Annotated in this window: 51 protein-coding genes (1 of these 51 running past the window's edge); 21 read left to right on the top strand and 30 right to left on the bottom strand. The window is 38.5% G+C overall.

Going from position 1 to position 57,671, the window contains the following annotated elements; genetic code table 11:
* From GO621_RS02150 to GO621_RS02140, 3 genes are all read left to right on the top strand, one after another.
* Positions 1–291 carry the end of a glycosyltransferase gene (locus GO621_RS02150; protein WP_157563769.1) on the top strand. 1,584 nt of this gene lie to the left of the window's left edge, so only the last 291 of its 1,875 coding nucleotides appear in the window; its start codon lies beyond the left edge, outside the window; it ends in the stop codon at positions 289–291.
* A gap of 185 nt (positions 292–476) precedes the next feature.
* Positions 477–1,052: a D-glycero-alpha-D-manno-heptose-1,7-bisphosphate 7-phosphatase gene (locus tag GO621_RS02145; RefSeq protein ID WP_157563767.1), complete on the top strand. Its 576-nt coding sequence runs from the start codon at positions 477–479 to the stop codon at positions 1,050–1,052.
* Positions 1,053–1,056: 4 nt separating this feature from the next.
* Complete coding sequence (locus GO621_RS02140; RefSeq protein ID WP_157563765.1) at positions 1,057–2,121, top strand: glycosyltransferase family 9 protein; 1,065 nt, start codon at positions 1,057–1,059, stop codon at positions 2,119–2,121.
* 99 nt (positions 2,122–2,220) lie between these two features.
* Here GO621_RS02140 and GO621_RS02135 read toward each other — a convergent pair whose 3' ends face one another.
* The 7 genes from GO621_RS02135 to GO621_RS02105 all read right to left on the bottom strand — a co-directional run bounded on the left by GO621_RS02135 (position 2,221) and on the right by GO621_RS02105 (position 7,653).
* A complete protein-coding gene (locus tag GO621_RS02135; RefSeq protein WP_157563763.1) occupies positions 2,221–2,532 on the bottom strand; it encodes a response regulator receiver protein in 312 nt (103 codons plus the stop codon).
* 86 nt (positions 2,533–2,618) lie between these two features.
* Entirely contained in the window at positions 2,619–3,338 is a 720-nt protein-coding gene (locus GO621_RS02130) for a pirin family protein (protein WP_157563761.1), read from the bottom strand.
* A 124-nt stretch (positions 3,339–3,462) separates the two neighbouring features.
* Positions 3,463–4,044, bottom strand: coding sequence for a Crp/Fnr family transcriptional regulator (locus GO621_RS02125; RefSeq protein ID WP_157563759.1), 582 nt, complete (start codon positions 4,042–4,044; stop codon positions 3,463–3,465).
* Positions 4,045–4,059: 15 nt separating this feature from the next.
* Positions 4,060–4,347, bottom strand: a complete 288-nt coding sequence (locus GO621_RS02120; RefSeq protein ID WP_157563757.1) for a GNAT family N-acetyltransferase — start codon at positions 4,345–4,347, stop codon at positions 4,060–4,062.
* A gap of 55 nt (positions 4,348–4,402) precedes the next feature.
* Positions 4,403–5,269, bottom strand: coding sequence for a glucose-1-phosphate thymidylyltransferase RfbA (gene rfbA, locus GO621_RS02115; RefSeq protein WP_157563755.1), 867 nt, complete (start codon positions 5,267–5,269; stop codon positions 4,403–4,405).
* 33 nt (positions 5,270–5,302) lie between these two features.
* The gene (rfbD, locus tag GO621_RS02110; protein ID WP_157563753.1) at positions 5,303–6,166 is read right to left on the bottom strand and encodes a dTDP-4-dehydrorhamnose reductase; all 864 of its coding nucleotides are present in this window, start codon (positions 6,164–6,166) and stop codon (positions 5,303–5,305) included.
* 119 nt (positions 6,167–6,285) lie between these two features.
* The gene (locus tag GO621_RS02105; RefSeq protein ID WP_157563751.1) at positions 6,286–7,653 is read right to left on the bottom strand and encodes a dipeptidase; all 1,368 of its coding nucleotides are present in this window, start codon (positions 7,651–7,653) and stop codon (positions 6,286–6,288) included.
* Positions 7,654–7,878: 225 nt separating this feature from the next.
* Between GO621_RS02105 and GO621_RS02100 the strand changes: the two genes are divergently transcribed.
* Positions 7,879–8,811, top strand: a complete 933-nt coding sequence (locus GO621_RS02100) for a GDSL-type esterase/lipase family protein (protein WP_198170099.1) — start codon at positions 7,879–7,881, stop codon at positions 8,809–8,811.
* A gap of 20 nt (positions 8,812–8,831) precedes the next feature.
* Here GO621_RS02100 and GO621_RS02095 read toward each other — a convergent pair whose 3' ends face one another.
* Entirely contained in the window at positions 8,832–8,984 is a 153-nt protein-coding gene (locus GO621_RS02095) for a hypothetical protein (RefSeq protein ID WP_157563747.1), read from the bottom strand.
* A 218-nt stretch (positions 8,985–9,202) separates the two neighbouring features.
* On the opposite strand from GO621_RS02095, the gene GO621_RS02090 reads away from it, so the two are divergent.
* The 4 genes from GO621_RS02090 (at position 9,203) to murA (ending at position 15,069) form a co-directional block, all read left to right on the top strand.
* Positions 9,203–10,594, top strand: coding sequence for a tetratricopeptide repeat protein (locus tag GO621_RS02090; RefSeq protein WP_157563745.1), 1,392 nt, complete (start codon positions 9,203–9,205; stop codon positions 10,592–10,594).
* A 78-nt stretch (positions 10,595–10,672) separates the two neighbouring features.
* A complete protein-coding gene (locus GO621_RS02085) occupies positions 10,673–12,943 on the top strand; it encodes an ATP-dependent helicase (protein WP_157563743.1) in 2,271 nt (756 codons plus the stop codon).
* 84 nt (positions 12,944–13,027) lie between these two features.
* The gene (locus GO621_RS02080) at positions 13,028–13,735 is read left to right on the top strand and encodes a DUF4290 domain-containing protein (protein ID WP_157563742.1); all 708 of its coding nucleotides are present in this window, start codon (positions 13,028–13,030) and stop codon (positions 13,733–13,735) included.
* A gap of 29 nt (positions 13,736–13,764) precedes the next feature.
* Positions 13,765–15,069: a UDP-N-acetylglucosamine 1-carboxyvinyltransferase gene (gene murA / locus GO621_RS02075; protein WP_157563740.1), complete on the top strand. Its 1,305-nt coding sequence runs from the start codon at positions 13,765–13,767 to the stop codon at positions 15,067–15,069.
* A 374-nt stretch (positions 15,070–15,443) separates the two neighbouring features.
* Here murA and GO621_RS02070 read toward each other — a convergent pair whose 3' ends face one another.
* The 5 genes from GO621_RS02070 to GO621_RS02050 all read right to left on the bottom strand — a co-directional run bounded on the left by GO621_RS02070 (position 15,444) and on the right by GO621_RS02050 (position 23,237).
* Positions 15,444–18,323: a TonB-dependent receptor gene (locus tag GO621_RS02070; protein WP_157563737.1), complete on the bottom strand. Its 2,880-nt coding sequence runs from the start codon at positions 18,321–18,323 to the stop codon at positions 15,444–15,446.
* Positions 18,324–18,405: 82 nt separating this feature from the next.
* A complete protein-coding gene (locus GO621_RS02065) occupies positions 18,406–19,308 on the bottom strand; it encodes a DOMON domain-containing protein (protein ID WP_157563733.1) in 903 nt (300 codons plus the stop codon).
* Between the two features lie 176 nt (positions 19,309–19,484).
* Complete coding sequence (locus GO621_RS02060; protein ID WP_157563729.1) at positions 19,485–20,219, bottom strand: LytR/AlgR family response regulator transcription factor; 735 nt, start codon at positions 20,217–20,219, stop codon at positions 19,485–19,487.
* Position 20,220: 1 nt separating this feature from the next.
* Positions 20,221–21,336, bottom strand: a complete 1,116-nt coding sequence (locus tag GO621_RS02055) for a sensor histidine kinase (protein ID WP_157563726.1) — start codon at positions 21,334–21,336, stop codon at positions 20,221–20,223.
* 239 nt (positions 21,337–21,575) lie between these two features.
* The gene (locus GO621_RS02050; protein ID WP_157563723.1) at positions 21,576–23,237 is read right to left on the bottom strand and encodes an NAD+ synthase; all 1,662 of its coding nucleotides are present in this window, start codon (positions 23,235–23,237) and stop codon (positions 21,576–21,578) included.
* Positions 23,238–23,306: 69 nt separating this feature from the next.
* Between GO621_RS02050 and gldB the strand changes: the two genes are divergently transcribed.
* On the top strand, positions 23,307–24,353 hold the full coding sequence (gldB, locus tag GO621_RS02045; protein ID WP_157563720.1) for a gliding motility lipoprotein GldB: 1,047 nt from the start codon (positions 23,307–23,309) through the stop codon (positions 24,351–24,353).
* Positions 24,354–24,386: 33 nt separating this feature from the next.
* Here gldB and GO621_RS02040 read toward each other — a convergent pair whose 3' ends face one another.
* The 8 genes from GO621_RS02040 to GO621_RS02005 form a co-directional block, all read right to left on the bottom strand.
* Entirely contained in the window at positions 24,387–24,575 is a 189-nt protein-coding gene (locus GO621_RS02040) for a hypothetical protein (protein ID WP_157563717.1), read from the bottom strand.
* Positions 24,576–24,751: 176 nt separating this feature from the next.
* Entirely contained in the window at positions 24,752–25,636 is an 885-nt protein-coding gene (atpG, locus tag GO621_RS02035) for an ATP synthase F1 subunit gamma (protein WP_157563714.1), read from the bottom strand.
* A gap of 100 nt (positions 25,637–25,736) precedes the next feature.
* Positions 25,737–27,311 carry a F0F1 ATP synthase subunit alpha gene (gene atpA / locus GO621_RS02030; RefSeq protein ID WP_157563711.1) on the bottom strand — a complete coding sequence of 525 codons (1,575 nt, stop codon included), beginning with the start codon at positions 27,309–27,311 and terminating at the stop codon, positions 25,737–25,739.
* 123 nt (positions 27,312–27,434) lie between these two features.
* Positions 27,435–27,995 (bottom strand): ATP synthase F1 subunit delta, encoded by a 561-nt coding sequence (gene atpH / locus GO621_RS02025; RefSeq protein WP_157563708.1) that lies wholly within the window; start codon positions 27,993–27,995, stop codon positions 27,435–27,437.
* Positions 27,996–28,049: 54 nt separating this feature from the next.
* Entirely contained in the window at positions 28,050–28,559 is a 510-nt protein-coding gene (gene atpF, locus GO621_RS02020; protein ID WP_157563705.1) for a F0F1 ATP synthase subunit B, read from the bottom strand.
* 76 nt (positions 28,560–28,635) lie between these two features.
* The gene (atpE, locus tag GO621_RS02015; RefSeq protein WP_157563702.1) at positions 28,636–28,842 is read right to left on the bottom strand and encodes an ATP synthase F0 subunit C; all 207 of its coding nucleotides are present in this window, start codon (positions 28,840–28,842) and stop codon (positions 28,636–28,638) included.
* Between the two features lie 43 nt (positions 28,843–28,885).
* Positions 28,886–29,938: a F0F1 ATP synthase subunit A gene (gene atpB, locus GO621_RS02010; protein ID WP_317163373.1), complete on the bottom strand. Its 1,053-nt coding sequence runs from the start codon at positions 29,936–29,938 to the stop codon at positions 28,886–28,888.
* 416 nt (positions 29,939–30,354) lie between these two features.
* The gene (locus tag GO621_RS02005; protein ID WP_157563696.1) at positions 30,355–30,540 is read right to left on the bottom strand and encodes an AtpZ/AtpI family protein; all 186 of its coding nucleotides are present in this window, start codon (positions 30,538–30,540) and stop codon (positions 30,355–30,357) included.
* A gap of 126 nt (positions 30,541–30,666) precedes the next feature.
* Here GO621_RS02005 and porW point away from each other — a divergent pair, with 126 nt between their 5' ends.
* The 3 genes from porW to uvrC are packed head-to-tail and all read left to right on the top strand — an operon-like array spanning position 30,667 to position 37,583.
* On the top strand, positions 30,667–33,468 hold the full coding sequence (gene porW, locus GO621_RS02000; RefSeq protein ID WP_198170098.1) for a type IX secretion system periplasmic lipoprotein PorW/SprE: 2,802 nt from the start codon (positions 30,667–30,669) through the stop codon (positions 33,466–33,468).
* Positions 33,468–35,714 (top strand): penicillin-binding protein 1A, encoded by a 2,247-nt coding sequence (locus tag GO621_RS01995; RefSeq protein ID WP_157563690.1) that lies wholly within the window; start codon positions 33,468–33,470, stop codon positions 35,712–35,714. The genes porW and GO621_RS01995 overlap by 1 nt, the downstream gene beginning before the upstream one ends.
* A 48-nt stretch (positions 35,715–35,762) precedes the next feature.
* Complete coding sequence (gene uvrC, locus GO621_RS01990; RefSeq protein ID WP_157563687.1) at positions 35,763–37,583, top strand: excinuclease ABC subunit UvrC; 1,821 nt, start codon at positions 35,763–35,765, stop codon at positions 37,581–37,583.
* Between the two features lie 42 nt (positions 37,584–37,625).
* Here uvrC and porN read toward each other — a convergent pair whose 3' ends face one another.
* The 7 genes from porN to GO621_RS01955 form a co-directional block, all read right to left on the bottom strand.
* Entirely contained in the window at positions 37,626–38,588 is a 963-nt protein-coding gene (gene porN / locus GO621_RS01985; RefSeq protein ID WP_232335568.1) for a type IX secretion system ring subunit PorN/GldN, read from the bottom strand.
* Positions 38,589–38,594: 6 nt separating this feature from the next.
* Positions 38,595–40,130: a type IX secretion system motor protein PorM/GldM gene (gene porM / locus GO621_RS01980; RefSeq protein WP_157563684.1), complete on the bottom strand. Its 1,536-nt coding sequence runs from the start codon at positions 40,128–40,130 to the stop codon at positions 38,595–38,597.
* Positions 40,131–40,183: 53 nt separating this feature from the next.
* Entirely contained in the window at positions 40,184–40,996 is an 813-nt protein-coding gene (gene porL, locus GO621_RS01975) for a type IX secretion system motor protein PorL/GldL (RefSeq protein WP_157563681.1), read from the bottom strand.
* A gap of 50 nt (positions 40,997–41,046) precedes the next feature.
* Complete coding sequence (gene porK / locus GO621_RS01970) at positions 41,047–42,384, bottom strand: T9SS ring complex lipoprotein PorK/GldK (protein ID WP_157563679.1); 1,338 nt, start codon at positions 42,382–42,384, stop codon at positions 41,047–41,049.
* 299 nt (positions 42,385–42,683) lie between these two features.
* Entirely contained in the window at positions 42,684–43,451 is a 768-nt protein-coding gene (locus GO621_RS01965) for a uroporphyrinogen-III synthase (protein ID WP_157563677.1), read from the bottom strand.
* A gap of 15 nt (positions 43,452–43,466) precedes the next feature.
* Positions 43,467–44,405: a DUF4271 domain-containing protein gene (locus GO621_RS01960; RefSeq protein ID WP_157563676.1), complete on the bottom strand. Its 939-nt coding sequence runs from the start codon at positions 44,403–44,405 to the stop codon at positions 43,467–43,469.
* A gap of 68 nt (positions 44,406–44,473) precedes the next feature.
* Complete coding sequence (locus GO621_RS01955) at positions 44,474–45,979, bottom strand: gluconokinase (RefSeq protein WP_317163372.1); 1,506 nt, start codon at positions 45,977–45,979, stop codon at positions 44,474–44,476.
* A gap of 219 nt (positions 45,980–46,198) precedes the next feature.
* On the opposite strand from GO621_RS01955, the gene hemW reads away from it, so the two are divergent.
* The 4 genes from hemW (at position 46,199) to GO621_RS01935 (ending at position 50,019) form a co-directional block, all read left to right on the top strand.
* Positions 46,199–47,320 (top strand): radical SAM family heme chaperone HemW, encoded by a 1,122-nt coding sequence (gene hemW, locus GO621_RS01950; protein ID WP_157563673.1) that lies wholly within the window; start codon positions 46,199–46,201, stop codon positions 47,318–47,320.
* A 127-nt stretch (positions 47,321–47,447) separates the two neighbouring features.
* Positions 47,448–47,999 (top strand): fasciclin domain-containing protein, encoded by a 552-nt coding sequence (locus GO621_RS01945; protein WP_157563671.1) that lies wholly within the window; start codon positions 47,448–47,450, stop codon positions 47,997–47,999.
* Between the two features lie 145 nt (positions 48,000–48,144).
* On the top strand, positions 48,145–49,026 hold the full coding sequence (locus GO621_RS01940) for a cupin-like domain-containing protein (protein ID WP_157563669.1): 882 nt from the start codon (positions 48,145–48,147) through the stop codon (positions 49,024–49,026).
* A 111-nt stretch (positions 49,027–49,137) separates the two neighbouring features.
* Positions 49,138–50,019: a cupin-like domain-containing protein gene (locus GO621_RS01935; RefSeq protein WP_157563667.1), complete on the top strand. Its 882-nt coding sequence runs from the start codon at positions 49,138–49,140 to the stop codon at positions 50,017–50,019.
* 393 nt (positions 50,020–50,412) lie between these two features.
* Here GO621_RS01935 and GO621_RS01930 read toward each other — a convergent pair whose 3' ends face one another.
* Complete coding sequence (locus GO621_RS01930) at positions 50,413–51,075, bottom strand: endonuclease III domain-containing protein (RefSeq protein WP_157563664.1); 663 nt, start codon at positions 51,073–51,075, stop codon at positions 50,413–50,415.
* A gap of 37 nt (positions 51,076–51,112) precedes the next feature.
* Positions 51,113–51,532 (bottom strand): YybH family protein, encoded by a 420-nt coding sequence (locus tag GO621_RS01925; protein WP_157563662.1) that lies wholly within the window; start codon positions 51,530–51,532, stop codon positions 51,113–51,115.
* Positions 51,533–51,591: 59 nt separating this feature from the next.
* Between GO621_RS01925 and GO621_RS01920 the strand changes: the two genes are divergently transcribed.
* From GO621_RS01920 to GO621_RS01900, 5 genes are all read left to right on the top strand, one after another.
* Positions 51,592–52,476 carry a carbohydrate kinase family protein gene (locus GO621_RS01920; protein WP_157563660.1) on the top strand — a complete coding sequence of 295 codons (885 nt, stop codon included), beginning with the start codon at positions 51,592–51,594 and terminating at the stop codon, positions 52,474–52,476.
* Between the two features lie 144 nt (positions 52,477–52,620).
* Positions 52,621–53,718, top strand: a complete 1,098-nt coding sequence (locus tag GO621_RS01915) for a vWA domain-containing protein (protein WP_157563657.1) — start codon at positions 52,621–52,623, stop codon at positions 53,716–53,718.
* Positions 53,719–53,871: 153 nt separating this feature from the next.
* Positions 53,872–55,362 (top strand): sigma 54-interacting transcriptional regulator, encoded by a 1,491-nt coding sequence (locus GO621_RS01910; protein ID WP_157563654.1) that lies wholly within the window; start codon positions 53,872–53,874, stop codon positions 55,360–55,362.
* A gap of 29 nt (positions 55,363–55,391) precedes the next feature.
* Positions 55,392–56,672 carry a metallophosphoesterase gene (locus GO621_RS01905; protein WP_157563651.1) on the top strand — a complete coding sequence of 427 codons (1,281 nt, stop codon included), beginning with the start codon at positions 55,392–55,394 and terminating at the stop codon, positions 56,670–56,672.
* Positions 56,673–56,704: 32 nt separating this feature from the next.
* Positions 56,705–57,589, top strand: a complete 885-nt coding sequence (locus GO621_RS01900; RefSeq protein ID WP_232335567.1) for a UbiA family prenyltransferase — start codon at positions 56,705–56,707, stop codon at positions 57,587–57,589.
* Positions 57,590–57,671 lie beyond the last annotated feature (82 nt).

Below are 57,671 nucleotides of genomic sequence, written 5' to 3'. Positions count from 1 at the left end.
AAAGGTGATATTTTACTTTGCATGAGCACCAGTGGCCAATCAGTAAACATTGTGAATGCGATAAAAGTTGCGCATAAAAAACACATGACTTGCATTGCCTTACTTGGAAAAGGCGGCGGCGATGCAGCAACTTATGCGCACTTAAATATCATCGTACCTTCTAATAGTCCGCATCGGATTCAGGAAATCCACCTGCATCTTTTACATACTATTTCCCGTTTGGTAGAAAATCATTTATCTACCAGAAAAAACAAAACAACCAAAATAACGAAAACAGCTTCGGTAAAATAAATACCAATTTTATAGGCATAAAAGAAGCATTGTTGTAATCAATCCCGTTGTCATCCCCCACCGCAGGGAGAGATCTTTATCAAATGGGTAAGGGCGATTCGTGAACCGCTCCTACAAAAGTAAAGAGGGTTCCTCCTATCGTCGGAATGACAGCACAGGAATGGTAAAATGCTGAAAATTAGAAAATGAACAAGGCCATTTTTATTGATAAAGACGGAACGCTGATCCCCGATATCCCTTACAACGTAAACCCTGAACTCATTACCTTGCAGGAAGGCGTAACCGAAGGCTTAAAATTGTTAAAGGCACAAGGTTATAAGTTTATCATGATCTCGAACCAATCTGGCGTGGCACGGGGTTATTTTAAAGAAGAAGCCATGGCTGGTGTAAAAGATAAAATACAAGCTTTATTAGAAGCAGATAACATCCAATTCGATGGTTTTTACTGGAGCTTCAATCATCCGCAGGGAACAGTTGCAAAATACACAGTAGAATGCAACTTTCGGAAACCAAAACCCGGAATGATCTTGCAGGCAGCAGAAGAGCATCAGATAGACCTGAAACAATCCTGGATGATCGGCGATATTTTAAATGATGTAGAAGCCGGAAAAAAAGCAGGTTGCCAAACTGTTTTGATTGATAATGGCAATGAAACGGAATGGGTGATGAACACCGACCGCACACCTGATTATAAAGCTAAAAACTTTTTTCAGGCAGCGGCTTATATTACAGATGTTCACAGTACCGATTTAGGTATGTAAACTGATGGATAGTTGGCAAAATTGTAAAAATATACTGGTAATCCGGTTAGATAATATGGGCGACCTGCTCATGTCAACCCCGGCAATCCGTGCTTTAAAAGAAACCTTTAAAAGCAAAATTACCGTTCTAACTTCTTCCATGGCAGCAGGAATTACACCTCATATTCCTGAAATTGATGAAACGATTACCTTTGATGTTCCCTGGGTAAAAACTGCCAATGCTTCTTTTAGCAATGTTTTTTTAAAGATGGTTGATGTTTTGAAGGAAAAGCAATTTGATGCTGCCATAATTTTCACGGTTTTTAGTCAGAACCCAATGCCTGCCGTTATGCTTGCTTATCTGGCTGATATTCCAAAACGCTTAGCTTATTGCCGCGAAAACCCTTACGAACTTTTAACTAATTGGGTTCCTGATGAAGAACCTTATACTTTGATCAAACATCAGGTAAAGCGCGATCTGGATTTGGTTGCAACGGTCGGCACAAAAACTTCTAATGATCTTTTATCACTCAAAATTCCTAAGGCCTGGAATTCAGCCAAAGAAAAGTTGCATAAAAACAGCATCGATCTGCAAAAACCATGGATCATTCTGCATCCCGGCGTAAGCGAAATAAAACGACAATATCCAACGCAAAACTGGATTGAATTAGGAAAAAGATTAATTGCAGATTTTGATTGCCAAGTTATTATTACAGGTTCTGCATCAGAAAAAAAACTGACTGATGAAATTCAGCAGGGCATCGGCACAAATGCTTTTTCCGTTGCAGGATTATTATCGTTAGATGAATTTATTTGCCTGATAAAAGAAGCATCGCTGCTGATTGCTGTTAATACTGGCCCGGTTCATATTGCAGCAGCAACGCAAACCCCGGTTATTGTACTTTATGCGCAAACAAATCCTCAGCATACACCTTGGAAAACGCCGAATAAGGTTTTATTTTTTGAAGTGCCTGAAGCATTGCAAAGCAAGAATGAAGTATTAAAATTTGTGCAGAAGGAAGCCGAAAAAGTACCGGAAATAGTTGCTGTGGAAGCTATTCTGGAAGCTGTTGCTACTCTGTCATTTTAACGTTAGGAGGAATCTTAATCGAAGTAATTAGAATTTATAGTTGAAAGAAGATTTCTCCCTGCGGTCGAATGACAGCAAAAACCAAAATGACTAAAGAAGTTAATGCCCTTGTTTGGCCAACGCTTCGTAAATTTCGGCACTTAGTAACCCGCTCCCGCCGCCAAAGTGCTGTAAAAAAATAGGCGCAGGTTTTTGGGTGCTAAAAACAGCTTTTAGTTTTTCTTCGCTTTCCGGATCAATTCCGGAACAAAATAAAACAATGCCAACGGGTTGCTGATGGAACAGTTCAATCGCTTCTTCATTGGTAATGGCACCAATTCCATTCCATTGTCCGTTAGCATTAATTAATCGTAAAACAGTTGCTAAAATTTTAGTATCGCGATGGATGGCCAGGATATTTAAACGGTGCATGGTTTTGAAAACGAAAGAAGCCGGAAGATGTTTTTAGATGATACCTCCAGCTTCACGGATTAAATAATTAAAAAAGGATCAGCCAGTTAAATATTCATCGGAATATCCATCAATAAAACTTCTGCACCTGCAGAATCAGCTGTAAAATGAAGCTGATCTACATTCCAGATGCCAAAACCATCGCGGCGGTGCAATTGCTGTCCGTTGATGGTTACATCGCCTTCCAGCACAAAAGCGTAAACGCCGTTATCAGTTTTTTTTAGGTGATAATTAGTTTGAAAACCCTGGTCAAATTTTCCGAGGCTAAACCAGGCATCCTGCTGTATCCAAACGCCGGCATCATCCGGATTGGGGGAAAGTATTTGCTGAAAATTATTGTGCCTGTCTTTTACATCTAAAGAAACCTGATCGTAACGCGGAGTGCCATTTAACTTATTTGGATACAGCCAGATTTGCAGGAACTGAACCGGTTTATCCGGATTTTTATTTTTTTCGCTGTGAAAAACCCCTGTTCCGGCACTTATAATTTGTACATCTCCTTTGCGGATAACGGCCACATTGCCCAAATTATCTTGGTGTTCCAAATCGCCTTCCAGTGGAATACTCACAATTTCCATATTATCGTGCGGATGGCTTCCAAAGCCCCTGCCCCCGGCAACGGTATCGTCGTTTAAAACGCGAAGCGCACCAAAATTGATCCTTTCCGGATTATAATAATTAGCAAAACTGAAAGTATGATAACTATCGAGCCAACCATGATTTGCGTGCCCGCGACTATTTGCTGTATGAAGGACTGTATTTGTCATGCTGTTTTTACCGTTAATTTTTACAGTAAAATCAACAGCAGAATAATTTGCTATTGATTTGATTAACAGTACAAATGTCAGCTATCCGAATGGAAGTTCGTATTGATACAGATTAAGAAACCAGCTACTTTTTGCGCAAAAGTGAGGCCCGGATACGGCTTAGCGCTTCTGGTGTAATACCGAGATAAGAAGCAATTTGGTATTGCGGCACGCGCTGGGGCAAGATCGGATATTTTTTTATAAAGTTTAAATAACGTTCTTCTGCAGAAGCAGTTAAACCCGTAAAAAAACGGTTCTCTAAAACCGAATAGGCACGTTGTACCAATAGCCGGAAAACACGCTCCAACTGTGGCACCTGCTTAAATAATAATTCTTTGTTTGGATAAGTAATTTGCAGTAACTCTGTTTCTTCTATGGTTTCGATATAGAGATGCGACGGAACTTGTTCGGTAAAACTAACCATATCGCTTACCCACCAGTCTTCTACCGCAAACTGCAAAATTACTTCATCGCCGTTTGGGTCAATGTAATATCTTTTTACGCAGCCTTTAACTAAATATGCTTCAAAATTGCATACCTGGCCTTCACTAAGCAATAATGTTTTCTTTCTGTAAGTTTTATGTTGAAAGAGATGATGTACCAGATCCAATTCATCTGTTGATAAATTTACATGGTTACTTATATTTTTATCAAATGCTTCAAACATTGGGTTAGAAGGTTACTACTGAACAATTATATCCTTATATTCCGGGTGCCTGCGTAAAAACACCTGAACGAAACGGCAATAATTTTTCACTTTTAAATGGTTTTTACGGGCATATTCCAAGGCATATTTTGCTAACTGTGAGCCAATACCCTGTCCTTCTACCCCTTCCGGGACCTCTGTATGCAAAATAGACATGGTTTTTCCATCCATTTCATAAGCAATTAAAGCAAGCCCTTGCGGCAATTCTAATTCAAACTGGTTTTCTTCTTCGTTTACAATAATTTCCTGATCCATAAAATTCATTTAAAATACTACTATAAACGAAGCATAAAAGTTTTAACCCGATCTACAGGATTACTCAGAAAGAATGAAGCAATTTTAACAGGTAACTACCATAACCACTTTTACGGTATCTTTCTGCCAATACTTTAAGCTGCTCTTCACCAATAAACCCTCTGCGGAAAGCAACTTCTTCTATACAGCCAATTTTTGTATCCTGACGTTTTTCTATCACTCGAACAAACTCTGTGGCATCACTTAACGAATCAAAAGTACCAGTATCCAGCCAGGCTGTTCCGCGGTCCATTACACCAACGTGCAGCTTTTTCCTTTCCAGATATACTTTATTTACATCAGTAATTTCGTATTCGCCGCGCGGAGATAAAGGAATATCTTTAGCAATTTGTACTACTTCGTTATCATAGAAATACAATCCAGGTACTGCGTAATTAGATTTAGGGCGCTCCGGTTTTTCTTCGATAGAGAGTGCTTTAAACTCATCATCAAAGTCTACCACGCCGTAACGTTCCGGGTCTGATACATGATAAGCGAAAATAGCTGCGCCATCAACCTGGTTAAATTTCCGTGTTAAACGGCCAAAACCAGCGCCGTAAAAAATATTATCGCCCAAAATAAGTGCTACTTTATCGTTTCCTATAAATTCTTCGCCAATAACAAAAGCTTGCGCCAGTCCGTTAGGCGTTTCTTGTACCGCAAATTCAAACCGGCAGCCCAAATCACTGCCGTCCCCTAACAAGCGCTTAAAACTGCTGCTGTCTTCTGGTGTAGTTATAATCAATATCTCGCGTATATCCGAGTGGATCAGCACCGATAGCGGATAATAGATCATCGGCTTATCATATATAGGCATTAACTGCTTACTGATTGCTTTAGTTATGGGATAAAGGCGTGTTCCTGATCCGCCGGCAAGTATGATTCCTTTCATTATTATTGGTGTTGATGAGGTTGAGGTTAATATTTATTGATTTTGAGAAAGTGCAGCAATACATTTTTCCAAACTATGCCGCCAGTAGGGAATTTCTATCCCGAAAGTTTTTTTAATTTTAGATTTATCCATTACAGAATAAGCAGGGCGTGTAGCCTTTGTAGGATATTCTGCTGTGTGGATAGGCAAGACTTTTACTTCGGTGTTGCTGATATCAAAAATACCTTGTGCAAAATCGTACCAGGAAGTAACACCTTCGTTGCTGTAATGATAAATGCCGTAAGCCCGACTGCCAGATTCTATAATTTGCAGGATAGCCGAAGCTAAATCAATTGCATACGTTGGCGTCCCTACCTGATCTGCAATAATTTTCAGTTCATCCCTTTCTTTGCCAAGCTTCAGCATCGTTTTTACGAAGTTGTTGCCGTGTTCAGAGTAAAGCCAGCTTGTCCTTAAAATAAAGTATTTTTCTGTATTTGGCGGGATTACCTGCTCGCCTTCCAGCTTGGTTAAACCATAAACGCTGATGGGTTCTGCCGGGTCTGTTTCTATTAAAGGGTGCGGTGTATTGCCGGCAAAGATAAAATCGGTAGAAACCTGTACAAAAGCGGTAGTATGCTCTTTACATAAAACTGCAATGTTTTCTACACCCGTTTTATTTATTTTCCGGGCAAGGCCTAACTCATCTTCAGCTTTATCAACAGCCGTATAAGCGGCACAATTAATTACATATTGGGGTTGATGTTTAGCAAAAAGCTGCTGTAAAGCTTCAGTATTTAAAATATTGGCTTCCGTTTCGTTAGGGAAAGCAATATCTGTTATATTCATTTCGGCAGCTACCTGCTTTAAACACTGGCCCAACTGCCCCGATGCCCCGAACACTACTATTTTACTCATGGGTATTTTAATATAAGTTTTATTTGTAACGATATTGTTCTAAGATAAGTTACTTTAAAAAGTAAGCATACGGTTAATTTTTAGGTGATAAAAGAAGCATCTGCCTAAATCAATTTATTTTATGATAACGCTGTAAAATATTTATAGAACAAAGGAATGGTTTCGATACCTTTATAATAGTTATAAATATCGTATTTCTCGTTTGGCGAGTGCAAGGCATCACTGTCTAAGCCAAAACCCATCAATACTGTTTTTATGCCTAATTCTTTTTCAAACAAAGCTACAATCGGAATGCTTCCGCCGCCACGGGTTGGAATTGGCTTTTTACCGAAAGACTCTTCAATTGCTTTTTCGGCTGCGCGGAAAGCAGCACTCGATGTGGGTGTAACTACCGGTTCGCCGCCATGATGTGGTGTAACCTTCACTTTTACATACGGTGGTGCTATGCTTTCAAAATGCTTAGTAAACAACTCTGTTATTTTAGCCGAACTTTGGTTTGGTACTAAACGCATAGATATTTTTGCAGATGCTTTGGATGGCAATACTGTTTTGGCACCTTCGCCAATGTATCCGCCCCAAATTCCGTTCAATTCTAATGTTGGCCTTGTTCCGGTACGTTCTAAAGTACTATAACCTTTTTCGCCCCAGATTTCCTTAATCTGCAAATCTTTTTTGTATTCATCTATGTTGAACGGTGCTTCGTTTAAGGCATGTTTTTCTTCATCCGTCAGTTCAATTACATCATCATAAAAACCCGGAATGGTAATATGGTTGTTTTCATCATGAAAAGAAGCGATCATTTTAGACAGAATGGTGATCGGATTAGCAACCGCACCGCCATACACGCCTGAGTGCAAATCGCGCGATGGCCCTGTTACTTCCACTTCCAGGTAAGAAAGCCCGCGCAAACCGGTTTCTAAAGAAGGGTTTTCCATACTCAGCATAGAAGTATCCGAAATTAAAATAACATCAGCCTTTAACTTTTCTTTATTTTGCTGTACAAAGGTTGCCAGGTTATCCGATCCTACTTCTTCTTCACCCTCGATCATAAATTTAATATTGCAGGGCAGGCTGTTGGTTTTCATCATCAGTTCAAATGCTTTAACATGCATATAAAACTGCCCTTTATCATCACAGGCACCACGGGCATAAATTTTACCATCGCGGATAGTGGGTTCAAATGGCGGCGTTTTCCAAAGCTCTAACGGATCCGGCGGCTGCACATCATAATGGCCGTAAACTAAAACGGTAGGCTTAGAGGCATCAACAGTTTTTTCACCGTAAACAACCGGATAACCAGCTGTTTTACAAACCTCTACATTTTCTGCACCTGCTTCCCGCAGTTTTTCGGCAACAAAATCTGCTGCATTTAAAACATCATTTTTATATTTTGGATCAGCGCTTACCGAAGGGAAACGAAGCAAAGCAAACAATTCATCTAAAAATCGGTCTTTGTTAGCTTCTACATATTTTTTAATTTCTTGCATTACTAAACGTTTTGAACAAATATATAATTTTTGCTTCCATGTAGTGTAAATACGTTTTGAGCCTTAACAGCTAAACCTTAATGAAAAAATATTTTTAATTATTATAAAAATCCTATGTAGTTGTTTTTCAAACTGTCAAATTTTAATGTATATTCGTTAAGGTTTTTGTTAGTCGGGGTTTATTAATAAAATAAAGGTTAAATGGCTCGTAGGTCGATAAGGTTTTTGCTGCTGTTTTTAGCATTTTTTACATCAGCAATTGTTTATGCGCAAAGTCCAAGCTGTTCTTTATCTTCAAAATTGTATGCTAAAGACAGTATCGATATTACCACCTTTGGTGCCAGTACTGTAGCTGGAATTAATGGGCTTCAGTTTCAGGGATATTTAAATTCTGATTTTCAAGCCTGTTATCCCGGTAAAACTATAATAGTAGATAATTATGGCATCCCCAGTCAAACTACCACACAAGGTTTAGCCCGTTTTGAAGCTACTATTAAAAACAAAACTGGTTTTGTATTGATTTTGATGGGCTTAAATGATGCTTTGGCTATTGTGGACGGGAAAATGAAAATAGCAGAAACGCAAAGCAATATGGACAAAATGATAGAAATTGCTTTGGCTTACAATTTAATACCAGTTATCGGGACCATTCAATACTTAAACGATACCAATAACAAACGTAACCAAAATGCAAATTTTGTAATCAGGCAAATTAATGCTATCTACAGAAGAATTGCCACCAACAGAAAAATTTATTTTACAGATATAAATGCTGTTTTGGGCAGGGACTGGTCTTTATACCAGGATACTACGCACCCTAATGCACAGGGAAATATGCGGATTGCTTATGCCTGGTTTGATACCCTGAATATGATTATTGAAAACAAATTACTGCTTTCGGGCTTAAGCCAGAATTATCCCAATCCTTCTGTTAACAACACAACAATTGGGTTTAGTTTAGCTAAATCTAATAAAGTTATAATAACCTTGTACAATATGGCCGGGGCAATTGTTAAAACACTGGCAAACAACTATTTCAATTCCGGCTATCATGAAATTGTACTTCCAACCACAGATCTTGTCCCTGGAATTTACCTCTATGCCATGCAAACACCAACAGAGCAATATGTAAAAAAAATGGTTGTACTTGGCCGATAAAGCATTACTTGTGGTTATACTTAATCACAATGACTACTTGGCCTTTTATCACCGCCACCACTGCTCATATATGCTTTTTTAATCGTTGGGTTTTCCGGATCAACACTTTCCTTTTTACAAGACACTGTACAAATTGTGGCAAAAGCAAATAATGCGAGCATAAACCTTTTCATAATTTTCCTGTTGTTTTAGTAATATACTTTTTACAATCAGTGTTACGTAAATCTGTAGCACAGGTTGCTTCATAATGTTTTTTTTATTACTACACAGTTATTTTTCAACAGAAAAATATTAGTTTTTATACTAACAAAAACCAGTTAACTTGATACTTAAATCCGTTATATTCAATTTACTATTGCTACCTTTTTGTACCGGTGCATTTTGTATTGATATGAACAATACTGGAATCAAAGACAACAAAAGCATAAATAGTATAGATTCTATAACCAATATGGCATTCAACCTTAGGTTAAAATCTCCTGCACTAACTATTAAATACGCAACAACAGCATTTAGCCTGGCAAAAAAAACAAACTACTTAAACGGCCTGGGAGAGGCATGCCGGGTAATTGGCATAGGCGAATCCTATTTAAACAATTATGAAAAAGCACTGGATAAATATTTAGAAGCAATTCTATATTTTGAACAAACCCACAATTTCAACGCCATCGGAAAAGTATATAACAATATTGGCAATTTGTATTTATCCAGTGATTATGATAAAGCGTTGGAATATTATACAAAAGCATTGCAAATTGCTAAAAAATACCAAGCCAAACCCGAAATTGCAAGATTGTATGTCAATATAGGTATTGTTGAGATGAAGAAGAAAAACTTCAGCGAAGCGTTGGAAAAGTTTCAACTGAGTACACAATTGTTTAAAGAGATTAATGCACCTGATTTGATTGTAACTTGTATGCAAAATCAGGGAGAAGCATACAATTATTTAAAGCAATACCAAAAAGCTGAAACTATATTACAGGAAGCTTTTACAAAAGCACAGGCGCTAAATTTAAATGTTACAATTGCAAATATTAATTTAACCTTATCAAATGTTTATCTCAATCAAAGTAAATTTGATAAAGCAGAAAAAACACTAACTAATGGTTTTGAATATGCCAGAAACCTGGATAACCGCGATTTGCAAAATGATTATAACTATGCTTTCTATCAGTTAGCATATAAAAAAGGTGATTACAAAACCGCTTTGGGTTATTTAAAACAAAACTTTAGTCAGGATAGCGCTTACTACAGGCAATCTTTTTCTAAAAGGATTACACTTGCTTCTGATTTATTTGTTCAGCTTGAAAACAGAACAAAAAATGAACGCATTATAGCTCAGCAGAAATATGCAACTACTCTTTTTTGGTCGAGCGCAACCGTTGCAGCATTGTTAGCGGCATTGGTTTGCTTATTAATTATCAACATTAAAAGAACGAACAGGAGCAATACAGAGCTTACCCGTCTTAATATTGAAGTATCTAAACAAAAGGAACATGCCGATTTACTAAACCGCTATTTAGAAGAAAAAATTGATGAGCGTACCAAGGATTTAAAAGTAAAAAACAAAAGGCTTTCTGAGTATTCCTTACATCTGTCGCACCAAATCCGCGGGCCAATTGCTACTTTAAAAGGAATAGTTTATTTGCAGGAAAACAGCATGATAGACCAGGAAGAATGCATTGATTTGATTAAAAAATGTGTTTTTAATATTGATGAAGAAATTATCAGCATGAGTAAAACCCTGAACGACAACCACGGCCTCAATCCTGATAAAATATAATTTACCCCTATAAAAGAAGCATTGCTGCATTAACTCCGCGCAGTATTTTTAATTTTGCAAATAAAATAAAACGAACAATTGGAATATTTACAGGGATTAAACCCTTCGCAACGAGCAGCAGTAGAATGTGTTAAAGGGCCGGTGATGATTATTGCCGGAGCGGGTTCTGGTAAAACCAGGGTAATAACTTACCGTGTTGCCCACTTGATCCGGTTAGGAATCGATCCTTTTAACATCCTGGTATTAACTTTTACCAACAAAGCCGCACGCGAAATGCGCGAACGGATTGTGGGCGTGGTTGGTGCAGAAGCAAAAAACATCTGGATGGGCACTTTCCACTCTGTTTTTGCAAAATTACTTCGAGTGGAAGCTGACAAAATTGGTTATCCTTCTAACTTCACTATTTATGATACGGACGACAGCAAAAGCTTGCTTCGCGCAATCCTGAAAGAAATGAACCTGGATGATAAATTGTACAGCGCTAACTTCGTTTATAACAGGATTTCTGCTGCCAAAAACAATTTGATTTCCTGGCAGGAATATCAGCAGAATGATCAGATCCAGGCGGATGATTTTTCTGGCGGGCGCGGACAATTAGGCAAAATTTATGAAACGTATGCTCAGCGTTGTTATCGTGCAGGAGCGATGGATTTTGATGATTTGCTTTTCAAAACCAATGAACTACTCAAAAAAAATCCGGACGTTTTATATAAATACCAGAACAAGTTTAAATACCTGATGGTAGATGAGTATCAGGATACCAACTATTCTCAATATTTAATTGTAAAAAAGCTGGCTGCCATTAATGAAAATATTTGTGTGGTTGGTGATGACGCGCAAAGTATTTACGCTTTCCGCGGGGCAAACATTCAGAACATTTTAAATTTCGAGAAGGATTACCCCGACTTGCATGTTTTTAAGCTGGAGCAGAATTATCGCTCAACCCAAAATATTGTAAATGTAGCCAACAGCATCATCGCCAACAATAAAGATCAGCTTAAAAAAACAGTTTATTCTGAAAAAGAGCACGGCGATAAAATTAAAGTAATGCGTGCCTTTAGTGATAACGAAGAAGGTAAAATGGTTGCCGAAGCGATATTGCAGGAACACGCCAATAAAGGTTTGCGCTGGCATGATTTCGCTATTTTATACCGCACGAATGCACAATCCAGATCAATGGAAGAAGCATTACGGAAACTCAATATTCCCTATAAAATTTATGGCGGCTTGTCTTTTTACCAACGTAAAGAAATTAAAGATCTGATTGCTTATTTCCGGCTGACATATAATCCGCATGACGAAGCCGCCTTAAAACGCGTAATTAACTACCCTAAAAGAGGCATTGGCGATACGACTGTTGACCGTTTGATTGTAAGTGCCAATCAGCATCAAATCAGTTTATGGGAAGCTGCTACAGATCCGGCTAAGTATTTAGATGGAAGAACTGCTTCTACCGTAAGCAACTTTATAATCCTGATCCAAAGTTTTCAGGTCATCGCGCAAACCATGTCTGCTTATGAAGCTGCTTTGCACATTGCCCAGCATTCGGGTTTGCTGAAAGATTTGTACGAAGATAAATCGATAGAAGGTTTAAACCGCCACGAAAACATCCAGGAATTGCTGAACGGTATTAAAGAGTTTTCTGAGCGGGAAGATATTGAAGAAAAAGGCCTGGATGTATTTTTGCAGGATATTGCCTTGTTAACCAATGATGATAACGACAAAAATAAAGATGCAGATACCGTTTCGCTGATGACCATCCATTCCTCAAAAGGGCTGGAATTTCCACACGTTTTTGTTGTTGGATTAGAAGAAAACCTGTTCCCATCTCAATTATCCTTAAATTCGAGAACAGACCTGGAAGAAGAAAGGCGTTTGTTTTACGTTGGTGTAACGCGTACAGAACATAAACTTACTTTAAGCTATGCAACTTCCAGGTTTAAATTTGGAACATTAATTAATTGCGAACCAAGCCGATTTTTAGATGAGATAGATGCAAAATTCCTGGAATTGGATTACAGTGCGAAACCAGCTACTGGAAATCCTTTTTTTGATGACGAAAAACCGGACAACCGGAATAAAGATATCTTCTCTAAACCAAAACCATCCGCTTCCAGTCCTAAAACAACTTCTGTTTTAGCAAAAGCACATGTGCCCACGGCGGGCTTTGCCCCTTCGGACATGACTAAATTACAAACGGGCATGGAAGTAGAACACGAACGGTTTGGTTTTGGTAAAGTAATTAACCTGGAAGGCAACAAACCTGATATAAAAGCAACAATATTTTTTAAAGAGCTTGGCCAGAAGCAATTGTTGCTTAAATTTGCAAAACTTCGTATCGTAGAATAGCTTTTTATACTATTTAAAGTATATTAACGCTTTAAATGCAACATCTGTTAATCCCATCAAGTATTAACAGTTTAATTTGAAAACATGACTTTTGATTATAATACTTCCCGCAATAAACTAATCCTTTCTGAATATGGCCGCAACGTACAGAATATGGTTAAATATATTGTAGAACTCCCAACTAAAGAAGAACGCAACCGCTATGCACAAGTGGTGATTGATTTGATGGGATTTTTAAACCCGCATTTACGCGACGTTGCTGATTTTAAACATAAGCTTTGGGACCATCTCAACATTATTTCCGGTTTTAAGATTGATGTGGATTCTCCTTATCCAAAACCAAGTGAAGAAGCTATTCATTTTAAACCTGCCCCGCTAAAATATCCGCAGGACAGGATCAGCTTTAAACATTATGGCAAAACTGTTGAACTGATGATCGACAAAGCCAAAAGCATTGAAGATACCCAGCGCCGCCAACACATGGTCCAGGCCATTGCCAATTTTATGAAAATGGCTTATGTTACCTGGAACAAAGATTCTGTTGCAGATGAAACGATTTTGAATGATTTGAAAATCCTGTCAAAAGGCGAGCTGCAACTGGAGGAAAACATCAACCTGAACCGGGTAGAATATCGTACGCCTGTTGCCCAAAACACCAATAACCGTGCGCGTGGCGGAACCAATAATAACCAGAACAATAAAGGCCGCCAGAACAATAACAACAACCCGCGGCACATGCAAAATAACCGAAACCGAACCAACAATAACAATCCCGGCGGCAGAAAATTCTGATGCTGTTTTTACCGGGTAAAAAATAATATATGAGTGCATTTGAAATATGGGGTGGCAAACCTTTAAAGGGAGAAATTATACCCCAGGGTGCCAAAAACGAAGCTTTACAGGTTATTTCTGCCGTTTTACTAACGGAAGAAAAAGTAACGATCAGCAATATTCCGGATATAAAAGATGTAAATAAACTGATCGAGCTTTTAGGTGATATGGGCGTTGAGACAGAACGTTTAGCTGCTGATACCTATTCTTTCCAGGCAAAAAATATCGATCAGGATTTTTTTAAATCGGATGCTTTTAAACAAAAAGGCGGAGGTTTAAGAGGGTCTATCATGATCGTTGGCCCGCTTTTGGCTCGTTATGGTAAAGCAGCCATTCCAAAACCCGGAGGCGATAAAATTGGCCGCAGAAGGCTCGATACACACTTTTTAGGTTTTGAAAAATTAGGCGCACGTTTTGAATACAATGCAAGCGATGAATTTTTTGATGTAGATGCAACCAACTTACACGGAACCGATATTTTACTGGAAGAAGCATCCGTAACCGGGACCGCAAACGTGGTGATGGCTGCTGTGTTGGCTAAAGGAACGACTACGATTTATAACGCCGCATGCGAACCTTATTTACAGCAGCTTTGTAAAATGCTGAACCGGATGGGCGCTAAGATTTCTGGTATTAAATCAAATTTATTAACCATAGAAGGTGTAGAAAAATTAGGCGGAACAGAACATCGTTTATTGCCGGATATGATTGAAATTGGTTCTTTTATTGGTTTAGCTGCCATGACGGAATCAGAAATTACGATAAAAAATGTTTGCTTTCAGGAACTTGGCATTATCCCAAATACTTTTGCACGCTTAGGAATTCAGTTTGAATTGCGCGGCGATGATATTTACATCCCGGCTCAAAAACATTACGAGATCGATACTTTTATTGATGGTTCTATTTTGACTGTTGCCGATGCGCCCTGGCCAGGTTTTACACCCGATCTGCTGAGTATTGTTTTGGTGATTGCTACGCAGGCAAAAGGTTCTGTGCTGATCCATCAGAAAATGTTTGAAAGCCGTCTATTTTTTGTAGATAAATTGATTGATATGGGCGCGCAGATCATTCTTTGCGACCCTCACCGTGCAACCGTAATTGGTTTAGATAAAAAAGTTAAATTGAGAGGAATTGAAATGACTTCGCCAGATATTCGTGCCGGCGTTTCTTTGCTGATTGCTGCCTTATCTGCAAAAGGAAAATCTGTAATCAGTAATATTGAACAAATTGAACGCGGCTATCAGCATATTGATCAGCGCTTATTAGCTTTAGGGGCTGATATTAAGCGAATTTAAAGAGGTTTTTCTCCGCCTTTTCTAAAAATAAAAATCCTATTATAAAAGAAGCTCTGGCTGCTAATGCAACCGGAGCTTCTTTTATCAAGTAATTTTAATTAAGAGCTGTTTTAAATTATAGTGCTTCTTTTATGCCTATAAATCTTGTTTTTGCAATACCTACTGATAAAATGAGCATAGAAATTTTCTGTTTTTTAGGTGATAAAAGAAGCATACGAAATAAATTGAACAAAATTTAAACAGGCTCTAATACTATTCCATCAAATTATTTATCATTTCGCATTATTTGAATACGTTACAATCCTCAAGGTTTTTAATGGTCTTTTTAATTAAAATACTATAGGCATTATTGCTATTAAATCAGATCACCTAAATCAATACATAAAACTGCCATCGCCTCGTCTTTGCATTGGCCTGCCATTTCGTGTTGGCCTGCCACTCCATTTTTGCAGGCTTAAGCGCATCCCAATTAAAAAGTACCGGCTTAAGGTGTTGGAAAGCGTATTGGTTACTGCCTGGGCAGTTACTGTTTGCTGAATAAAATTATTTTGGTGCAAGAGGTCAAAAACATTGAAGGTGATCACAAGGTTTTTTTTCTGAAAGAATTCTTTTTCAAAACCAGCATTAATAACAAACGGACTTGGGTTTCCCAGCTTGCCTAAACCGGTTACATAGCTTTTGGTCGCGCTATAATTAATCTGAAATGTTTTAAAGAAATATACCCGGCCATCAACAGCTAAAGAGGTGGTCCGGAGCATTGTCGGGGCAGCACCAAGCAAGGTAGTGAACGACCGGGAAAGATCGTACCCGATATAAGGGTTAATTTCGATATTCTCGGTCGGGCTGATCCGTGGGCCAAAACGCTCGTCAAAACGCCAGTTGGTATTGTGGTACAACTGGTTGTTGCTCATGGCTTCGCTGTAATTATAGGTTATATTACCATTTAAAGACAGGTTATATTTACGGTCTGAAAGCTGTTTTGCAATATTATATCTACCAACAATGGCATGTGAACCTTCAACGTTAGCATAAGTAATCTCATTAATTGTTTTACGGGTAGTTGCACCATTATTTGTAATGATTTGGACCATTTGAATGGTATTGCTCGTGATCTGGTCCTGGTAAAAAGTACCGTTCATGTTAAATGATAGGTTCAGTTTTGAATTAGACAGATAATTATTGTAAACCAGATTAAGCGAATTTGTAAAAGTGGGTTTCAGGTTAGGGTTACCAACAACAATATTATTAGGATCGGTACGGTCTGTAAAAGGTTGTATTTGCTGAAACTGTGGTTCAACGTTATCACCTGTGTAAGTAAAAGATATCCTTTCTGTGCGTGACCAGGAGTAAGAAGCTCTAAACACAGGAATAATACGGAAATAGTTATGCGATGTGGAAACAGCACTGCCATCTCCGCTATTATTTACTTTATTGCCATCTAACCTGCTGGGCAAAGCTAATGCACCCAAAGAAAGATTATATTTGGTGCCATTGTAACGGTAATTTATAGAATACCGAGACTCGGTGAACGAGTAATTGTAGATGTTATCTAAGCGCGTAAGTTCCTGTATTTGTCCGTTTGCCAGTACGGTATCAGATATTGCTTTATTATCATAAACTGCTCTTCGAATTTGGCCGGTAAACTCGATTTGCGAATATTTACCGATAGGCTCAACATAAGTTCCAGTGGTGGTATAAGTAGTGTTCCGGCTGCTGCGGTTTGTTAATAAGTGTGAAAGGGAATCGCTAACCAGCCTGTCAGTGGTGCTATCCGCATAATATCTGTAATTATTGTTTTTATCCCCATTTTGCTGGGTGTTGGAAGTAGTAACGCTGTATTGAAGGGAAAGATTTCTTCGCGGCTTTTTAAAAACATGCAGGTAAAAAGCCGTTAAACCATAAGCTGGCGCAGCATTGGTATTACTGGAAGTTCCATTAACTACCGGATGCTCCAAACCAGTTGTAAAATAGTTAATATTATTAGTTAGCGAATTGGTTAAACTGTTAGAGCCTGTATAAGAAAACGTTGGGGTTATTTGTAAATAATTGGCTTTGTCTATCGTATAATCCATTTCAAATCGCACATTATGGCTTTTGCTATTATTTTCTGCGGTGTTATGGTTAACAAAATTGCTGGAACCATTAGTAGAATATCTTTGTCCATAGCTGTCGTTGATGGAATTGTTATCGCTAAACCGATAAGCATAGCTTCCGATGACCTCGATTTTTTTACCCCACTGGTCCCGGTAGTTGAATGAAGGAGAACCAGATTTTGTTGTACCTGGACTACTGCTGCCCCGTCCGGCTCCCGCACCAACACCTGTGCCACCACCTCCTCCATTCGTAGCGCCTCCTGCCACACCTGAAGATGCTACACCGTTTACCGTATTAGCCAAACGCCCTATAACACCCAATTGCTCGTTAGCATTAATGCGTTGTACAAAAAGCTGGGCATTGTAACGGTCGTTGTTGCCATATTGCCCGGTTAATCTTCCGGTTGTGCCTACAGACCTGTCTGCTCTGGTAGTAATATTCAAAACTTTCTGGGGGTCACCGTCTTTAATTCCGGTCCGTGCAGCCTGGTCGCCATAATCATCAACCACCTGTATTTTTTCTACAATTTCTGCAGGCAGGTTCTGAATCGCTTGCGCCACATCCCCGCCTGCGTATTCTTTACCATTTAGTTTAGCCTTGGTTATCTGTTGCCCCTGATGCGTAACCGTTCCGTCGCTACCAACTTCAAAACCTTCCATTTTTTTCAAAAGCTCGTCAACCGTAGCATTTGCACGCACTTTATAATCACTGGCTTTGTATTCAACAGTATCTGTTTTGTAAGTAATACTTGGCGTACCATTTATGGTTACCCCTTTTAATGTTTGGACGTCTGATTTCAGGATTATAGGATCTAAAACCAATCGGGGAACAGCATCATTATTCAGAAAACGTTTAACAAGCCTTCTATATCCAATACTGGCTACAGTAAGTACAAATGTAGCCGACTTTACATTCTTAAAAATAAATATACCATCTGCATTAGCAGAAGTACTCATCGTATCTTTTGGGGATTCTAATTTGATAACTGCACCTGCTAATATATTATCCGAAGAATCTTTTACAATACCGCTTACCTGGCGTAAGGGCAATGGTGGTGCCACCGGCCGTTGCTGCCTGCCTTGCATATTCTGGGGTATTTGCGCAAGTAGCGTTCCTGATATAAGGAATAAAACAGCCAGTATAAGTAGTGATCTTTTCATCAGTTTTAAGTTCCTTAAATCAAAAAAACAATGCTCTTTTTGGTAAGATAAAAGCTTTAAGTTTTAAAATTGTATTATTAAATTATTTGCTTTTAGCCAATGTATATTTACCCCAGAAGTCAGTAGGGCTCATCATATCCTGCATGTTCATTCCACCCAAATTGCCACCACCAAATCGTCCACCGGCTCCGCTACGTCCGCCGCCAAAACCTCCTCCACCAAAACCATCTCCGCCACCACGGGCAGTACGCCCGCCGTTATTGCCTGCAGCTGTTTGAGGATTGCCGTCATTATTGTCACGGTTACCGCGGTAAAACTGTATTCCGTTTACCTTTATATTATATGCAAGTTCTTTTGTGCTTCCGGTTGATAATCCAAGTTCTTTTAAGGGCAGCGCTAACTCGTAAATAAAGCTTCCGTTATTATCATAACCTACAGCTGCTTTTATACCGTATTCGTTATAGATGGCAATTACGCTGTCAGGAATATCTTTAAAACCTTTTATAGTGATTTCTTTCGCGCTTGCTAATAACTGGTTCCGCATGTTAGCTACACGAACCGAATCCGGCATTTGCGGTTGCCCATTGCCACCACCTCCCCGCTGCCTGAACTGATTAGGCATACTTGCTCTGTTTACCACCGGGAAAAAGATAACAAACGCGTCCTTATCTTTTTTCTTTCCGGATGTATTTACTGTAAAAGTGATGCCACCACCCGCTATTTTATTACTGTTATTTTGGTCGGTTGATTTTACCGCCAGATAAAGGTTCTTATCATCATTGGCAATAGTATAATATAAATTGGTAGTTTTATTATTGGCCTGTAGCGAGTTGTTCCATTCATTAAGTTTGGCATCGATTTTTATATTAGCCGGCGCCCATATACTGCCTTGCTGCACATTTTGCGCCTTACTGTGTATGATTAGACCTGCGCTAAGAACTATACTTAAAATGGTTTTGATAAACACTTGAGCATTAGTATTCATTTGTCAGAGTTTTAATTTTATTTAGGGCTTATTTTAATTTTGTCCGATTATTTTATACTTCTTTTATCGCCTAAAAATATGCGGTCCGGAAGTTATTTTTATTGTTTAGAACCTTGATAATATTTAGGTGATAAAAGAAGCATCATGATATTTCAACTAAAAATTCAAACCATATCTTAATCATTTTTGGGCTCCTGATGCCCAATGTAAGCCAATATTTTATCTTTATAGTTATCACTTACAGGTATTTCTATCTCCTTGATCATGATACGGTTTTTTTTAAATGCGCTAACTTTATCCAGCGAAATAATGAACGATTTATGTACCCTTGCAAACCTTTCCACCGGTAATTTTTCTTCCATAAAACGCATGCTCAACCGGGTGATGATTGGTTTTGGCGAATTCTCCAGATAGATCTTGATGTAGTCCTTTAAACCCTCCACATAAAGAATTTCCGGTATATTTATACGCACTACAGAATAATCGGCATTAACAAAAAGGTAATCAGGCTCAGCAGGGGTTTTTACAGGAGGAAAACCTTTTTGCTGCTGACGCAAACTCATCAGTTCATGGGCTTTGTTCACGGCCTTTAAAAAGCGTTCAAATGCAACTGGTTTAAGCAGATAATCTAACACATCTAAATTAAAACCATCTATAGCGTAATGATTATAAGCCGTTACCAAAATAACCAGCGGCGGATTGGTTAAGCTGTTTAAAAATTGAATGCCTGAGATACCTGGCATCTGCACGTCCAAAAAAATAAGGTCAACTTGTTCTCTTTGCAAAAAATCCATCGCCTCCATTGCATTTTTACATTTACCCATCAACTGGATAAACGGCACTTTCTGGATATTATCTTCCATAAGTTCCAATGCAAACTTCTCGTCGTCGATTAATAAACAGCGTATCATTTCATTTTAGTTTAAGTTTTAAACGAGCTATATGCATTTCATCCTTCTCACTTATACTCAAGTTATAGTTATTGGGATAGAGTAAATCAAGCCTCCGGCGTACATTAGTCAAACCTATTCCGGAACTACTATCTTTTGTATCTTGTGGCGGTGCAATCGTATTTATTACCTCGAAAGAGAGCCAGCCAGTAATCTCATTTACAGATAGCGTAATTTTAATTTGAGGGCCTTTAACCATTCCTACGCCATGTTTAAAGGCATTCTCTACAAACGGCGTCAATAGCATTGGCTCAATGTAATAAGTGTCGAGCCGGTCTGGAGTATCAAAATTTAATCTCAGGTCATCTTCAAAACGCAGCATTTGCAACGAAATATAACTTTTTAAATATTCCACCTCTCTGGATAACAGAACACGTTCCTCATCATTCTCATACAGCATATATCGCATTAATTTAGATAATTCTATGAGGGAAGGCTCCAACATATCAGATTTTTTACGTGCGAAAAGTACCAAGGTGTTCAGCGTGTTGAACATAAAATGCGGACTTACCTGCGAGCGCAGAAAACTGAGCTCTGTTTTCAGGTTCTCATTCTCCTTTTCTTTTCTGGTTTTTTCCTGCTTGGCATTATCGATGATGATCCGGTAACTAAAGCTTATGCCCATAATAAAAAGGTAGGTAATCATATTGGTAAAATACCAGCCGAACCATCCCCGGTCAAACCCACTATGTTCTGGCCGGAAATGAAATCTTCCCCCGGGTAAATTATGGCTGTTTTCCTTTCCAAAATGATGGAAGCCTGCCCGCGTAAAGGGAAAAAGCAACTGATCGATCAAACGCGAGAAGTACATCACAACTGCCACAGTAAAAACAAGAGATAGTACATACAGAAATAGTTTTTTTTGCTTATAAAGCTGAGGATACAATAAATAAGCATTGAAATAAAAGCAGGTTGCCAGTAATATGTTGTTAATAATGAGTTTATACTGCCACGGGCTAATGCCTTGGTAAGTATTTGGGTTACGAAACAAATAAGGCGAAATGATAACAAGCACCCAAAAGAATATGTGAATTGCAGGATGCTGAATTTTGCCGGAATAAAATCTTTTAAGTGCCATCGAAAATAAAGGTAAGTGAATACTTAACCCTAATTTTAAATATGAGATAAACGATGGATAATATTAGACCAGTCCTGATTTTTTTGCGATAAAGGATAATCATTCGCATCAAAAGTTAAAAAGCAGGTACCAAACGAAGCGGGAAACATCAGTTACGGGAAGTGTTCAACAGGAGACTTTATTGGGTCAAACGGCCTATCTTTTTTGTCTAAATTATAGCTTAAATCAACTAAAATTTCTTACGATAAATACTTTCCAACAATCGGCATCCTTCTACCCATACCAAATGCCTTGGCAGAAACACGTAAAATTGGTGGCGTTTGGTAACGTTTATGTTCTGATATATTAACCAAACGAATTACTTTTCGCACTACAGCTTCTTCAAAACCGGCAGCAATAATACTGGTAGATGATTTCCGGAATTCGATATATTCTTTTAAAATCCTATCCAGTACGTCGTACTCAGGCAAAGAATCAGAATCTTTTTGTCCGGGACGTAATTCTGCTGATGGTGGTTTTACTATAGAATTTTGAGGGATAATTTCTTTTTCACGGTTGATGTGATTCGCCAGTTCGTAAACCTGCGTTTTATAAACATCGCCTAAAACAGAAATTCCGCCGCACATATCGCCATATAAAGTTCCGTAACCAACGGCAGCTTCACTTTTGTTGGAAGTGTTTAATAAGATGTAGCCGAATTTGTTGCACATCGCCATTAAAATAACAGCACGGCTGCGCGACTGGATATTTTCTTCCGCAATGTTAAAAGGCAAACCGGCAAATTGTGGTTCTAAAGCATTTTCAAAAGAATTTGTAATTGCTTTTATGGCTACAGTCTGGCTCATACAACCTAAGTTTTTTACCAAATCTTCTGCATCCTTGATGGAATGATCGGAAGAATAAGCCGAAGGCAGCAACACAGCCATTACGTTTTCTGCGCCTAATGCTCCGCAAGCCAATACGCAAACCAAGGCAGAATCTATCCCACCGGAAAGCCCAAGCGTAGCTTTTGTAAAACCGGATTTTTTAAAATAGTCACGAATTCCCAAAATCAAAGCCTGGTGAATTTGTTCAATCTTAGCCATTCTTGATACATCCGGCGTAAACGGTTTTTCACCTTGGATGGATACTTCTTTTACCCCTATTTTTTCGATGTTGTAGTAAGCAACCTGTTCTTTAAAATAATCCAGTTCATCTACAATTTGTCCTTTTGCATCATAAACCATCGAGCCACCATCAAAAATCAGTTCGGTTTGTGCGCCTATATGGTTTACGTACAACAATGGCAGATGGTATTTTTTGGCGTTGTAACTTAACACCTCCATCCGCTCCTGATCGTGGTTTACAGCAAAAGGCGAAGCTGCAATGTTAATCATCAGATCAGGCCGCTGCTGAATCAAAACATCCATCGGCCGTGTCCGGTACAACGGATCATCGATGTTGTTCCACAAATCCTCACAAATAGTTAACGCAATACGCTGGCCTTTAAAATCAATGCAATGGAAATCAGTTGCGGGTTCAAAGTAGCGGTACTCGTCAAACACATCATAATTGGGCAGCAGTGCTTTGTTTGCTACTGCTTTTACCGTACCATTTTCAAGGAAATAAGCAGAATTGTAAAGGTCTTTTCCTTCGGGAGAAGAATTTACAGTTGGCAAACCGATAATACATGCTATATCTTGACAAACTGATGCAATTTGCTTTGCCGAAGCATCGCATAAAGCAATAAACTCGGTAAATTCCAGAAAATCACGTGCAGGATAACCGCTGATACATAATTCTGCAAAAACAACCAAATCTGCTGCGTTTGCCTGTGCTTCTTTTATCGTCGAAATTATTTTATTGGTATTGGCTTCAAAATTACCTATATGGTAATTAAGCTGTGCTAAAGCAATTTTCATAAAGTAAAAAATGTATCTGTAACAGCAATTATAGCGTATTACAGATTAAAAAATTTATTTTCGTTCGATATGAGCCTAACTGTTTCTCAAACCCTGAAAAAACAAATCTATCTATTTTTTCTGATTTGTGTTTTCCTTGCTTCCTGTAAAAGAAAAGATAAAATTGATGTCAGCGGCATTGACCTCAACGTAAAAATTGAACGCTTTGACCATGATTTTGACGGGTTTAGAACCAGTAATTATCAAACTAAAGCCCGGCAATTGCAACAGCATTACGGCATTTTTTATAATGATTTTATAGAGCGGATTTTAAATGCCGGAACTACAAATGATACCGCTTATTTCGCTAATTTAAGAATGGTTTTTAAAGCTAAATCTTATGCTGATTTAAAGCATGAGGTTGATTCTGTTTACCCAAATTTAGATAAACAGGAAGCCGAACTGACTGATGCTTTTAAGCACATTAAATATTATTATCCGCAGAAAAAATTACCGCGTGTTTATGCTTATTTTTCTGGTTTTCAGGCACAAAGCTCTATCGGAAATAACTATTTTGCCATTGGTTTAGACCTTTTTCTAGGTGCTGATTCTAAATTTTATCCTGCCTTGATTGAAGAATTTCCGCATTATATTTCACGCCGCTTTACGCCGGACAATATGGTTCCGCGTGTAATTGAAAGTATTGCACGGGAAGATATGTTTGAAGAAAATGCAGATGACGACAAAACACTGCTTTCGAGAATGGTTTATAATGGCAAAATGATGTATTTTATGGACCAGATACTGCCTGATGTGCCTGATTCTACTAAGATTGGTTATACGAATCAGCAGTTAAAATGGTGCAAAGACAACGAAGCAAATTTATGGGGATATTTTCTGGAGGACAATTTACTTTATGAAAGTGATTACCAGAAAATTCAGAAATATTTAACAGAAGCACCTTTTACGCCAGGTTTGGGCGATCATAATAATTCGGCACCAAAACTAGCAGTTTGGACTGGTTGGCAGATTGTAAAACAATACATGGATAAAAACCCGAAAGTATCTTTACAGGAGTTAATGGCTGATCGGGACGAACAGAAAATATTGGACCGTTCTAAATACCGGCCTAAATAAACGTTACTGTTTTTTAGGCGGTAAAAGAAGCATTTATTTTAATATGGTAAAAACCATGCGCAAACAAACGATGATACCAACAATCAAAATGACATTAGAAACAGTATTATAGAAAAAACCATCACCTAAAAAACGGAAATACACCCCAAAAAGTCCAATAAAAATACTGATTGTTAAGATAATATAATTCCGTGTATCGTTTGCTGTAGCCGATTTATTCATGTTTAAATACAATTAATTTGCTTTCAAAAGTAAGCATTTTGCTGAAAGTGAAAAACAGAAAACAGGTTTTTGCAAAATTTTGATTTTGCATTTGATCAAAAACATGCCGTAAAAGAAGCATCAAACAAAAAACCCGGCTAAACCGGGTTTTTTAAGCTTATAACAGGAGCGTATTATTAGCCGTTAGATAAGGCTGCCGCACCACTAACAATTTCGGTCAGCTCGGTTGTAATAGCAGCTTGACGCGCCTGGTTGTACGAAAGTTTTAACGCTTTTAACAAATCTCCGGCATTTTCAGTTGCTTTATCCATTGCTGTCATCCTGGCACCATGCTCTGAAGCATGAGAATCCAAAACAGCCTTGTACAATTGTACTTTGATGTTTTTAGGGATAAGTTCTGTTACAATTTCTTTCTGAGAAGGTTCCAGGATATAATCTACCTGTGCTGTTTTTACCGCCTCTTTTTTATCAGGTTTAGCTACAGGCAACAATTGTTCGGTAACAATATATTGTACGGCAGCATTCCTGAAATGATTGTAAACCAGTTCTACGCGGTCATAATCCCCGTTTCTAAAACCTTGCATAATTGCTTCTGTAATTACAGAAGCGTTCTCAAAATTCAGTTCGCTAAACAGTTCATTATTATTGCCAATTACCTTATACTTTCTACGCTCATAATATTCCTGCGCTTTTTTGCCGATGGCTACTACAAAAACATTATTAGCCCTTAATTGCCCTGCATATTTTTCGGCCACTAAATTGTTGGCTGCTTTAATTACGTTGGCATTAAATGCACCAGCCAAACCCCGGTTAGAAGTAACAGTTACAATGAGTACACGAACAGGTTCGCGTACCTGCATATAAGGAGATGCAGCATCCTCTAAAGTTGCAGAAAGATTAGCCAGGATTTCGTTCAGCTTATCCGCATAAGGGCGCATTTGCACAATGGCATTAGTTGCACGCTTTAGTTTGGCTGCCGAAACCATTTTCATGGCTTTGGTAATTTGCTGCGTTGATGATACGGACGTAATCCGGTTTCTTACTTCTTTTAAATTGGCCATTCTATAGAGTAGTGAGTATTCAGTAGCAAGTATTCAGACTATATATTTCTATTAGAACTAATTGCTTGCTACCTGATACTTTATACTTGATACTTCTAAATTAATAATTAGCAGACAGTTCTTTTGCTACAGTTTCGAGCACGCTGGTTGTAGCATCATCTAATTTACCTGCTTTTAAAGCAGCTAATACTTCCGGATGGCGTAATTCTAACTGGCTGGTAAATTCTGCTTCAAACTCTCTTACCCGGTTTACCGGCACGTTACGCATCAGGTTTTTAGTACCCAGATAAATAATAGCTACTTGTTTTTCTACCGGAACCGGTGCAAACTGAGCTTGCTTTAATATTTCTACGTTACGGGAACCTTTATCTAACACGGTTTTAGTAGCTGCATCCAGGTCAGAACCAAACTTGGAGAAAGCTTCCAACTCGCGGTATTGGGCCTGGTCTAACTTTAAAGTACCAGCCACTTTTTTCATGGATTTAATTTGTGCGTTACCTCCTACCCGAGATACAGAAATACCTACGTTGATGGCAGGACGAACACCGGCATTAAACAAATTAGATTCCAGGAAAATCTGGCCATCTGTAATAGAAATTACATTGGTTGGGATATAAGCAGAAACGTCTCCGGCCTGTGTTTCAATAATCGGCAAAGCTGTTAAAGAACCGCCGCCTTTTACAATACTCCTGATTGATTCAGGCAAATCATTCATGGCTTTGGCAATCGCATCGTTCGCGTTAATTTTTGCAGCACGTTCCAGCAAACGGGAGTGCAGATAAAATACATCTCCAGGATAAGCCTCACGGCCTGGCGGACGGCGCAACAGCAAAGAAACCTCGCGGTAAGCTACTGCCTGTTTAGAAAGATCATCATAAACAATTAATGCCGGACGGCCGGTATCACGGAAAAACTCGCCAATAGCTGCACCGGCAAAAGGAGCAAAAAACTGCATCGGCGCAGGGTCTGCAGCAGAAGCGGCAACTACAATACTATAAGGCATTGCACCATTTTCTTCCAGTACCCTTACGATATTAGCAACAGTAGAATTTTTTTGTCCGCAGGCTACATAAATACAATATACGGGCTGACCGGCTTCATAAAATTCTTTTTGGTTGATGATGGTATCAATACATACTGCTGTTTTACCAGTTTGCCTGTCGCCAATAACCAATTCACGTTGGCCGCGGCCAATCGGGATCATTGCATCAATTGCTTTGATTCCAGTTTGTAGAGGCTCTGTTACTGGCTGACGGTAAATAACGCCTGGTGCTTTACGCTCCAAAGGCATTTCATAGGTTTTACCGGCAATTGGCCCTTTACCGTCAATAGGCTGGCCTAATGTATTTACTACACGGCCTAACATTCCGTCACCTACCTGAATAGAGGCGATTTTTTTAGTTCTGTGAACGGTGTCGCCTTCTTTTACTTCATCGTAAGGCCCTAATAAAACCACACCTACGTTATCTTCTTCCAGGTTTAATACGATACCTTGCAATCCATTTTCAAATTCAACCAATTCACCAGACTGCACCTGGGTTAAGCCGTAAACACGGGCAATACCATCGCCGATCTGTAATACAGTACCAACTTCTTCTAACTCGGATTCTGACTTAAATCCTGCCAATTGCTGACGCAGGATGGCCGAAACTTCGTCTGGTCTTACATCTACCATTTTTTGAATTTATTTTAACTTCTTTATAATTAGTTCTATTTCTTAAAGTAACCCTTCACGGGCATACTTCTTTTACCCTATATTTTTCTTTACTCCTTTGGTTATCCTAAAGAAGTAAAAAAATTATTTAACCAGTTCTGTAACTGATTTTTGATCGAAATCCTTTTTAAGCTTACTTAAAGTACTGGAAATACTGGTATCAAACTGACGGTCGCCAACGGTTAATATAAACCCGCCGATTAATTTCGGATCTATTTTTTCTTCTAAAAGCACTTCGCCTGCCGTAGCTTTTCTAACAACTTCCATCGCTTCGTTACGGTTACTTTCTGATAAAGGAACAGCAGAAACGATTACTGCTTTTACAATATTTTTTTTAAGATTGTATTGTTCCACAAACTCTTTTGCAGTTTCAAACAAAATTTCTGAACGCATTTTGTTCACCATGATCTTAAAAAACTCTAAGGTTGCTGGCTGTACTTTTCCGGAAAAAATAGCAACTAAAATGGCCACTTTTTTTAAAGGGGAAACTATCGGGTTGCGTAAAACAGCATTAAGCGTACTATTGCTTTTTAAGGCTTGTACAAACAATGCCATATCTGTTTTAATCTCTTCCAGCAGGTTTTGTTCCTCTGCAAGGTCGATCAGGGATTTGGCATATCTTGTGGCTACTTTAAACTCAGACATTATTTATGAAGGTATAATTTACCGTTATATTATTTCTTTTGTTGTAACTAACAATCAGTTAAGCTTCACCTCTTTTAAAAGGTCTGTTACCAATTCGTTTTGTTTTTGCTGATCGGCAAATTGTTTGCGTAATATTTTTTCGGCAATATCTACAGAAAGAGTAGCAATCTGGTTTTTAACATCCGCCATGGCAATAGCTTTTTGGTTGTTAATTTCCATTTTGGCCTTTTCAATTATTTTGTTGCCTTCTGCCTGTGCAGCAGCTTTTGCTTCGCCAATTATATGATCTTTCACCTGTTTGGCTTCTTTTAAAATTTGGTCGCGTTCTGCACGGGCCTGTTTTAGCAAAGATTCATTTTCAGTAGTTAAACGTGTCATTTCTTCTTTAGCTGCTTCTGCTTTAAGCAGTGCGTCTTCAATAGACCTTTCGCGTTCGTAAATTGCGCCCATTATTGGCTTCCAAGCAAACTTACCCAACAATACCAATAATATTAAAAATGCAACTGCTGCCCAAACTACAAAACCCAGCCGATCATTTAATAAACCGTCAAATAACTCTTCCATACTGTTTTTATCAACTAAAATTCATGATAGAAGTTGTGTTTGCCGCCAACCGCTGCAAACACAACTTTTAAGGCAATTATTTGCCTAATAAAGCTACAACCACACCAAATAAAGCAACACCTTCAACTAAGGCCGCTGCAATAATCATAGCAGTTTGAATTTTTGAAGCAGCTTCCGGCTGGCGTGCAATACCTTCCATTGCTTTGCCACCTACTTGTCCGATACCAATACCAGCACCGATAACTGCTAAACCTGCACCTAATGCAGCAATACTTCCAGTCATGTTGTTAAAATTTAAAGTTAAATATAATATAAAATTGAAATACTTAGTGATGATGCTCTTCTACCGCTGTACCAATAAACAAAGCGGTTAACATAGTAAAAATAAAAGCCTGTAAAAAAGCTACCAGCAATTCCAGCACATACATAAACAGTACAAATGCAATAGAAACAGGTGCTACTAAAAACGATTTAAAAATAAAAATAAGGGATATTAAACTTAAAACAATAATGTGGCCAGCAGAAATGTTGGCATACAAACGGATCATCAATGCAAAAGGCCTTGATATAATACCAATTAACTCCACAGGGATCATGATCGGATATAACCAAAGCGGCACATCCGGAAAAAAAATATGTTTCCAATAGTATTTATTCGCACTTACGTTTACAGCTATTAAAACAATAGTTGCCAATACAAAAGTAACTAACACATTACCTGTGGTATTTGCTCCGGCAGGAATCAGGCCGAGCATATTGTTGATCCATATAAAAAAGAAAATGGTCAATAAAAGAGGCATGTAACGCTGATACTTATAACCAATATTGGGGCGCGCAATTTCATCTCTTACAAAAACAATTACAGGCTCCATTAAAGACTGGAAACCTTTTGGCGCTTTGCCAACTGTTTTTTTATAAGTTGCCGCAACACTAAAAAAGATAACCATCAGCAGCAAACATGCAACCCAAAGCGCAATAACATTTTTAGTTACAGAAAAATCGTAAATTTTTTTAGAGGTTGCTTTATCTACATTGCCAGATTTGTCTACAACTTTAATCTTATCTTCAACTAATTTGTAGGTATGATATTTGCCTTCATAAGCATCGCGGCCGCGGTTAAAACGTATAGAAGAAAATGTTTCGAGGCCTTGATCTGTAAATAAAATAATAGGAAGCGGAATAGAAGTTTCGTTCCATAAATGCCAGTAGTGCGAATCGCCGATATGCTCTAAAATAGCGGGAGTTGGATTAAAAGCTTCTTGCTTTCCATTTTCTGCATTTTGCTGTCCTGAACTGTCTTGGCTTGCGAATGCTTTAACTACAAAAAACATAGAAAAAGCAGCAAAAAAGAAACCTAACTTAATTTTTTTTGAGTTCAAAATAGTGCTTAAATCCATTAATTATCGCGATTTTTACTTTTGATTTTGGAGGCGCAAGTTACACAACAATGCATAAATTTCAAAGGCTGTATTTAATAAATATAAATAAAAAAAACATCCTATAAAAAGCACATGGTTTACCTGATATTGGTACACGTAAATCAACACAAAAAACAAACAAACCAGTAGCTTAATAATGCTCGCTGCCATAAACACCTGAATGGATTTTTGGGCGTCTTTGCGGTTGGTTGCCAGCGTAAAAAAGCACACCAGAAATGTAAGCAGCGCAAACATGAAAAACATAGGCCAAAAAAGCGGCACCAGGCCTAACCCTTTATAAAAAAATACGTATGCCACGGGAGGCAATGCTATCAGCAACATGGCAAAAAAGTAACTATAAATAAAGTTTAAAAGCTTCAATCTTTTAAAGATTTTAAGATGATGTATAATGAAACAAATACGCCAACTAAAGATAACACAGCAGTAACCCATTGCGTTTGATGGTGTAAAGCTGAATCAATTTTATATCCTGCAAATGAAAACACACCGATAATAATAATCATTTGAAACCCCAGACCGCTGTACTTGATATAATTATTCATGGAGTTGGTTTATCGTTAGGTTTTGTGGATCCAAAATTAGGCAACCAAAATGAATTTTAGTTTGTAATTTGGCATTTGGTTAATTATATACTAATGCTTCTGATAATATTTTAATAGCAAACCAGTTTGATCCGATCTTTCAGTCTTAGTAAAATACTTCTTTTACCCCTGTTTTTTTTATTGGTGGTTGCAGGCTGCTCGTTAGAAAAAGAAAGCGGCTTTAACCGCAGCATGCAAAACCTGACTGCCCATTACAACATTTTGTTTAATGCCCGGCAAATTATCCTGCAAAAAGAAGAATTGATGGCGCAGGTTTATGTAGATGATTTTTCTGAAATTTTGAGCGTTTACCAGGATACCATTGCCAAAACAGCAGCAGGAAGCAAAGATCTGGAAGCGGTTACAACAAGGGCAAACGCTATCATCAGTTTAAAAGACCAAAGCCATTATTTGGGCGATGCTTATTTTTTATTAGGACAAGCCAATTACCTCGGCAGTGATTATTTTAATGCAGTTGAATTTTTTGATTACGTGGTACGCTCTTTCCCTGAAAATAAAGAATTAGGCAGAACAGCATTGGCCTGGAAAGCACGTTCTTTAATGAAACTGAACCAGGTAAAACAAGCATCAGCAGTGTTGGACACCGCACGGCAGGTTTTTGATGCCAAAAAAGAATCGGCAGAAGATATAACAGGTGCCGACTTACAATTTAACATTGACCAGGGGAATTATGAACAGGCAGAAAAACTGGCTGTACAAGCCGTTGATCTGGCAAAAGATAAAAAACAACGCATCCGCTGGACTTTCATTTTAGCGCAATTGCAGGAAGCCAATAAAAAACCGGCCGATGCTTACAAAACTTATTCGCGCGTAGTACACAGCAATGCTTCTTTTGAGCTTGCTTTTAATGCAACCCTAAACAGTTTACGGATTGAAGAAAAGCAGGACGGACAGCCAACAGACCGTATTACACGTTTACGCACTTTATTAAAAGACGATAAGAATATTGATTTTGTTGATCAGATTTATTTCCAGATTGGAGAAACAGCGCTGGCATCGCAAAAAATTGATCTTGCTGTTACTAACTATAAATTGTCGGTTAAAAACAGCACTAAAAATCAGAAACAAAAAGGGCTCTCGTACCTTCGCCTGGCCGACATCAACTTTAAATACAAAACAGATTATATCCAGGCAAAAAAGTATTACGACAGCACTTTGTTAAACCTGTCGCCAGCTTATCCCGTCTATCAGCAAATCCTTAAAAAAGCTAATAACTTACAGTTGCTTGCCAGCCGTTATCAAACAATCAGGCAGCAGGATACTTTGCAAGCTTTGGCTAAATTAAACGAAGCCGACAGAACGGCACGCATCAATTTATTGGTAGATCAGCAGGTGCTGCAACAGCAAGCCGCTCCGGTTACCGTTAATCCAACTATCAACAGCGGCAATGTGATTAACAGTTCAGGCAGAAGTTCCAGTTCCTTTTATTTTTACAATCCCGAAGCAGTTAACCAGGGTTTAGTTAGCTTTCTTCAGGTTTGGGGAAAACGCAGGCTGGAAGATAACTGGCGGATCAGTACACGCACAGTTGCTACGATAACCAGCAATCCAAATGCAGTTAATGATCCCGATGCTGTTCAAAACGTACAAACAACGCAGTTAGCAACTCCAGGTGCCGGAAATTACAAGCAGGAGTTAGTACGAAGTATTCCGTTAACACCTGCAATGTTAGCGCAGTCAAACCAGATTATTTTTAATGCTTATGCTGATATTGCCGGTTTTTACAAAGATATTTTGGGCGATCAAAAAGAATCAATCAACACTTACGAATATTTGCTGAACCGCTTTCCGGATAACCCAAACTTGCCTGTTATTTATTATAGCCTTTACCGGTTGTACACCGACGAGCACAATGAACCGCAGGCCGAAAAATACAAAAACCTGTTGCTAAAAAACTATCCGCAAACGCAGTATGCCAGAATTATTCTCGACCCGGAATATGGTAAAAAGATGCTTTCGGAAGATGCACAGCAAAATGATTTTTATAACACTGTTTATGATTTTTACCGGAAAAGACAATACGATCAGGTAATCGCCCAAACAGATTCTGCTTTAAAAATCAATTCGCAAAATAAATTAGCACCACAATTGGCTTATTTAAAAACCGTTGCATTAGGACATCAGCAAAAACTGGAACCTTTTAAGCAGGAATTAGAGCAAATTGCAGCACAATACCCGGATGACCGTTTAATTACGCCATTAGTTAAACAGCACTTACTTTTTATTGCTGCAAACGAAGCAGTTATATCGGCCCGGCCTTTTGCTTTGATGGATAGCGACCCTAATGATATTCCATTTTCACAAGAGCGTTTTCAGCAGCAGCAAAATGTTGCGTCAAATCCTGCGCCTGTTGCTACTCCTGTTCAGCCTGCTGCTCCTCCAGTTTTATCAGCGCCTAAAAACAGTTTGGTTATTGCCAACACTGCGCCTGTTGGTTTAAACAATAAGCTGAATATTTCTCTTCCTAAAAACACCAAAAAAAGTACGGTAAAAGAAGCATCTAAAATTTTTACGCTTGCAGATAGCACTGAGCTTTATTTTGTAATTAACGTAAACGGAATTTATAACCTGGCGCCTTCGCGTTTTGGTATTGGCCAGTTTAACCGTGCCAATTATCCTGACGCTCCTATTAAACACCAGTTGAAGGAAATCGGACAAAGCAATCAATTAATTTATACCGGCCGTTTTTATTCTTTGGGTGAAGTGAAAGAATATGCGCATAAAATTGTACCGCTTTTGCCACAAATAATGAAAGTTCCGGCAGAGAAATATAATTTCTTTATTATCAGCCGGAAAAATCTGGATAAATTAGCCGACTCAAAATTGTTAGACAGCTATTTTGAGTTTTATCAAGCTAATTATCTCTGATGAGAACTAAGAAGGAACAACCAAAACAAGATTTTCGACAATACAACATCAATTTCTGGAAGCTGGTAGCAGGCGTATTTTTCTTTTTTGTTCTGCTTTTTACGGCAGTTGCCTTTCAGTTATTTGGCAAACTGCCTTCTTTCCGCGATCTGGAAAATCCAAAAAGTAATTTAGCCAGTGAAATTTTATCAGAAGATAAAAAAACATTAGGCACTTATTATGTTCAGAACCGCTCTAACGTAACTTATGATCAATTATCTCCGAATGTAGTTCATGCACTTATTGCCACAGAAGACACTCGTTTTTACGATCATTCCGGGATTGATTTTCGTCGTGTTTTTTCAATTATCTTTTATAATCTCATCGGCAAAAAACAAGGCGGAAGTACTATAACCCAGCAGTTAGCGCTCAATTTATTTTCTGAACGTGCGCATAATCCTTTTAAACGGATCATTCAGAAACTACAGGAATGGATTACTGCTGTTAAAATCGAACGTAATTACACGAAGGAAGAAATCCTGACGATGTATTTAAACACCGTTGATTTTGGCGCTTATAATACTTTCGGTATCAAATCTGCCGCACGCACTTATTTTAATGTTACGCCTGATAAACTTACACCAAATCAGGCAGCGCTTTTGATAGGGATGGTAAATGGCCCTGGCATTTATTCGCCGATCAATCATCCGGACAATGCCATTAACCGGAGAAACTTCGTTTTGAAAAGAATGGCGGATGAGAATTTTTTAAGTGAAGGCCAGGCCGAAGAAGAAAAAGCAAAGCCCTTGGGACTGCATTTTAATCCGATTGATCAGAACGACGGCCTGGCAACTTATTTTAGGGCTGTACTTAAAAAAGATATCCAGAAAACGTTTAATGATTTATCTATCACAAAAGCTGATGGAACTCCTTATGATCTCGATCGCGATGGTTTAAGGGTTTATACTACTATTAACTACCAAATGCAGGATTACGCAGAGCAAGCGCAAAGAGAATACATGCGCGATTTGCAGAACCAGTTTAACGCGCATTGGAGAGGCAGAAGTTTATGGAAATCCATTCCTGATTTTAAAGCTATTCTGGATAAAGGTATGCGGCTTTCTGACCGTTACCGGATGTTGAAACAGGACGGTGCATCAGACGAAGAAATCAGAACGGATTTTAATACGCCGCAAAGAATGAACCTTTTTACCTGGAAAGGAAGCATTGATACCACGATGAAACCGATTGACTCTATCGTTTATACCAAATTAATTTTACGCAATGCGATGATGTCTATGGATCCAACAACAGGCTATATCAAAGCCTGGGTTGGAGGTGATGATTTCGAGCATTTTAAATACGATCAGGTAAAAATGGGAACTCGGCAGATTGGTTCTACCGCTAAACCTTTTACTTATGCGGTTGCGATAGCAAATGGCATGTCGCCTTGTATGGAACTTCCGGTAGAACCTGTTACTATAGTTACGGATGGTAAGGCCTGGACTCCCTATTCACCTCCAAAAGATAATGTTTACAGTTCTTTAAGCCTGCGTAAAGCTTTGGCTATCTCCCACAACTGGATTGCAGCTAATGTTATGAGCCAGGTTACAGCAGTACCAGTTGTTAACCTTATCAAAAAAATGGGTGTTAACAGTCCGAATTTACAACCTTATCCATCCATTGTTTTAGGAACTTTTGATGCTTCTGTTTTTGACATGACAGGTGCTTACAGTGTTTTTGCCAATCATGGTGCATGGACGGAACCAATTTATCTATTACGTGTGGAAGATAAAAACGGCAATTTACTGTACGAACGTAAACCCAAAGTTGTGGTAGCCATGGACGAACAAACTGCTTACGTAATGACCTACATGCTAAAAGGGGTTATTCAGGAAGGAACTGGTTGGCGTTTAAGAAGTAAATATGGTTTAACCAATCCAATTGGTGGCAAAACCGGTACTACGCAAAATAATTCCGATGGTTGGTTTATTGGCATTACGCCGCAATTGGTAACCGGAGTTTGGACAGGTTGCGAAGATATGCAAATCCATTTCCGAACAACAGAATTAGGTGAAGGCGCTAATACAGCACTTCCGATTTTTGCATTATATATGAAGAAAGTTTACGCTAACTCCAGCCTCGGCATTAAAAAGAATGTTGATTTTGACCCGCCTAAAAACGGTGTTAGCATTACGATGGATTGCGGCGCTTACAGCCAGCAGCAGCAGCAAAAAACAGAAGTAGATAAACAATTAGGCTTTTAAGCGTTTACTAATTTTATACCGATAAAAGAAGCAAGCGCAAAGACGGGCATGAGTAGTTTTGATTATAAAGAAGCCTTAAAGGAAATTCCGCATAAACCGGGCGTGTACCAGTACTGGAATGAGGAGAACATTATTATATACATTGGCAAAGCCAAGGACCTTAAAAACCGGGTTAGTTCTTACTTTAACAAAGACGTTCTAAGCACTAATGGCAAAACCAGAATGCTGGTTTCCAAGATCAGGAAAATTACTTTTACCATTGTTGATACCGAAATTGATGCCTGGTTGCTGGAAAACAGCCTGATTAAAAAGCATCAGCCGCGTTATAACGTACTGCTTAAGGATGATAAAACATATCCTTGGTTAGTTATTAAAAACGAGCATTTTCCACGAATTTTCTGGACGAGAAGGATTATTCGTGATGGTTCTAAATATCTTGGCCCTTATGCTTCTATCAGCATGATGCATACTATTTTAGACTTGATCCGAGAAACTTACCCGCTCCGCACCTGCAATCTCGCGCTTACGCCTCAAAATATTGATGCCGGCAAGTTTAAAGTTTGCCTGGAATATCAACTTGGCAATTGCAAAGGGCCTTGCCAGAAGTATCAGTCCGAAGATGATTATCAGAACAACATTGAGGAGATTAAAGATATTTTAAACGGCAAAACAGGCGCTGTTGTAAAAAAACTGAAAGAGCAAATGGAGCAGGCTGCCATTAATCTGGATTTTGAAACTGCACATAAATTAAAACGGAAGTTTGATTTGCTGGACAATTACCAGAGTAAATCAACAGTAGTCAACTCTTCTATTACCGATGTAGATGTTTTCAGCATTGCTTCCGAAGAAAAATATGCTTTTGTTAACTTTCTGAAAGTGATGAACGGCGTGATCATTCAAACACAAACTATCGAACTGAAAAAACAATTAGACGAAACGGATGAAGAATTGTTAAGCATTGCTATTTCTGAATTCAGAACGCGTTATAATAGTCAATCAAAAGAAGTAATTGTTCCCTTTGAGATGAATGTGGACGAAGGTTCTGCCATTCGTTTTACTGTTCCGAAATTAGGCGAAAAGAAAAAGTTGCTCGATTTGTCTGAAAAAAATGTGCAGTTTTTTAAGCGTGGAAAAATTGATCAGTACGAAAAGTTAAACCCGGAAGTAAGGACCGACCGGCTGCTTACACAAATGATGAAGGATTTACGCCTGAACCAGTTGCCGCGCCATATTGAATGCTTTGATAACTCCAACTTTCAGGGTTCTTTCCCAATTTCTGCAATTGTAGTTTTCCGTGATGCCAAACCTTCTAAAAAAGATTATCGTTTTTTCAACGTAAAAACAGTAGAAGGCCCGAATGATTTTGCAACGATGGAAGAAGCAGTTTTTCGCAGATACAGAAGAATGCTGGACGAGCAGCAGGAATTGCCGCAACTGATTATTATTGATGGTGGAAAAGGGCAACTATCATCAGCAATGAAAAGCTTAAAAAAGCTGGATATTGATAAAAAAGTAACTGTAATCGGGATTGCAAAACGTTTGGAAGAGCTGTATTATCCGGGCGACCAATACCCGATGTATCTGGATAAAAAATCTGAAACGTTAAAAATCATTCAGCAATTGCGAGATGAGGCACACCGTTTTGGTATTACGGCACACCGTAAAAAACGCAATAAAAGCACTTTGGTTACCGAGTTAGAAAATATTCCGGGTATTGGTAAAACCACTTCAGCTAAACTGCTTACCTATTTTAAGTCGGTAAAAAGAGTACGCGAAGCGACACAGGAAATGCTGATGGAAGTAGTAAACAGCAAACAAGCTCTGGCCATTCACGATTTTTTTGCACAAGAAAAAGCCCCGCAAGAATAATCTTACGAGGCAATGCTTCTTTTATCGGGCAAAAATCAGTGTTTAATACACCCACAAATCCTGTTCGTAATTCAGTAGATCTTTTTTAATCTTTTCTGATTCGTACAGCTTGTCAATTCCCTGAGCGTAATCCTTAATCCGCTCGTCTTTATCGTTAGATTCTTTAACAATATAACTGGAGAAAATCCGCTTCATAAAAATATCATCAAAACTTAAACCGGTAGCATCATTATGGCGGTTCATGGCTTCTTTGGTAACCAAAATATTTCTTGCTTCAGGAAAATAGATCCAGAAAGCAGGCTGATAATCTAAATTCAATCCGCCAGCATGAGATTTAATCATTGGAGCGATACCAATAATTCGCGGTTCAAAAACAGAACGTTGTTTATCAAAAATCCAATCTTCTTTAATCCTGAACTTTACAACACTATCCGGATTAAATTCTCCCATTTGCATTTGAGAACCGATTTTATCACCGTTTTTGTCAAACTTATCAATCATCACACTATCGGCCATTTTAGCCATTGCCTGAGCTGGCTTTAATAATGCAGAAAACTCATCTCCGTTCGGGTCATTTTTACTTGGAGAAGGATCATAAGCATTCAATTCGCCTTTGGCAATTGCATCCATTAAAATATCGATCAATCTTGCTTTTGGAGAAGCTAAGTATTGGTTCATCCGTTCGCGAACATCAATTTCGCGCCAAACCCTTTTTGCAAAAGCTACATCAGCTTCGCGTAACGTTTGATAAGGCGTAACTTTCGCATTCAGGATACTGGTTTTTTTGTAATAGCCATCCTGTGGTTTATAATAACCATCCTGCGGCCGAACAAAAGGTTTAATATTACTTGTATCAACTAATGCCTGCGATTTAGCAGATGTTGGTTGTTTTGCAGCCGTAGTTTTGCGGGTGGCTGTTCTTCTGGTAGCGGCCCTTTTACGCGTTTGTGCGTAGGAGCTCATGCAGATGAAGCATAAAACTAAAATAACCAAGTTCCTTTTCATATCCTTTTAATTAGCAAGAAGTACAATTGGATCTAAACCACGCTGGGTACCATCTGGCCCGACAGCAATAATATTATCAAATACTACGCGGGATCCAGGCGTAATAGTAGCCAGTGCAGCACGCATCGGACCAGAAAGTTCACTTCCTGAACCAGAAATGGTAATGGCATCCTGACGGGGTTTAATAATCGTTAATGAAAAACGTGTAACATTAAATTTAGCATCAAAATCAAAATTTTCTAATTTGGCAAAAACTTTGTCCTGGGCTTTAATATTTCCGGAAGCAGTAGTGCCGCTACTTTTACCTGCAAATTGTGCTTTAGGGTCTGGGATCCTTTTTACGCGAAACTCTTGCACGCCCAAAACCTGTGTTTTACCGGGAGAGGTTTCACCCGAAACAGTAATTTTAGCCGTAGTACCGGGTGAGGATACTGTAGCAACAAACTTTCCGGCAGAACCGCTGATAGAACCGCCGCTAATGCTTAAATGAAGTTTTTCCCGTGCAATACCAGGTGCAGAAACCGAAACAGGGTTAGGCACACCAACATACAAAACATTCATTTTATCAGGCGAAACAACAGCCGAAGGACGTGCTACCTGATAAGTTTGCGGCGCAGTTTTGTATTCTTTTATAGTACCATCGTTTTGCTTTACCCTGATGCTGCCCACCCAGGTAAAAACACCTTCACGGCTTGTTCCAACCGTATATTTCCCTCTGCCGTTTTGGGTTGCTAATTTAGCTCCGTTAACTGCTATATCCGGATTTGATTTAGAATCTGAAGCTGTTAAAAACACTTCTGCTGTATAAGGTTGCCCTGCTACTACATAACTGCTTGGCGCCACTGCAACTGCAGAAAACTGATCTAAGTTAACAACAGCCTGGTCCATTTTTCCAAAAATTTTCTTTACCACATCAGATTCCGCATTTTTGGTATCTGTTTGGATTTTGGTAAGAACTGTCATGGCAGCAGTAAGCGGTGTACCTTCACCAAAATTAATTTCTTCCCATTTTCGTTTTCCTTCCACTGCTTTTTTAGGATCGTTTGCTTCTAATGAAAATGTTAACCCCTGGCGGTCTTTCGGGTCAACAAGCGAAATTAATTTCTCACGCGTTTCATTGATCTTGTTTTTAAGCTTCAAACCTTCGCCCTGGTTAACCATATAACCGGGAGAAATATCTAAGTTTGCCCTTTCAACCAAGTCGCCTGATTCTTCGCTATAACCTTGGCCTTCCTTAACAAAATGTTCTTTAAGTTTATCAATATAAGAATTTAAATCATCTGCTACTGCCCTGGCTTGTACCGCTTTATCATAAATTGGTTTTGCCCGTGCAGGCTCTTCTTTCAATTTTGTATTCTCAAAAGAAGTAAATAGTTGAGTAACGCTGTTGTTTACATTTGTTTTAGAAGTATTTAAACTGTCGTTTATATTTTTAAATGCATTTAAAATTGTGTCCGAGACATTCAAGGCTAGCATGGCAAGCAATACCAAATACATGATATTGATCATCCGCTGCCTTGTCGTTTCCTTACCTCCAGCCATTTGCTATTATTTTATCTAAGTTGTTATAATGTAGTATATTATTTATTGTTCACTTAGGGGCGTGGCTGGTTCATGGCTGATAACATATTACCGTAAATGTTATTTAAAGAAGCCAGATTTTTTGCCAAACGGCCTACTTCATCTTTAAAAGCTTTAGAATCATCTAATGATTCGTTAAAGTTTTGCATGGTTAAAGAAACATTCTGGTAAAACTTGTTCATCGATTTCAAGTGCGCACTTGAATCTTGTAATTCAAGTTCATATACTGCGTTTAAGGCAGATAAATTTTTAGCCAGGTTATTTACCTGATCATGGTACGCTTTAGAATCAATGTTAGAATTGGCCATTTCGTTTAAATTTGCCGAGGCTTTTTCGAAAGATGTGCTTAGCTTATCATAGCTTGAAGCTGCTGTTTTTAGTTTAGTTGTAAACTCTGTTGTTGCAGCCCCAGCATCGGCAACTCTGGATATGGAAGAAACCTTATCACCAAATGTTCTTAATCCTTCGCCTAAACTTGTAATTAACTCCGGGCCTATTTTAGCATCTGACAGCATTTTATCTAAAGCAGCAGTAGACTGAACCTGAGCAGCAATGGCTTGCGCCGGACGAGCAGAAATTTTAGGTAATTCACCTGTAAAGTCATCGCTTAGTTCCGGGTAAACTCTTTCCCAGGCAGGATCTTTTGCAGGTGGAAAAAAGCCCGTCAAAAAGAATAAGCATGCTTCAACGCCAAGCCCTAATCCAATCATAATGTTACCGTAAATACCTCCTAAATGAAGGATTTTAAATAACGCACCTACAATTACGACGCTTGCCCCCCATGAAATTGCTGTGTGCAACCAGTCGAATTTTTTCTTTCCAGCCATAGTAGTTTTAATAGTTTTTGTTTTTAAAAGTAGATGATATAATAGTTCAATTAATAATTAGAGCGCTTATCATGAATGTCCCTGCCCAGGAAGTGTGTTACGCAGCGGAAGCCGATGTATGATTTTGCTGTATCCTGGTACTCGTAACTACGGGTAGAATTTTGCAGAAAGTAACCGATATCTTTCCAGGAACCGCCTCTTACTACCTTACGTTTAAGCACTTCCGGATCACTTGCTTTAGCTTCGTAAGTAAAAGTAGGACTCATATCATGTACAAATGTTGAAGCAGATTCATCATAAGCAGAAGCAGTCCACTCTGCCACGTTTCCGGCCATGTTGTATAAACCATAATCATTTGGAAAATAAGAATGAACACTTACGGTATAAGCGCCACCGTCACTCGCATAATCTCCGCGGCCAGGTTTAAAATTAGCCAATAAACAACCTTTGGAATTTTTAATATATGGGCCGCCCCAAGGGTAATCGTTTCCTATCCGGCCGCCACGTGCTGCATATTCAAATTCTGCCTCAGTGGGTAAGGCATAAAGTTGACGGTGTGGTAAACCTCTCGAATCTTTATAGGCATCATTATAACGAGAACGCCAAACAGTATAAGCACGAACCTGACGCCATGTAACCCCAACTACCGGATACTGTGCGTAAGATGGATGAGAAAAATATCCCTCAACCATTGGCTCATTAGCAGCGTACGAGAAATCGTTTAACCAACATAAAGTATCTGGGTAAACAGGAACTGTATCACGAAAAATGATGTCAGAACGCTTTTTTGTTTTATCAAAACGGTTATTAGATGCTTCACGCAAAGGAATAATGGCGTAATTATATTTCAACAGGCGTACATCTATTTCATTCTTGTCGAAAATCCGGTCATCTCCCTGGTAATACATGCCCTGCAATTTGGTCTGATTGTTACCTGCATTGGCATTTTTCCCCTTTCGTGTACTAAAAACAGGATTCTTCTTTACATAATCCCAGTTAATGTATTTTTTGCCGCTTGGGTCTGGCTTTGCATTTTTACCGCCTGGTTTAAAGTAATATTTATCGTCGTTTAAATATTGAGTAATGGCGATAGAATCACGCACTGTATTAACAAACTGTTTATATTGTGCGTTAGTTGTTTCCGTTTCATCCATAAAAAATGGGGGAACAGTTACCTGTTTGTTCTGTGCGGTTTGGGCAAAAGTTACATCCTGGTCAGTTTGCCCCATCAAAAAGCTGCCACCAGGAATATAAACCATTCCATATGGCTGTTCCTGTTTAAAAGGTTTACTATAAACACCTCTTACCTCTCCCCTGTCACTGCTTGACATACAACTGCTTAAAGCAGCAATTAGTAAGAATGATAGCCCAAAATATATGTTTTTCATTTTCGCATTCAAAGTATAAACAAACCCGGTTAAATTAATCCAATAACTCAATTTCATTTAATATATTTTCTGCTGATGTCATTTTATTGATCTTAAGAAAATATATTTTATCGTTTTAAAATTAACTAAACTATTGATATGAATACAATATATCGATGCGATATTTAAAATTTAATATCCCCCGCATATTATACTGCATAAAAACAGCTTGCTCAGTTGATTTCTTTACGCAGGACAGGCAGGTAAAGTTTCGGAAAATGCATTGATTTTACTAATAACTTAAACAAACAAAAATTATTTTATTTGTTGGCCAGTTTAATATACTGTTCAATAGCCATGGTCATAGAAGGGGCTTCTGGAACGGGTGCCGGAATATCTAAAATCAATCCTTTTTCTAATGCTGCTTTATGTGTAGTAGCTCCAAAAGCAGCAATCCGTGTATTTTTTTGTTCGAAGTTTGGAAAGTTTTTGTAAAGTGATTGGATACTTGACGGACTAAAAAAAGCAATAATATCATAGAACACTTCTGCCAGGTCAGAAAGGTCGCTAACCACTGTACGGAACAAAACTGCAGGTGTAAAATTATATCCGTTTTCGGCTAAAAACTTCTGGGTTTCCTCTGCTGCTACATCAGAACACGGGTATAAAAACTTTTCGTTAGTATGTTTCTTTAATACTTCCGCTAAGTCGCTTGCTGTTTGTTTCCCAAAAAATATTTTTCTTTTACGGTATTGAATATATTTTTGAAGATAAAGTGCAATGGTTTCCGACAGGCAGAAATACTTCATTTCTGCCGGAACTTCAAATCGCATTTCTTCGCATATCCTGAAAAAATGATCTGCTGCATTACGACTGGCAAAAATTACAGCCGTATAATCTCCTAATACAATCTTTTCTTTCCTAAAATCTCTCGCAGGAACACCTTCCACATGAATAAAAGACCTGAAATCAATTTTTAAATTATATTTCTTAGCCAGTTCTGTATATGGGTTCTTATCCGATTCAGGTTTTGGTAGTGTTACTAAGATGCTTTTTACTTTTTTTAATCTTTCAGCGGTAACCTGCATAAATAGCTGTCTTTCTTATAGTTTTAAAGCCTTTATTAATATGAGAACAGGGCAAAACTCGAGTGCACAAAGATAAATAAATAAATAAACTTTACTAAATCTATATATGGAAAGGATATTTATGCTGCTCCGAATATATTGCCAGAATAATATAAATATAATTAATAACCCAAAAACCAGTAATACAATAGGTTTAAGGCTATCGGCAATTAACCCGAAACATACTACGAGTGGCAGACTGATAAAAGTTACATTAAAATAGGTAAGGTAAAGCACCGAAATGTATTCTTTAACCAAGCTCCGGATGTTAAATATCAACCCTAATACCCGCAGCACAATTATTTTCAGTATAAAAAAAATAATTACTGCAAAAGTAAAACCTAAATATAATTGCCAGCCATTATCTGTATAGCTACGGTTGTAATAAGATAGTACCTGGTAAAATAAAAGGCCTACAGTTGCCCCAAAAAGTAAAAACAACAAGATAAAAGACCAGGAGTTAATCAGGTTTTCTTCTTTAGAAAATTGAGACAGTATCCTTTTGTTATAAAAAGACTGTATGATATCACTGATTGCTTTATTTAAAAACCGGTTAAGTAATGCGGTATATAACAGCAGGCCCAGCATTACGGCCAGCATCCAGCCATTTCTTAAATTACGGGTTTTGCCTTCCTGCACTTTTGTTTTTACAGGTTTGTAATGCAGGTCGAGGAACGCATAGCCAGTATATAAGTTAGCCTTCAGCACGCTATCCATAAACTGGTTTTTTCTGGCAGGATCTGGCGGAGCAATAAAAAACCTGGCAAGCGAATCAGCATACTGTTGCTGTTTTAACTGAGCAGCAGAATCTAATGCGGTTAAGGGTTGCTGAAGCAGGGTATCAGAAATTGCTGTTTGCGCACATACTGTTTTTACCAGTATAAAAATAAGGACTAAAGTAAGTGTTAAACGCATGCAATTATTCAGGATACTATTCTTCTACGCATCTATACCGCAAATTTATCAGAATATTTTTGTTTAAATTACTGTTGCCCGCTATTTAAATGGGCAAGATGTTGCATACTTTCTTTCAGGTTTTCGTAAAGCTTTACAAACAGCTCATAGTATTTGCTGTAAACCAAATGTTTTTCCGGGTCTGGCTGGATGATTTGTTTATGCTGATCCTGATCCTTCAAACTAAAACCTGAGAATTTACCAGTTTGAACAGCGAGATAAGCTGCACCAATGGCAGAAGCATCTTCTGCTTGTACTACCACTAATTTTTTACCGGTAATATCGGCCATTAGCTGTACCCAAACGCGCGAAGCCGTAAAGCCACCGCTCACCCTGATTTCTTCTATTTTTCCGGAGGATTGAACAACGGCATCAAGCACACTATAAATAGCGTAACAAACACCATCCAGCGCAGCTTTTAAAAAATTGGTTTGTGTATGTTCTGTTTTAATACCGAAATAAACGCCGCAACTGTTGCTGTCCCACAAAGGCGTACGTTCCCCGGTTAAATAAGGCAGAAAAAGCAAGCCATTATTGCCTGGCAGCAATGTTTCTACCGCCGCAAACAATTGCTGGTAATTTGCTGCCGATACTGTTTTTATCGACATAAAATTTTCCAGCAGCCAGTTTAAAATTAAACCACCGTTATTAATAGCCCCTCCGCAGATGTACGTTTTTTCATCCAAAATATAATTAAAAGTCATTGCCTTAAAATTGTATAATGGTTGCTTGCTTGCCATGCGTACCGCGCCACTTGTACCGATGGTTAATGCGGCAGTACCTGGCTGGTTTGCCCCGCTTCCTAAATTAGCCAGGCAACCATCATTGGCACCAATAACCCAATATGATGCTTCGTTTATGCCAGTTAATTTGAGTATTTCCGCTTTTGCATCTCTTCGCATATAACTTGTACTTACTGGTTCCGAAAGTTTTTCGGCAGCAATACCAGCCAGGTTTACAGCATCCTGGCTCCAGTTAAACTGCACAATATCAAACAAACCGGTTGCAGAAGCGATAGAATGATCCACCTGAAACTGTCCGAACAACCGAAACCAGATCAATTCTTTAATAGAAATGAACTTTGCTGTTTGACTGAACAAATCTTTCCTGTTCTCCCTAAACCAAATAATTTTGCTTAAAGGCGACATGGAATAAACAGGCGTACCAGTTTGTTCGTACAGGTTTTTTCCTTTGGGAGAAAAACGAAGCTGCTCTGCAATCATTGCGCTTCTGGTATCGGCCCAATTGATCATGTTTGTTAAAGCCTTGCCGTAATTATCAACCAAAATTAAACTGTGCATGGCACTGCTCAAACTAACAGCTTGCGGCGATGAACCTAAACGGCCAACTATTTCCCGGATACAATTTAAAAATCCCTGCCAGATCAATTCCGGGTCCTGCTCTGCATAACCCGGTTCCAATGGCAACATCGGATAGTACACTTGCGATGAACTTATTGCTTCTCCATTTAAACCTACCGCAACAGCTTTTACACTGCCCGTACCAATATCTACACCTAATATATATGCCTGCACTTCTGTTGAGATTATTTTAATCAGCCTATAAAAACATTATGCTGTTTTTAGCAGGTAAAAATAATGTTATTTATAACAGCTTTATTTACACACAAACTTTTTACCGGTAAAAGAAGCATCCGAAGATCAGTTTTTTAACCCATACAATTAGCTTAAATTTGCGGCAACAATAGCTGTCGCAATTAAAAATTAAATTATTCGGGCAGCTTTTTCATTCAAATGGCCGGCATTTACATTCATATTCCCTTTTGCAAAAAAGCCTGCCATTATTGCGACTTCCATTTCAGTACTTCTTTTCAGTATAAAAAAGAAATTTTGCAGGCTTTGCAGCAGGAAATCAAAATGCAAAAAGATTACCTGCAAGGCGAAGTAATTGAAACCATTTATTTTGGCGGAGGAACGCCTTCTGTTCTGGAAGCATCAGAAATTAATGCTTTGCTGGATGCCGTTTTCACTAATTTTTCGGTTAAGGCCGATGCCGAAATTACTTTAGAAGCTAATCCGGATGATCTGGATCAGCAGAAAATATTCAACTTAAAACAAACGCTCATTAACCGTTTTAGCATCGGTGTTCAATCTTTTTTTGAAGAAGATTTGATTTGGATGAACCGTGCACACAACCATGTTGAAGCTTTTACCTCGATAAAAACAGCACAAAATGCAGGTTTTAACAATATTACCATCGATTTAATTTATGGTTATCCATTACTTACCAACACCAAATGGCAGTATAATTTAGAACAGTTTTTTCTGCTGCAGATACCACATCTTTCGGCTTATTCCATGACTGTTGAGCCGCAAACGGCACTTGCTTCTTTTATCAGCAAAAAAAAGCAGCCGGAAATGAACGACGAACAAAGTGCTGCGCAGTTTGAATTTTTAATGGACCAAGCAGAAAAACAAGGCTTTCAACATTACGAAATTTCTAATTTCAGCTTGCCCGGCTGGCATTCGCGCCATAATTCCAACTATTGGAAAGGTGTAAAATACCTCGGCATCGGCCCTTCTGCGCATTCTTTTAATGGCGAAACACGGCAATGGAATGTAGCTAATAATCATCAGTATTTAACCGCTCTTCAACAAAATCAAATTCCTTTTACGCTTGAAGTTTTATCTGCACAAGACAGCGTAAATGAGTATATCATGACTTCGCTTCGGACCAAAAAAGGATTGAATTTGGATCACGCAAATCTATTCGACAATACTGCTTCAATAGCAATACTAAAAGAAGCGCGCCGGTTTGTCTCTAAAAACTGGCTTCAGCAAACTAATCAGCTTTTAACTTTAACCCGCGAAGGAAAGCTATATGCAGATCATATTGCTGCCCAATTGTTTGTATAAATCCTGGTATTCTTTGCTTTCATCTTTCAATAACTCCTTCATAATCTGCAATTAGAATTTATTTCAAGCTGATAAAAAACCGGAAGAAAATATTCAACGTACCTTCTTTCATATCAACTTAAACACAATGAAAAAATTAATTTATGCAGCCCTTGCTTTAGTAGCTTTAGCATCAGCCCCGAATGTTTACGCGCAAAAAGACCCAATGGTTGGTGGTGCAGCTATGTATCCAACAAAAGACATTGTTGATAATGCCGTAAATTCTAAAGACCACACTACTTTGGTTGCTGCCGTTAAAGCAGCAGGTTTGGTAGAAACTTTAAAAAGTGCTGGTCCGTTTACCGTTTTTGCACCAACCAACGAAGCATTTGATAAATTGCCAGCCGGAACGGTAGAAACTTTGGTAAAACCAGAAAACAAAGCAACTTTAACTAAAATTTTAACTTACCACGTTGTTGCAGGCAGATTATCTTCTAAAGATATTGCAGCTAAAATAAAAGCTGGCCACGGTAAAGCAGAATTTAAAACAGTAGAAGGTGGAACGTTAACTGCCATGATGAAAGGCGGAAAATTAGTTTTAACGGATGAAAAAGGTGGTACATCAACCGTTACCATTAAGGATGTTTTTCAAAAAAACGGGGTGATACATGTAGTAGATACAGTATTGATGCCTAACTAAGCTTAAAGCTTTTTGTAATAGTTTGAAACCCGGCGTATTTAGCGCCGGGTTTTCTTTTTGTCATAATTTTTGAGGAAACCATTCCGCTACTTTTTAAAAAAGGAAAATATTTAATTTTGTTAAGTTAAATTAAAGTTAAATAATTATGGGCTTTAAGCTTACCGAAATCAACCGCGTTGATCGTATTTCCAAAGAGGATTTCATCAACAATTACCTTATCCCACACAAACCATTAGTCATCAGAAAAGCAACAGAAACCTGGCCGGCTTTACAAAAATGGACTTTTGATTATTTAAAAGAAGTTGTGGGCGATAAAACCGTGCCTTTGTACGATAGTTCAAAAGCTGATCCTTCAAAACCAATCAATGCTTCTGCTGCGGAGATGAAGTTTGGCGATTACATCGATCTCATCCAAACAAAACCAACAGATTTAAGGATATTTTTATTTGACCCGATAAAAGAAGCACCAAAATTATTGGAAGATTACCGTTCGCCAACAGATTTAATGGGCGGCTTTCTGGATAAATATCCAAATATGTTTTTTGGCGGAAAAGGTTCTGTTACTTTTCTTCATTACGATATTGACCTGGCGCACATTTTCCATACGCATTTTAACGGACGAAAACATGTAATTCTGTTTGATTATAAATGGAAAGAACGTTTGTATGCGTTGCCTTTTGCTACTTATGCTTTAGAGGATTACGACGTGGAACGTCCGGATTTTGAAAAATTTCCGGCTTTAGACGGAATCGAAGGACAAGAAACGATTTTAGAACATGGCGATACTTTATTTATGCCGACAGGTTACTGGCATTGGATGAAATATCTGGATGGTTCTTTCTCTATTTCACTTCGTGCCTGGGATAAATCGTGGGCAATCAAAGCAAAAAGTTTATATAATTTAACTGTTCAGCGGAAGTTTGATAATATGATGAAGGCCAGGTTCAAAAATAAATACATGAACTGGAAAGAGCAGGTTGCTATAAAACGTGCCGAAAAAGCATTAGCTGAACATTTTCCCCAGTAAAACTTAGCTTTGTAAATTTTGCTTTGCAGCAAAATTTTGCATACTTCTTTTATCAGGTTAAAGTTATTAGTTAAGTTTACATAAATTTAGCAGTTACTTTAACCTGATAATATGAGCTTTATCCTCAAACCGGTAGATACGGTTGATACAATTGACCCTGTAACTTTTCAAAAGGAATATCTTGCCAAACGCAAACCTTTAGTAATTAAAGGATTAACCAATAATTGGCCAGCACGGGAAAAGTGGACGCCAGAATACATGAAAGCTGCGGTTGGAGATAAAACTGTTCCGCTTTATGATAATTCTAAAGCTGATCCTTCCAAACCAATTAACGCAGCAGCAGCAGAAATGAAGTTTGCTGATTATATTGATCTGATTAAAACCCAGCCAACAGAACTTCGTATTTTCTTTTTCAATATTTTTAAACAAGCACCACAACTGTTAAATGATATTGTACTGCCCAAAGATTTAATGGGCGGATTTTTAGAAAGTATGCCCGCTATGTTTTTTGGCGGATCAAATTCGGTTACTTTTCTCCATTACGATATTGATTTGCCACACATTTTCCATACGCATTTTAGTGGCCGTAAACATGTGATCCTGTTTGAAAACAAGTGGAAACGCCGTTTATATTGTATCCCAAATGCCACTTATGCTTTGGAGGATTATGATGTAGCAAACCCGGACTTTAACAAATTTCCAGCGTTAAAGGGTGTTGAAGGACAGGAAGTTTTTCTGGAACACGGCGATACGCTGTTTATGCCGACCGGTTACTGGCATTGGATGAAATATCTGGATGGTTCTTATTCTTTAAGTTTACGTGCCTGGGATGCATCCATTAGCCGAAAAGTAGCAAGTTTATGTAATTTAGCTATCAAAGGAGGCGTGGATAGTGTTTTAAAAATGGCTTTAAAAGCGCCTTACGCCAAATTTCGGGAGGAACTGGCTGTTAAAAGGGCAGAAAGAGCTTTAGCGGCAGGCAGTCCGCGATAGGTGTAGAGACGTTGCATGTAGAGTCGTTGCATGCAACGACTCTACCGCTTTGTTCCAATTATTGGCGATGCTTCTTTTACCAGCATACTTCTGTCATTCCCAAACGAAGGAAGAAATCTCAATCGACTTGTATTTAACGTTCTTTTTGCTTGACCAAAAAGGACCAACGAAATCAAGACAAACCCGATCCCTCCGGGCGTTTTGTCAGGCCTTCCCGCGCCTGGGCGGAGACCTATCGCTTCGGAATGCCCGACTGGCTATCTTGCGCTGTTGAATGGCTTTGTTTCTAATGCTTCTTTTATCGGTATAAATCAGGTGTATTGAAAAGGACGTACTTGTCTTGTTGAAATGGCAGGTCCGTTTGCAAGGTAGCAACTGAGCATAACAAATCGCCTATCGATGCTTTGTAACACCAACCTGCTCACAATATTCCAAAACCGGACAAGCAGTACAATGCGGAGAAACACCCGTACAAATATGCTTTCCAAAAGGCATTAATAAACGATTAATGTCAATCCATTTTTCCTGCGGAATAGTGTTTTGCAGAAAAATCATGGTTTGTTCCGGCTGCAACGTTTTGGCAATCCCCCAACGGTTTACTACCCGATGTACATGAATATCAACACTAATTCCCGGTAGTTTTGCCGCAACCCCTAAAGCTAAGTTGGCACATTTCGGCCCTACTCCTTTTAACGCGGTTAATCCTTCAAAATTTGCTGGCAGTTGTCCGTTGTACTTTTCTACAGCTGCTTTTGCAATACCAAGCATGGTATCTGCTTTTTGCCCGGGAAAAGTGCATCCATATAACAATTCAACTAATTTTTCATGTGATAAAAGAAGCATTGCCTCCGGCGTGCGTGCTTCAGTAAATAAACGCAGCGAAACCGGAATGTTGGTTTCATCCAAAGTACGGACAGAAATAATACAGGAAATGAGTTGTTCAAACAACGTAGTATAACCGCGTTCGTATAAATCAAACATGGCAGCTTTTGGATAAGCAGCGATAGCTTTTTCAATTCGGCTTAATACAGTTTCAAGATCAAAAGGAAGTTTCATTAACACGAAAAAAGCGAAAAGCCATTAATTGTTTCTGCTAACTTGTATGATCACACACAATTTTCCACTCACCTCTAATCCTTCTCAGCCACAACGTAAAGAACCCTTTGGGTTCATCTTTTTCGCGCTTTAAATTCCATGCACCTAAAACAAAGGCATTTTTTATATCGATGATGTTGATTTGCAAGATATTGAAAGTAAGTGTTCCCATACTATCTTCACCCAGATAAGTTTTTTTGTAATTGTCCCATGTTGTTTTCCAGCCAAATTTCGGCCCATCTTTCCCCACAAATAACAACGAATCCGATTTCCAGTAACCGCTCATGTAACCTTCCAGGTCGCCGCGGTTCCAGGCCAGCCGCTGTTTTTCCAGCAAATTTGTAATTGCTTTTTTATCCTGAGCAGAAGAAAAGGTTGCTAAAAGAAGCATCAGGCAAAATAAAAATGTCGTTTTCATCTGTTAAAAATAACATTTAATCAGCTAAAGATTAGTTTTACATTTTAACTTTTTAATAGATGGAAAAGCAGGTTTTATGTTTCGGCGAAGTTTTATGGGATGGTTTTGGTGCAGATAAAAAAGCAGGCGGCGCACCCATGAATGTGGCCATGCATCTTTTACAGCAACAAATCCCGGTGCAAATGCTAACACGGATTGGAAAAGATGATTTAGGAGACGAGCTGTTGGCTTATTTGCAGGAGCAGCATTTTCCGGCACAATTAATTCAGCGCGATGCGGAACTGCCAACTTGCCTCGTTACCGTTTCTTTAGATGAGGACCTGCAGGCAAAATATGTAATTCCAAAACCGGTTTCCTGGGACAATATCCAACCAGAAAAAACATCGGTAAAAGAAGCATTTTCGTTTGATGTAATTGTTTTTGGAAGTTTGGCCTGCCGCAGCGAAACCAGTTTTAACACATTACTTAAGTTGTTGGAAAAACCTGCATACAAAATATTTGATGTGAATTTAAGGCCGCCACATTTTACAGAAAATGTAATTGAAACTTTAGCACAAAAGGCAGATATGGTAAAAATGAACGAAGAAGAAATGCTGTTTTTATCACCTAAAAATGAACGAAACACATCTTTAGAAGATCAGATGAGGGAATTTAGTTCGCGTTTTCATACCAAAACCGTTTGTGTAACTTTAGGCGGACACGGTTGCACAGTTTTACACCAGCAGCAGTTTTATAAGCATCCGGGTTTTAAAGTGAAAGTTGCCGATACGGTTGGTGCCGGAGATTCTTTTCTGGCTACTTTTATCGCAGGTTTATTAAACAATTTGCCGATGGAAGAAATCCTGGTTAATGCTTCGGCAATTGGCGCTTTTGTTGCAGGCAGCCAAGGGGCTAACCCTGTTTACCATCCTGAAAAAATAAATGCAATTAAACAGCAGAAATAATGCATTTTTATCGTTAAACCCTAAATAACGTTGTATATTTATTAAAGCAAAGGCTTGTCATCTTGCTGACAGTTTTTTTGGTCAATCATGCTTTGCATCAAACTAATAGCTTCATTTGTCCGTTAATTTCAAGAAAGGTTTAAAATGCGTGGTTTCGCTTTCTCAAAATATATTCCTCAGCAAATCCCAAAAGGTGGATTTGATGATTTAATGAAATTGTTTCTCGAATTGCTTAATTATACCTCCGGTGATGCAGGTGAAGCATTGGCCTGGATGAATGAGCTTGACAAACAATACAACATGACCAACGATGAGTATGGCATGGGCAACTTTATTGATGACCTGAAACAAAAAGGTTATCTGGATGAAGATAAACAAAACGGTGAATTTAAGATCACCGGAAAAACAGAACAAAGTATCCGGCAATCAGCGTTAGAAGAGATTTTTGGCAAGCTAAAAAAAGCCGGAAAAGGCAATCACCGTTCGCCGCTTTCTGGCCAGGGCGACGAAAAAAATTCTGAACGCCGCGAGTATGAGTTTGGCGATAGTCTGGATCAGATTGATATGACGCAATCGATCCATAACGCTCAGGTAAATCATGGCATTGGCGATTTCCATATGACAGAAAAAGATCTGGAAGTAGAAGAAATGGACTTTAAAGTGCTGACTTCTACTGTTTTAATGATCGATATTTCCCATTCCATGATTTTGTACGGAGAAGACCGCATCACACCAGCAAAAAAAGTTGCGATGGCTTTGGCAGAATTGATCCGAACAAAATACCCGAAAGATACTTTGGATATTGTGGTTTTTGGTAACGATGCGTGGCCGATCACTTTACAGGATTTACCTTATTTACAGGTTGGCCCGTATCACACCAATACTTACGCTGGTTTGGAATTAGCTACAGATTTGCTTCGCCGAAGGAAAACCCAGAACAAACAGATTTTTATGATTACCGATGGTAAGCCAACCTGCCTGAAAGAAGGATTAAAGTATTATAAAAACAGTGTTGGTTTAGACCGGAAAGTAGTAAACAAAACGCTGAACATGGCGGCGCAATGTAAACGTTTAAAAATCCCGATTACTACGTTTATGATTGCTAAAGATCCTTATCTGCAACAGTTTGTACGAAAATTTACTGAAACCAACGGCGGCAAGGCTTTTTACAGCTCGCTGAATGGTTTAGGCGAATACATTTTTGAAGATTACATCAGGAACCGGAGAAGGACTGTTAGATAGTCGTGAAGACAAAATAGCGTGCTTCTTTTATCAGTAAAAAAACTATTAATTAAAAAATTCCGATTATTGGCATTCCAACTTTCGGACTAAATTATCAAACTATTTATTCCGGACTTTCGGTCTTTCCGACTTCCGGACTCCTTAAAAATAAATATGAACAACATCAGCACGCTTAGAGAATTAAAACAAAGCGGATATAAATCCAGATCAGTAAAAGAAGAGTTAAGAGAAAACCTGATCAAACTATTACAGCAAAAAGAGAACGGTTTTGAAGGTATTATCGGTTTTGAAGATACCGTAATGCCAGACCTGCAAACAGCCATATTATCGCGCCATAACATTTTATTATTAGGATTACGCGGACAAGCAAAAACACGTATTGCACGCTTAATGGTAAATTTATTGGACGAATATGTGCCTTATATTGCCGGTTCTGAATTGTTTGATGACCCTTTAGAACCAATTTCCTGGTTTGCCCGGAACGAAATTGAAACCAAAGGCGATGATACACAAATTGCCTGGATGCACCGATCAGAACGTTACACGGAAAAGCTGGCTACGCCGGATGTTACCGTTGCCGATTTAATTGGCGATGTTGACCCGATAAAAGCAGCAACTATGAAGCTGACTTATTCTGATGAACGCGTGATTCACTTCGGTTTGATTCCGCGTGCACACCGCGGTATTTTCGTCATCAATGAATTACCGGATTTACAGGCCCGTATCCAGGTTGCTTTGTTTAATATTTTGCAGGAAAAAGATATCCAAATACGTGGTTTTAAACTGCGTTTGCCTTTGGATATCCAGTTTGTATTTACCGCAAACCCGGAAGATTATACTAATCGCGGTTCTATTGTTACACCGTTAAAAGACCGTATCGAAAGTCAGATTTTAACGCATTATCCGCGTACCGTAGAAATTTCCCGTCAAATTACACAGCAGGAAGCTTCTTTAAGCAGAGAACAAAAAACAAGCGTAGAAGCAGATGATTTGGTGAAAGACCTGGTAGAACAAATTGCTTTTGAAGCACGGAACTCAGAATATATTGATAAAAAATCTGGTGTTTCTGCCCGTTTAACTATTTCTGCTTACGAAAACCTGATCAGCAACGCAGAAAGAAGAATGCTGATTAACCGAGAAAAAAATACATTCGTCCGCATTTCTGATTTCTTAGGTGTAATTCCGGCCATCACCGGAAAAATCGAATTGGTTTATGAAGGCGAACTGGAAGGACCGGCAAAAGTGGCTAATATTTTAGTTGGAAAAGCGATTAAAACATCCTTATTAAAATATTTTCCGGAACCGGAAAAAGCAAAAAAAAGCAAAAAGCCGAATCCCTATGCCGAAATTATCAATTGGTTTAGTGCCGGGAACAACATTTCTATTATCGACGATCTGCCCGGTCAGGAATACAAAAAACTGCTTTCATCTGTTCCCGGTCTAAAAGATTTGGTCAAAAAACAACATCCTAACCTTTCTGAAAATAACCAGTTACTTTTAATGGAGTTTGTTTTACATGGCTTAGCAGAATTTTCACAGGTAAATAAAGGTTATTTAGATAACGGTTATGCATTTTCGGATATGTTCGACAGCTTGTTCAACATGCCAAAAGACGATGACCTGGATTTTGATGACCGTTATTAACATGCTTCTTTTACAGGTACTTTTTATACATGACTAACCCTTTCGTTTTAATCGGCGTTTGCATTTTACTATTGCTCGCCGATTTTTATATTATAAATGGTATTCGCGGCGCGTTAAAAAAATTCAGTTTTCGCTTTATAAAAAGGTTTACTGTTATTTTTTGGGCGGTTTCGATCCTGTTGATTATTGGTGTTTTTGTATCCGTTTACTTTAATATTGGCGTTGGCGCACGTGCAGCAATTTTGCTGGTGTTTTTCATTTTGCTGATCGCCAAAGTATTTTTACTGCCATTTATTTTGGTTGACGACGTACGCCGCATTTTTTTATGGATCGCCAGAAAATACAAAAAGCCAGAACCTGAATTTCCGGCAAGCCAACCAAAGCCGGATCATATTCCACGGTCAGAATTTTTAATGAAAGCAGGATTAATTACAGCTTCACTCCCGCTGGCTTCGCTTTCTTACGGTATTATTTCCGGCGCTTACGATTATCGCATCCGCAGGCAAACCATTTATCTGCCTAACCTGCCAAAAGCTTTTGATGGCATTAAATTAGGGCAAATATCCGACATCCATTCCGGCAGTTTTTATAATAAAAAAGCAGTATCCGGAGGAGTGGATATGCTGCTGAAAGAAAAGCCCGATTTCATCTTTTTTACTGGTGATTTAGTAAACAACAAAACCAGCGAAGTAAGAAATTACACCGATATTTTTTCCCGCATTAAAGCGCCTCTTGGCGTTTATTCTACTTTAGGTAACCACGATTACGGTGATTATTATACCTGGGGTTCTATTCAGGACAAACAGCAAAACCTGAAGGATATGCTTTCAGTGCATAAAAACATGGGTTACGATTTGCTAATGGATGAAAACCGGAGGTTAAAAGTAGATGGGGAAGAAATTGGTATTCTGGGGATTCAAAACTGGGGGGCATTAAGCCGCTTTCCAAAATATGGGCGAATGGATTTAGCTACCAAGAACACAGACGATTTACCGGTAAAACTACTTTTATCGCACGATCCTTCCCATTGGCGTGCACAGGTTTTACCAGAATATCCGCAAATTGACATGATGTTTTCCGGCCATACACACGGTATGCAGTTTGGCGTACGGTTGGAACATTTTCAATGGAGCCCGGTGCAATACATTTACAAAGAATGGGCCGGCCATTACCAGGAAAACAATCAGCAATTGTATGTAAACGTGGGTTATGGTTTTTTAGGTTATCCCGGCCGTGTGGGCATTTTACCGGAAATTACCATTTTTGAGTTTAAATCTGGTAGTAATCCACATCCTTCAAAAAATTCTTAATCAATAAGCAGCATATTTGGTTTTCTATTTGGATGAGGAAACTATTTTATGCTGCTTTTGATTTTCTGCTGTTCAGCAACCTGTTTATGGCTTTGTGTGCTGTTGCGCAAGCCATGGTTACTTTTATGCTGATTGGTTCTCCACCAGTTTATACCGTTCTGGCTATCTTATTTTTATCTACTTTATTCATTTATAATTTCAGCATTTTATTAAGCAAACCTAAACATCCCGAAAGTTCGCCTTTAAAACGCGTACGCTGGTTTTTTGCCCAATATAAACTGATGGTTGTAATCACCATCATTTCGGCAATGCTTCTTTTACCACTGTTTTTTTTGGTTTCTGCCAAATCCAGGGTTTTGCTGATTTTTCTTTCTGTTTTGTCTGTAGGTTATGGCATGCCTATGTTTTCTAAAGGCAATCAAAAGTTTGGCCTGCGGAATATTCCCGGTTTAAAACTATTGCTTATTGGCTTTACCTGGGCATTAAGTGTCGTGCTTTTGCCCACTTTTGAAACACAAAATATTTATCACCTAACCGTTTCTCGTACCGATATACTTCTTTTAACGGCTAAAAGATTTTTGTTTATCACCGCAATGGCTATTCCGTTTGATATTCGGGATTTGTTCAATGACCGAAAGCTTGGCCTAAAAACCGTACCCGTAGTTTTTGGCGAGAAAAACGCTTATTTGCTTTGCCAGTTTTTGTTAGCCGGCCACTTGGTCTTATTATTTCTGTTTAAAGATCATGGTTTTGATAATAGTTTTTTTGCACTTACCTTAACCATTATATTAGCAGGCTGGCTGATTTTTCGATCTAAGTTCGAGAAGAATGAGTATTATTATTTTTTTTATGTAGATGGTGTTTTGATTTTGCAGTATTTTTTGATGGTGGTTATCACGCATGGTTTTAGTGTATAAAATAAGTATAATAATACAACTTATAAAAAGTTCATCGTACAATTATGCTAAACAAAATTATCCTAACTTTTATAATATTTAG

It is taken from the genome of Mucilaginibacter arboris (assembly GCF_009754915.1).
GTDB classification, from domain to species: Bacteria; Bacteroidota; Bacteroidia; order Sphingobacteriales; family Sphingobacteriaceae; genus Mucilaginibacter_A; species Mucilaginibacter_A arboris.
The sequence above is the reverse complement of the archived record's forward strand: the minus strand, read 5'-3'. Positions and strand labels throughout refer to the sequence as shown.

Coding starts and splice junctions, on each gene's coding strand:
- GO621_RS02145 (WP_157563767.1), top strand. CDS start 477: ATGAACAAGGCCATTTTTATTGATAAAGACGGAACGCTGATCCCCGAT.
- GO621_RS02140 (WP_157563765.1), top strand. CDS start 1,057: ATGGATAGTTGGCAAAATTGTAAAAATATACTGGTAATCCGGTTAGAT.
- GO621_RS02135 (WP_157563763.1), bottom strand. CDS start 2,532: ATGCACCGTTTAAATATCCTGGCCATCCATCGCGATACTAAAATTTTA.
- GO621_RS02130 (WP_157563761.1), bottom strand. CDS start 3,338: ATGACAAATACAGTCCTTCATACAGCAAATAGTCGCGGGCACGCAAAT.
- GO621_RS02125 (WP_157563759.1), bottom strand. CDS start 4,044: ATGTTTGAAGCATTTGATAAAAATATAAGTAACCATGTAAATTTATCA.
- GO621_RS02120 (WP_157563757.1), bottom strand. CDS start 4,347: ATGAATTTTATGGATCAGGAAATTATTGTAAACGAAGAAGAAAACCAG.
- rfbA (WP_157563755.1), bottom strand. CDS start 5,269: ATGAAAGGAATCATACTTGCCGGCGGATCAGGAACACGCCTTTATCCC.
- rfbD (WP_157563753.1), bottom strand. CDS start 6,166: ATGAGTAAAATAGTAGTGTTCGGGGCATCGGGGCAGTTGGGCCAGTGT.
- GO621_RS02105 (WP_157563751.1), bottom strand. CDS start 7,653: ATGCAAGAAATTAAAAAATATGTAGAAGCTAACAAAGACCGATTTTTA.
- GO621_RS02095 (WP_157563747.1), bottom strand. CDS start 8,984: ATGAAAAGGTTTATGCTCGCATTATTTGCTTTTGCCACAATTTGTACA.
- GO621_RS02090 (WP_157563745.1), top strand. CDS start 9,203: ATGAACAATACTGGAATCAAAGACAACAAAAGCATAAATAGTATAGAT.
- GO621_RS02080 (WP_157563742.1), top strand. CDS start 13,028: ATGACTTTTGATTATAATACTTCCCGCAATAAACTAATCCTTTCTGAA.
- murA (WP_157563740.1), top strand. CDS start 13,765: ATGAGTGCATTTGAAATATGGGGTGGCAAACCTTTAAAGGGAGAAATT.
- GO621_RS02070 (WP_157563737.1), bottom strand. CDS start 18,323: ATGAAAAGATCACTACTTATACTGGCTGTTTTATTCCTTATATCAGGA.
- GO621_RS02065 (WP_157563733.1), bottom strand. CDS start 19,308: ATGAATACTAATGCTCAAGTGTTTATCAAAACCATTTTAAGTATAGTT.
- GO621_RS02060 (WP_157563729.1), bottom strand. CDS start 20,219: ATGATACGCTGTTTATTAATCGACGACGAGAAGTTTGCATTGGAACTT.
- GO621_RS02055 (WP_157563726.1), bottom strand. CDS start 21,336: ATGGCACTTAAAAGATTTTATTCCGGCAAAATTCAGCATCCTGCAATT.
- GO621_RS02050 (WP_157563723.1), bottom strand. CDS start 23,237: ATGAAAATTGCTTTAGCACAGCTTAATTACCATATAGGTAATTTTGAA.
- gldB (WP_157563720.1), top strand. CDS start 23,307: ATGAGCCTAACTGTTTCTCAAACCCTGAAAAAACAAATCTATCTATTT.
- GO621_RS02040 (WP_157563717.1), bottom strand. CDS start 24,575: ATGAATAAATCGGCTACAGCAAACGATACACGGAATTATATTATCTTA.
- atpG (WP_157563714.1), bottom strand. CDS start 25,636: ATGGCCAATTTAAAAGAAGTAAGAAACCGGATTACGTCCGTATCATCA.
- atpA (WP_157563711.1), bottom strand. CDS start 27,311: ATGGTAGATGTAAGACCAGACGAAGTTTCGGCCATCCTGCGTCAGCAA.
- atpH (WP_157563708.1), bottom strand. CDS start 27,995: ATGTCTGAGTTTAAAGTAGCCACAAGATATGCCAAATCCCTGATCGAC.
- atpF (WP_157563705.1), bottom strand. CDS start 28,559: ATGGAAGAGTTATTTGACGGTTTATTAAATGATCGGCTGGGTTTTGTA.
- atpE (WP_157563702.1), bottom strand. CDS start 28,842: ATGACTGGAAGTATTGCTGCATTAGGTGCAGGTTTAGCAGTTATCGGT.
- GO621_RS02005 (WP_157563696.1), bottom strand. CDS start 30,540: ATGAATAATTATATCAAGTACAGCGGTCTGGGGTTTCAAATGATTATT.
- GO621_RS01995 (WP_157563690.1), top strand. CDS start 33,468: ATGAGAACTAAGAAGGAACAACCAAAACAAGATTTTCGACAATACAAC.
- uvrC (WP_157563687.1), top strand. CDS start 35,763: ATGAGTAGTTTTGATTATAAAGAAGCCTTAAAGGAAATTCCGCATAAA.
- porN (WP_232335568.1), bottom strand. CDS start 38,588: ATGAAAAGGAACTTGGTTATTTTAGTTTTATGCTTCATCTGCATGAGC.
- porM (WP_157563684.1), bottom strand. CDS start 40,130: ATGGCTGGAGGTAAGGAAACGACAAGGCAGCGGATGATCAATATCATG.
- porL (WP_157563681.1), bottom strand. CDS start 40,996: ATGGCTGGAAAGAAAAAATTCGACTGGTTGCACACAGCAATTTCATGG.
- porK (WP_157563679.1), bottom strand. CDS start 42,384: ATGAAAAACATATATTTTGGGCTATCATTCTTACTAATTGCTGCTTTA.
- GO621_RS01965 (WP_157563677.1), bottom strand. CDS start 43,451: ATGCAGGTTACCGCTGAAAGATTAAAAAAAGTAAAAAGCATCTTAGTA.
- GO621_RS01960 (WP_157563676.1), bottom strand. CDS start 44,405: ATGCGTTTAACACTTACTTTAGTCCTTATTTTTATACTGGTAAAAACA.
- hemW (WP_157563673.1), top strand. CDS start 46,199: ATGGCCGGCATTTACATTCATATTCCCTTTTGCAAAAAAGCCTGCCAT.
- GO621_RS01945 (WP_157563671.1), top strand. CDS start 47,448: ATGAAAAAATTAATTTATGCAGCCCTTGCTTTAGTAGCTTTAGCATCA.
- GO621_RS01940 (WP_157563669.1), top strand. CDS start 48,145: ATGGGCTTTAAGCTTACCGAAATCAACCGCGTTGATCGTATTTCCAAA.
- GO621_RS01935 (WP_157563667.1), top strand. CDS start 49,138: ATGAGCTTTATCCTCAAACCGGTAGATACGGTTGATACAATTGACCCT.
- GO621_RS01930 (WP_157563664.1), bottom strand. CDS start 51,075: ATGAAACTTCCTTTTGATCTTGAAACTGTATTAAGCCGAATTGAAAAA.
- GO621_RS01925 (WP_157563662.1), bottom strand. CDS start 51,532: ATGAAAACGACATTTTTATTTTGCCTGATGCTTCTTTTAGCAACCTTT.
- GO621_RS01920 (WP_157563660.1), top strand. CDS start 51,592: ATGGAAAAGCAGGTTTTATGTTTCGGCGAAGTTTTATGGGATGGTTTT.
- GO621_RS01915 (WP_157563657.1), top strand. CDS start 52,621: ATGCGTGGTTTCGCTTTCTCAAAATATATTCCTCAGCAAATCCCAAAA.
- GO621_RS01910 (WP_157563654.1), top strand. CDS start 53,872: ATGAACAACATCAGCACGCTTAGAGAATTAAAACAAAGCGGATATAAA.
- GO621_RS01905 (WP_157563651.1), top strand. CDS start 55,392: ATGACTAACCCTTTCGTTTTAATCGGCGTTTGCATTTTACTATTGCTC.
- GO621_RS01900 (WP_232335567.1), top strand. CDS start 56,705: ATGAGGAAACTATTTTATGCTGCTTTTGATTTTCTGCTGTTCAGCAAC.